The sequence below is a fragment of the Pseudomonas imrae genome, from assembly GCF_046352735.2.
Lineage (GTDB): Bacteria > Pseudomonadota > Gammaproteobacteria > Pseudomonadales > Pseudomonadaceae > Aquipseudomonas > Aquipseudomonas imrae.
In genome coordinates this window covers 1380913-1437118 of the sequence record NZ_CP110853.2, presented here as the reverse complement: position 1 = coordinate 1437118, position 56206 = coordinate 1380913, and the positions used below count along the sequence as shown (strand labels likewise).

Annotated in this window: 56 protein-coding genes and 3 pseudogenes (2 of these 59 running past the window's edge); 24 read left to right on the top strand and 35 right to left on the bottom strand. The window is 58.6% G+C overall.

The annotated features are described in order from the left end of the window. From astB to OQ460_RS06535, 5 genes are all read right to left on the bottom strand, one after another. A protein-coding gene (astB, locus tag OQ460_RS06555) for an N-succinylarginine dihydrolase (protein WP_410021047.1) crosses the window boundary here: on the bottom strand, positions 1-118 show its 5' portion. It extends 1229 nt beyond the left edge of the window; only the first 118 of its 1347 coding nucleotides appear in the window; the start codon lies at positions 116-118; the stop codon falls past the left edge of the window. A 96-nt stretch (positions 119-214) separates the two neighbouring features. Continuing rightward, entirely contained in the window at positions 215-1684 is a 1470-nt protein-coding gene (astD, locus tag OQ460_RS06550; RefSeq protein WP_410021941.1) for a succinylglutamate-semialdehyde dehydrogenase, read from the bottom strand. Continuing rightward, positions 1681-2706 carry an arginine N-succinyltransferase gene (astA, locus tag OQ460_RS06545; RefSeq protein ID WP_410021046.1) on the bottom strand — a complete coding sequence of 342 codons (1026 nt, stop codon included), beginning with the start codon at positions 2704-2706 and terminating at the stop codon, positions 1681-1683. The genes astD and astA overlap by 4 nt, the downstream gene beginning before the upstream one ends. A gap of 50 nt (positions 2707-2756) precedes the next feature. Continuing rightward, entirely contained in the window at positions 2757-3776 is a 1020-nt protein-coding gene (gene aruF / locus OQ460_RS06540; protein ID WP_410021045.1) for an arginine/ornithine succinyltransferase subunit alpha, read from the bottom strand. Between the two features lie 227 nt (positions 3777-4003). Beyond that, complete coding sequence (locus OQ460_RS06535; RefSeq protein WP_410021044.1) at positions 4004-5224, bottom strand: aspartate aminotransferase family protein; 1221 nt, start codon at positions 5222-5224, stop codon at positions 4004-4006. Positions 5225-5524: 300 nt separating this feature from the next. Here OQ460_RS06535 and OQ460_RS06530 point away from each other — a divergent pair, with 300 nt between their 5' ends. Continuing rightward, on the top strand, positions 5525-10582 hold the full coding sequence (locus OQ460_RS06530; RefSeq protein ID WP_410021043.1) for a dermonecrotic toxin domain-containing protein: 5058 nt from the start codon (positions 5525-5527) through the stop codon (positions 10580-10582). A 9-nt stretch (positions 10583-10591) separates the two neighbouring features. Here OQ460_RS06530 and argR read toward each other — a convergent pair whose 3' ends face one another. From argR to acs, 7 genes are all read right to left on the bottom strand, one after another. Continuing rightward, complete coding sequence (argR, locus tag OQ460_RS06525) at positions 10592-11572, bottom strand: transcriptional regulator ArgR (RefSeq protein ID WP_410021042.1); 981 nt, start codon at positions 11570-11572, stop codon at positions 10592-10594. Between the two features lie 205 nt (positions 11573-11777). Then, entirely contained in the window at positions 11778-12542 is a 765-nt protein-coding gene (locus OQ460_RS06520) for an ABC transporter ATP-binding protein (RefSeq protein ID WP_410021041.1), read from the bottom strand. Between the two features lie 27 nt (positions 12543-12569). Continuing rightward, the gene (locus OQ460_RS06515; protein ID WP_410021040.1) at positions 12570-13682 is read right to left on the bottom strand and encodes a M14 family metallopeptidase; all 1113 of its coding nucleotides are present in this window, start codon (positions 13680-13682) and stop codon (positions 12570-12572) included. A 1-nt stretch (position 13683) separates the two neighbouring features. Further along, positions 13684-14382 carry an ABC transporter permease gene (locus OQ460_RS06510; RefSeq protein WP_410021039.1) on the bottom strand — a complete coding sequence of 233 codons (699 nt, stop codon included), beginning with the start codon at positions 14380-14382 and terminating at the stop codon, positions 13684-13686. Next, positions 14379-15068: an ABC transporter permease gene (locus OQ460_RS06505; protein ID WP_088426868.1), complete on the bottom strand. Its 690-nt coding sequence runs from the start codon at positions 15066-15068 to the stop codon at positions 14379-14381. Before OQ460_RS06505 ends, OQ460_RS06510 begins: the two co-directional genes overlap by 4 nt. 91 nt (positions 15069-15159) lie before the next feature. Further along, positions 15160-15945 (bottom strand): ABC transporter substrate-binding protein, encoded by a 786-nt coding sequence (locus OQ460_RS06500; protein WP_410021038.1) that lies wholly within the window; start codon positions 15943-15945, stop codon positions 15160-15162. Positions 15946-16603: 658 nt separating this feature from the next. After that, on the bottom strand, positions 16604-18559 hold the full coding sequence (gene acs, locus OQ460_RS06495) for an acetate--CoA ligase (RefSeq protein WP_410021037.1): 1956 nt from the start codon (positions 18557-18559) through the stop codon (positions 16604-16606). A gap of 395 nt (positions 18560-18954) precedes the next feature. Between acs and OQ460_RS06490 the strand changes: the two genes are divergently transcribed. The 5 genes and pseudogenes from OQ460_RS06490 to OQ460_RS06470 all read left to right on the top strand — a co-directional run bounded on the left by OQ460_RS06490 (position 18955) and on the right by OQ460_RS06470 (position 23047). After that, complete coding sequence (locus OQ460_RS06490) at positions 18955-19224, top strand: DUF2790 domain-containing protein (RefSeq protein WP_410021036.1); 270 nt, start codon at positions 18955-18957, stop codon at positions 19222-19224. A gap of 492 nt (positions 19225-19716) precedes the next feature. Continuing rightward, complete coding sequence (locus tag OQ460_RS06485) at positions 19717-20967, top strand: ribonucleotide-diphosphate reductase subunit beta (protein WP_310863313.1); 1251 nt, start codon at positions 19717-19719, stop codon at positions 20965-20967. 124 nt (positions 20968-21091) lie between these two features. Next, positions 21092-21250, top strand: a pseudogene (locus tag OQ460_RS06480) (HNH endonuclease); the annotation flags it as partial. Between the two features lie 70 nt (positions 21251-21320). Next, the gene (locus OQ460_RS06475; RefSeq protein ID WP_410021940.1) at positions 21321-21977 is read left to right on the top strand and encodes an HAD family hydrolase; all 657 of its coding nucleotides are present in this window, start codon (positions 21321-21323) and stop codon (positions 21975-21977) included. Between the two features lie 122 nt (positions 21978-22099). Beyond that, complete coding sequence (locus OQ460_RS06470) at positions 22100-23047, top strand: hypothetical protein (protein ID WP_410021035.1); 948 nt, start codon at positions 22100-22102, stop codon at positions 23045-23047. A 7-nt stretch (positions 23048-23054) separates the two neighbouring features. On the opposite strand, the gene OQ460_RS06465 is transcribed toward OQ460_RS06470, so the two are convergent. Then, positions 23055-23861, bottom strand: coding sequence for a sulfite exporter TauE/SafE family protein (locus tag OQ460_RS06465; protein ID WP_410021034.1), 807 nt, complete (start codon positions 23859-23861; stop codon positions 23055-23057). 117 nt (positions 23862-23978) lie between these two features. Between OQ460_RS06465 and OQ460_RS06460 the strand changes: the two genes are divergently transcribed. Further along, complete coding sequence (locus OQ460_RS06460; protein ID WP_410021033.1) at positions 23979-24749, top strand: AraC family transcriptional regulator; 771 nt, start codon at positions 23979-23981, stop codon at positions 24747-24749. 103 nt (positions 24750-24852) lie between these two features. Next, positions 24853-25227 (top strand): helix-turn-helix domain-containing protein, encoded by a 375-nt coding sequence (locus tag OQ460_RS06455; RefSeq protein ID WP_410021032.1) that lies wholly within the window; start codon positions 24853-24855, stop codon positions 25225-25227. A 35-nt stretch (positions 25228-25262) separates the two neighbouring features. On the opposite strand, the gene OQ460_RS06450 is transcribed toward OQ460_RS06455, so the two are convergent. Beyond that, positions 25263-25910: an amidase family protein gene (locus OQ460_RS06450; protein ID WP_410021031.1), complete on the bottom strand. Its 648-nt coding sequence runs from the start codon at positions 25908-25910 to the stop codon at positions 25263-25265. Between the two features lie 232 nt (positions 25911-26142). Beyond that, positions 26143-27201, bottom strand: a complete 1059-nt coding sequence (locus OQ460_RS06445) for an MBL fold metallo-hydrolase (protein ID WP_410021030.1) — start codon at positions 27199-27201, stop codon at positions 26143-26145. A 134-nt stretch (positions 27202-27335) separates the two neighbouring features. Here OQ460_RS06445 and OQ460_RS06440 point away from each other — a divergent pair, with 134 nt between their 5' ends. Continuing rightward, positions 27336-27956 carry a TetR/AcrR family transcriptional regulator gene (locus tag OQ460_RS06440; protein ID WP_410021029.1) on the top strand — a complete coding sequence of 207 codons (621 nt, stop codon included), beginning with the start codon at positions 27336-27338 and terminating at the stop codon, positions 27954-27956. 44 nt (positions 27957-28000) lie between these two features. On the opposite strand, the gene OQ460_RS06435 is transcribed toward OQ460_RS06440, so the two are convergent. Next, positions 28001-28954 carry a LysR family transcriptional regulator gene (locus tag OQ460_RS06435; RefSeq protein ID WP_410021028.1) on the bottom strand — a complete coding sequence of 318 codons (954 nt, stop codon included), beginning with the start codon at positions 28952-28954 and terminating at the stop codon, positions 28001-28003. 17 nt (positions 28955-28971) lie between these two features. Here OQ460_RS06435 and OQ460_RS06430 point away from each other — a divergent pair, with 17 nt between their 5' ends. Beyond that, positions 28972-29679 (top strand): CTP synthase C-terminal region-related (seleno)protein, encoded by a 708-nt coding sequence (locus OQ460_RS06430; RefSeq protein ID WP_410021027.1) that lies wholly within the window; start codon positions 28972-28974, stop codon positions 29677-29679. After that, the gene (locus OQ460_RS06425; RefSeq protein ID WP_410021026.1) at positions 29676-30014 is read left to right on the top strand and encodes an antibiotic biosynthesis monooxygenase family protein; all 339 of its coding nucleotides are present in this window, start codon (positions 29676-29678) and stop codon (positions 30012-30014) included. Before OQ460_RS06430 ends, OQ460_RS06425 begins: the two co-directional genes overlap by 4 nt. Here OQ460_RS06425 and OQ460_RS06420 read toward each other — a convergent pair. Then, a complete protein-coding gene (locus tag OQ460_RS06420) occupies positions 30007-30330 on the bottom strand; it encodes a DUF2025 family protein (RefSeq protein ID WP_410021025.1) in 324 nt (107 codons plus the stop codon). The two genes, OQ460_RS06425 and OQ460_RS06420, sit on opposite strands and share 8 nt — an antisense overlap. A 245-nt stretch (positions 30331-30575) precedes the next feature. On the opposite strand from OQ460_RS06420, the gene OQ460_RS06415 reads away from it, so the two are divergent. Beyond that, positions 30576-31703 (top strand): glycerophosphodiester phosphodiesterase, encoded by a 1128-nt coding sequence (locus OQ460_RS06415; protein ID WP_410021024.1) that lies wholly within the window; start codon positions 30576-30578, stop codon positions 31701-31703. Further along, entirely contained in the window at positions 31704-32381 is a 678-nt protein-coding gene (locus tag OQ460_RS06410) for a helix-turn-helix domain-containing protein (RefSeq protein WP_410021023.1), read from the top strand. On the opposite strand, the gene OQ460_RS06405 is transcribed toward OQ460_RS06410, so the two are convergent. After that, a complete protein-coding gene (locus OQ460_RS06405; RefSeq protein WP_410021022.1) occupies positions 32378-33259 on the bottom strand; it encodes a sterol desaturase family protein in 882 nt (293 codons plus the stop codon). The genes OQ460_RS06410 and OQ460_RS06405 overlap by 4 nt on opposite strands. 272 nt (positions 33260-33531) lie before the next feature. Between OQ460_RS06405 and OQ460_RS06400 the strand changes: the two genes are divergently transcribed. Continuing rightward, a complete protein-coding gene (locus OQ460_RS06400) occupies positions 33532-33837 on the top strand; it encodes a PepSY domain-containing protein (RefSeq protein WP_410021021.1) in 306 nt (101 codons plus the stop codon). A 130-nt stretch (positions 33838-33967) separates the two neighbouring features. On the opposite strand, the gene OQ460_RS06395 is transcribed toward OQ460_RS06400, so the two are convergent. The 3 genes from OQ460_RS06395 to OQ460_RS06385 form a co-directional block, all read right to left on the bottom strand. After that, positions 33968-34939, bottom strand: a complete 972-nt coding sequence (locus OQ460_RS06395; RefSeq protein WP_410021020.1) for a biotin-dependent carboxyltransferase family protein — start codon at positions 34937-34939, stop codon at positions 33968-33970. Beyond that, on the bottom strand, positions 34936-35814 hold the full coding sequence (locus tag OQ460_RS06390; protein ID WP_410021019.1) for a 5-oxoprolinase subunit B family protein: 879 nt from the start codon (positions 35812-35814) through the stop codon (positions 34936-34938). Before OQ460_RS06390 ends, OQ460_RS06395 begins: the two co-directional genes overlap by 4 nt. A 75-nt stretch (positions 35815-35889) precedes the next feature. Beyond that, a complete protein-coding gene (locus OQ460_RS06385) occupies positions 35890-36648 on the bottom strand; it encodes a 5-oxoprolinase subunit PxpA (protein WP_410021018.1) in 759 nt (252 codons plus the stop codon). A 121-nt stretch (positions 36649-36769) separates the two neighbouring features. Between OQ460_RS06385 and OQ460_RS06380 the strand changes: the two genes are divergently transcribed. After that, positions 36770-37687 carry a LysR family transcriptional regulator gene (locus tag OQ460_RS06380; RefSeq protein WP_410021017.1) on the top strand — a complete coding sequence of 306 codons (918 nt, stop codon included), beginning with the start codon at positions 36770-36772 and terminating at the stop codon, positions 37685-37687. On the opposite strand, the gene OQ460_RS06375 is transcribed toward OQ460_RS06380, so the two are convergent. Continuing rightward, a complete protein-coding gene (locus tag OQ460_RS06375) occupies positions 37684-38580 on the bottom strand; it encodes a LysR family transcriptional regulator (protein ID WP_410021016.1) in 897 nt (298 codons plus the stop codon). The genes OQ460_RS06380 and OQ460_RS06375 overlap by 4 nt on opposite strands. A gap of 124 nt (positions 38581-38704) precedes the next feature. Here OQ460_RS06375 and OQ460_RS06370 point away from each other — a divergent pair, with 124 nt between their 5' ends. Continuing rightward, positions 38705-39463, top strand: coding sequence for an SDR family NAD(P)-dependent oxidoreductase (locus tag OQ460_RS06370; protein ID WP_410021015.1), 759 nt, complete (start codon positions 38705-38707; stop codon positions 39461-39463). 5 nt (positions 39464-39468) lie between these two features. Here the strand turns inward: OQ460_RS06370 and OQ460_RS06365 are convergent, their stop codons facing one another. Beyond that, a complete protein-coding gene (locus OQ460_RS06365; protein ID WP_410021014.1) occupies positions 39469-39909 on the bottom strand; it encodes a multidrug/biocide efflux PACE transporter in 441 nt (146 codons plus the stop codon). 90 nt (positions 39910-39999) lie between these two features. Between OQ460_RS06365 and OQ460_RS06360 the strand changes: the two genes are divergently transcribed. After that, entirely contained in the window at positions 40000-40854 is an 855-nt protein-coding gene (locus OQ460_RS06360; RefSeq protein WP_410021939.1) for a LysR family transcriptional regulator, read from the top strand. Positions 40855-40862: 8 nt separating this feature from the next. Here the strand turns inward: OQ460_RS06360 and OQ460_RS06355 are convergent, their stop codons facing one another. From OQ460_RS06355 to OQ460_RS06345, 3 genes are all read right to left on the bottom strand, one after another. Further along, positions 40863-42095, bottom strand: coding sequence for an RNA polymerase sigma factor (locus OQ460_RS06355; RefSeq protein WP_410021013.1), 1233 nt, complete (start codon positions 42093-42095; stop codon positions 40863-40865). 80 nt (positions 42096-42175) lie between these two features. Next, positions 42176-42529: a YciI family protein gene (locus OQ460_RS06350; RefSeq protein WP_410021012.1), complete on the bottom strand. Its 354-nt coding sequence runs from the start codon at positions 42527-42529 to the stop codon at positions 42176-42178. 42 nt (positions 42530-42571) lie between these two features. Next, the gene (locus tag OQ460_RS06345; protein ID WP_410021011.1) at positions 42572-43003 is read right to left on the bottom strand and encodes a YybH family protein; all 432 of its coding nucleotides are present in this window, start codon (positions 43001-43003) and stop codon (positions 42572-42574) included. A gap of 148 nt (positions 43004-43151) precedes the next feature. Here OQ460_RS06345 and OQ460_RS06340 point away from each other — a divergent pair, with 148 nt between their 5' ends. Beyond that, positions 43152-43640, top strand: a complete 489-nt coding sequence (locus OQ460_RS06340; RefSeq protein ID WP_410021010.1) for a GNAT family N-acetyltransferase — start codon at positions 43152-43154, stop codon at positions 43638-43640. A gap of 118 nt (positions 43641-43758) precedes the next feature. On the opposite strand, the gene OQ460_RS06335 is transcribed toward OQ460_RS06340, so the two are convergent. Continuing rightward, entirely contained in the window at positions 43759-44244 is a 486-nt protein-coding gene (locus OQ460_RS06335; protein ID WP_410021009.1) for a GyrI-like domain-containing protein, read from the bottom strand. Positions 44245-44444: 200 nt separating this feature from the next. Between OQ460_RS06335 and alaC the strand changes: the two genes are divergently transcribed. Then, positions 44445-45656: an alanine transaminase gene (alaC, locus tag OQ460_RS06330; protein ID WP_410021008.1), complete on the top strand. Its 1212-nt coding sequence runs from the start codon at positions 44445-44447 to the stop codon at positions 45654-45656. Positions 45657-45774: 118 nt separating this feature from the next. On the opposite strand, the gene OQ460_RS06325 is transcribed toward alaC, so the two are convergent. Together OQ460_RS06325 and OQ460_RS06320 are read right to left on the bottom strand one after the other, a co-directional pair. After that, the gene (locus OQ460_RS06325) at positions 45775-47127 is read right to left on the bottom strand and encodes a GntP family permease (RefSeq protein WP_410021007.1); all 1353 of its coding nucleotides are present in this window, start codon (positions 47125-47127) and stop codon (positions 45775-45777) included. Positions 47128-47211: 84 nt separating this feature from the next. Beyond that, positions 47212-47745, bottom strand: a complete 534-nt coding sequence (locus OQ460_RS06320) for a gluconokinase (RefSeq protein ID WP_410021006.1) — start codon at positions 47743-47745, stop codon at positions 47212-47214. A gap of 211 nt (positions 47746-47956) precedes the next feature. Between OQ460_RS06320 and OQ460_RS06315 the strand changes: the two genes are divergently transcribed. The 3 genes from OQ460_RS06315 to OQ460_RS06305 are packed head-to-tail and all read left to right on the top strand — an operon-like array spanning position 47957 to position 50426. Continuing rightward, on the top strand, positions 47957-48988 hold the full coding sequence (locus OQ460_RS06315) for a LacI family DNA-binding transcriptional regulator (RefSeq protein WP_410021938.1): 1032 nt from the start codon (positions 47957-47959) through the stop codon (positions 48986-48988). Positions 48989-49045: 57 nt separating this feature from the next. Then, positions 49046-49678, top strand: coding sequence for a glutathione S-transferase family protein (locus OQ460_RS06310; RefSeq protein WP_410021005.1), 633 nt, complete (start codon positions 49046-49048; stop codon positions 49676-49678). Between the two features lie 10 nt (positions 49679-49688). Continuing rightward, positions 49689-50426: an NAD-dependent epimerase/dehydratase family protein gene (locus OQ460_RS06305; RefSeq protein ID WP_410021004.1), complete on the top strand. Its 738-nt coding sequence runs from the start codon at positions 49689-49691 to the stop codon at positions 50424-50426. 51 nt (positions 50427-50477) lie between these two features. Here the strand turns inward: OQ460_RS06305 and OQ460_RS06300 are convergent. The 3 genes and pseudogenes from OQ460_RS06300 to OQ460_RS06290 all read right to left on the bottom strand — a co-directional run. After that, positions 50478-50906: pseudogene (locus tag OQ460_RS06300) on the bottom strand (methyl-accepting chemotaxis protein); the annotation flags it as partial. 117 nt (positions 50907-51023) lie between these two features. Continuing rightward, positions 51024-51797: pseudogene (locus OQ460_RS06295) on the bottom strand (PAS domain-containing protein); the annotation flags it as partial. 385 nt (positions 51798-52182) lie between these two features. Further along, positions 52183-53052, bottom strand: a complete 870-nt coding sequence (locus OQ460_RS06290; RefSeq protein ID WP_410021003.1) for a LysR family transcriptional regulator — start codon at positions 53050-53052, stop codon at positions 52183-52185. Positions 53053-53148: 96 nt separating this feature from the next. Between OQ460_RS06290 and gstA the strand changes: the two genes are divergently transcribed. Both gstA and OQ460_RS06280 read left to right on the top strand, forming a co-directional pair. Then, entirely contained in the window at positions 53149-53763 is a 615-nt protein-coding gene (gene gstA / locus OQ460_RS06285) for a glutathione transferase GstA (protein ID WP_410021002.1), read from the top strand. A 284-nt stretch (positions 53764-54047) separates the two neighbouring features. Then, positions 54048-54464 carry a GNAT family N-acetyltransferase gene (locus tag OQ460_RS06280; protein ID WP_410021001.1) on the top strand — a complete coding sequence of 139 codons (417 nt, stop codon included), beginning with the start codon at positions 54048-54050 and terminating at the stop codon, positions 54462-54464. Here OQ460_RS06280 and def read toward each other — a convergent pair. The 3 genes from def to OQ460_RS06265 form a co-directional block, all read right to left on the bottom strand. Next, on the bottom strand, positions 54461-55000 hold the full coding sequence (gene def, locus OQ460_RS06275) for a peptide deformylase (protein WP_410021000.1): 540 nt from the start codon (positions 54998-55000) through the stop codon (positions 54461-54463). The two genes, OQ460_RS06280 and def, sit on opposite strands and share 4 nt — an antisense overlap. 3 nt (positions 55001-55003) lie before the next feature. Then, positions 55004-55951, bottom strand: a complete 948-nt coding sequence (locus tag OQ460_RS06270; protein ID WP_410020999.1) for a YihY/virulence factor BrkB family protein — start codon at positions 55949-55951, stop codon at positions 55004-55006. A 179-nt stretch (positions 55952-56130) separates the two neighbouring features. Continuing rightward, on the bottom strand, positions 56131-56206 hold the 3' end of the coding sequence (locus tag OQ460_RS06265; protein ID WP_410020998.1) for a CsbD family protein. Its footprint extends 110 nt past the window's final position; only the last 76 of its 186 coding nucleotides appear in the window; the start codon falls outside the window, past its right edge; it ends in the stop codon at positions 56131-56133.

The following is a 56206-nucleotide window of genomic DNA, read 5'->3' as shown; positions in this document are numbered from 1 at the left end:
CCCTTGGGTTGGAATGCTGCTGGCTGTTGCTCTGGGACGCGACGTTGCCGAAGGACAAGCCGCCGTAGTTATGGGTCGGCCCCACGAGACCGTCAAAATTGACTTCACAGGATTTCATCGGCGAGGCTCCACGAATATCTTTTTTTATAGGCAATCTTCAACACACCACAGATCGAATATGGGAGCCCGCTCCCACATAGGGCCTCTACCACATTCAGATCAGTGTGATACCCGGAGTAAGTGTGGCAGGCACGGCCAGGCTCGGGGTTTCCAGCGAGGCCACCGGGTACGCGCAATAATCCGCCGCGTAGTAGGCGCTGGCGCGATGATTGCCCGACGCTCCAACTCCACCGAACGGCGCAGTGCTTGCCGCGCCGGTCAGTTGTTTGTTCCAGTTGACGATCCCGGCGCGGCTTTGCAGCCAGAACTGCTGGTAACGCGCTTCAGAGTCCGACAACAAACCCGCGGCCAGGCCGTACTGGGTGTTGTTGGCTTCGGCAATTGCCGCTTCAAAACCTGCGTAGCGGATCACCTGCAACAGCGGGCCGAACAGTTCTTCATCTTCGCGCTCGGTCACGCCGGTCACGTCAATGATGCCAGGGGTCAGCAAGGCTGCCTGGCCCTGCGGCTGGGTCATTTCCAGCAGCGCCACGGCGCCATTGGCCAACATCAGCTCCTGAGCCTGCATCAAGGCGTTGGCTGCTGCCAGGGAAATCACCGAGCCCATGAACGGCGCCGGTTGCTGGTCGAACGCACCCACTTCAATCGTCGAGCTCACCGCCACCAGGCGCGCCAGCAACGCATCACCCCACGCGCCTTGCGGCACCAGCAGGCGACGGGCACAGGTGCAACGCTGGCCGGCAGAAATAAAGGCCGACTGGATGATGGTGTACACCGCCGCATCCACATCCGCGACTTCGTCCACTACCAAGGGGTTGTTGCCGCCCATCTCCAGCGCGAGGATCTTGTCCGGACGCCCGGCGAACTGCTGGTGCAGGTGGTTACCGGTACGGCTGGAACCAGTGAAGAACAAACCGTCGATACCCGGGTTGGCCGCCAATGCAATCCCGGTCTCCCGAGCACCTTGCAGCAAATTCAGCACACCTGCGGGCAGACCGGCTTCGATCCAGCATTGCACGGTCAGCTCGGCGACTTTCGGCGTCAGCTCGCTCGGTTTGAATAGCACCGTGTTGCCCGCCAACAAGGCCGGGACGATATGCCCGTTCGGCAGGTGGCCGGGGAAGTTGTAGGGGCCGAACACCGCCACCACACCATGAGGTTTGTGGCGCAGCACGGCGGTGGCATCGCCCAACGGGCCGCTCTTCTCACCGGTACGCTCACGATAGCTTTGCACCGAGATCGCGATCTTGTTGGCCATGCTGGTGACTTCGGTGGCCGACTCCCACAATGGCTTGCCGGTTTCTTCACCGATACAACGGGCGATTTCATCGCCACGGCGTTTCAGTGTATCGGCGAAGGTTTCGAGCACGCTGATGCGCTCTTCCAACGGACGACTGGCCCAGGCCGGAAAAGCCTGGCGTGCGGCCTGCACGGCGGACTCGACCTGCTCGACCGTGGCGCCATTGCCTGCCCACAACACCTGCTGGGTTACCGGGTTCAACGACTCGACCCGCTCACCCTGTCCGGCCAGCCAGCTACCTGCGATATACAACGAATTCATTATTTCGACTCCCGGGTTGCGGACAACGATACGGCGCGCACTTGATCGCCAGCCACCAGTTGCAGGCGCTTGGCGGTCAGCGGGTCGACCACTAGGGTGCCGGCAGCCAATCGCGCCGGTGCGGCGGTAATACGGCAATCCTCACGCTTGCGGTTATGCATCAGGAATGGCGTAGCGTCGTCCCCCGGCGTGCCGATGGCCAGCACCAGCGCCTGGCTGTCGCGCACTGCACGGATCTTGCTGGTTTCACATTCCACCGCCGGGCCGGCGTCAAAGATATCGACATAGCCCTGGTAGCTGAAACCTTCGCTCTTGAGCATGCTCAGGGCGGGCTCGGTGTCCGGGTGGACCTTGCCGATCACGTTGCGCGCGTCCTCGGACAGGAAGCAGCTGTACAGCGGAAACTTGGGCATCAGTTCAGCGATAAATGCCTTGTTGCCCACGCCGGTCAGATAATCGGCCTGGCTGAACTCCATCTTGAAGAAGTGCCGGCCCAGGCTTTCCCAGAACGGCGAGCGCCCGGCATCGTTGGACACGCCGCGCATCTCGGCGATGATCTTGTTGCCGAACAGCTGCGGGAACTCGGCGATAAACAGCATCCGGGCCTTGGCCAGCATGCGGCCGTTGAGACCACTGCGATAATCGGCATGCAGGAACAGCGAGCACAATTCAGAGTTGCCCGTCAGGTCATTGGCCAGGAACAGCGTCGGGATCTCACGATAAATGTTCAACTCCTGGGAGGCGCTGACAGTCAGGCCGACCCGGAAGTTGTACCAGGGCTCGCGCAGCCCGACAGCGCCGGCGATGGCGGAAATCCCCACCACCCGGCCTTCATCGTTTTCCAGCACGAACAGGTAGTCTGCATCACCGCGCCCGGCTTCGCCGCGAAAGGTTTTCTCGGCCCAGCCGACCCGGTGCGCCAGACGCTCTTCGTTGGCCGGCAAGGTGGTGAGACCGGTGCCGGTGCTGCGTGCCAGGTCAATCAAGGCCGGTAAATCGCTGCTGCGTACAGGACGAACGATCATGCTATCTCCTCAAGCGGGCCGCTGATTCCAAGCCACCCGTGAAACTCTCTTTAAACCGCTACCAGGCGCACGCTGGCACCTTCACCGACGCCCAAGGCTTCGGCAGCTTCCAGGTCCAGTGTCACTGGTTTACCCGGCGCATAGTCCAGTTCCAGCATCACTGCACGGTAGTCCTGCAACTGGCCATTGCTGACCAGATACTGGCGACCGACACCCTTGACCATTTCTCCGATCTTCACCGGCACCACACGGCTCTGGGCGATCGAGCGGATGCCCGAGACCCGTGCGTGCAACGTTGGTCCACCGTCGAAAATATCGATGTAGTGGTCGGTTTCAAAGCCTTCGCGCATCAGGATGTCGAACGTGATCTGCGCTCGCGGATGAACCTGGCCCATGGCTTCCTGGGCTTCATCCGGCAACAGCGGCACATAGATCGGGTAGTGCGGCATCAGTTCGGCAAGGAAGGTGCGGCTTTTCAGCCCGCACAGACGCTCGGCGGCGGCGTAATTGAGGTCGAAGAAGTTGCGGCCGATGGCATCCCAGAATGGCGAATCACCATTCTCGTCGCTGTAGCCGACAATCTCGGTCACCACCGAATCGGCAAAACGCTCGGGATGGTTGGCGACGAATAGTAGCCGGCCACGCGAGTTGAGTTCCGACCACGGTGAGCCGACCAGCTCCGGCACTACATAGAAACTGGTGAGCAGGCTGTTGCCGGTAAGGTCATGGCACTGGGACAGCACGTGGATCTTGTTATGGATCTTCAGCTCGCGGGAGGCATGCACGAAGGTTTCATTGCGAAAGCTGTAGAACGGTTCAGAGTAACCGGCCGAGGCGACGATGGCCGAGCATCCCACCAGCTTGCCGGTGGCGCTGTCTTCCAGTACGAAGAAATAACTTTCTTCACCGTTGAAGCTGACCTCGGCGGCGAAGGACGCTTCACTTGCCGCGATCTTGTCGCTCAGGCGTTCCACATCATCCGGCAAGGAGGTGACACCAATCGGGCTGTCCGCAGCCAGACGCTGTACCTCGCCCAGATCAGCCATTTGCGCGGGGCGCATCACCAGCATGGTGTCACTCCTTAACTCGAAAACTCATAGAGGAAAAATGCCGGACACGTCCTGACTCAACACAGGTCCAAATGTAAGAGCGGGCTTGCCCGCGAAAGCGGTGGTTCAGTCGCCAGATGTATTGACTGACACACTGCACTCGCGGGCAAGCCCGCTCCCACATTTGATCCGCTCCGGCATACAAAATTTGTGTTCGGTACCCGATTAGCCAGGTGCCGAACGGTCCATCAGGCTTGCGTCAATTTCTGCACAGCACGCTCAAAACGGTCCAGGCCTTCAGTGATATCTGCATCTTCCACCACCAGGCTCGGAGCAAAACGCACCACGTCCGGGCCGGCTTGCAGGATCATCAGGTTTTCTTTCTCGGCCGCGTTAAACACGTCCTTGGCCTTGCCTTTGAACGCATCGCTGAGCACGCAACCGATCAGCAGGCCCATGCCGCGCACCTCGGTAAAGATGCCGTACTGCTGGCCGATCTGCTCCAGGCGCGCCTTGAACAAGTCGTGCTTGGCATTCACGCCGGCCAGCACTTGAGGGGTGTTGATCACATCGATCACCGCCTCGGCTACCGCACACGCCAGTGGGTTGCCGCCATACGTAGTGCCGTGGGTGCCGACAACCAGGTGTTTGGCCAGGTCTTCGCGAGTCAGCATCGCGGCGATCGGGAAGCCGCCCCCCAGGCTCTTGGCGCTGGTCAGGATGTCTGGAACCACACCGTAATGCTGGTAAGCGAACAGCTTGCCGCTGCGGCCCATGCCGGTCTGTACTTCGTCAAACACCAGCAACGCGTTGTTTGCATCGCACAGGTCCCGGGCGCCTTGCAGGTACGCAAGCTCCGCTGGCAGCACGCCACCTTCGCCCTGGATCGGCTCCAGCACCACGGCGCAGGTCTTGTCCGAAACGGCGGCTTTCAGCGCTGCCAGATCGTTATAAGGAACGTGGGTGATGCCCGTGATTTTAGGCCCGAAGCCGTCAGAGTACTTGGACTGGCCACCGACGTTGACGGTGAACAGGGTACGGCCATGGAAGCTGTTCAGTGCGGCGATGATCTCGTACTTCTCGCTGCCGAAACGGTCGAACGCTACACGACGGGCCAGCTTGAACGCAGCCTCGTTGGCTTCGGCGCCGGAGTTGCAGAAGAACACGCGCTCGGCAAACGTGGCGTCGATCAGCTTATGCGCCAGACGCAGGGCCGGCTCATTGGTGAAGACGTTGGACACATGCCACAGCTTGTTGGCCTGTTCGGTCAGTGCACCGACCAGCGCCGGGTGCGCATGACCCAATACGTTGACCGCGATGCCGCCGGCAAAGTCGATCAGCTCGCGACCGGCCTGGTCCCACACGCGCGAACCTGAGCCACGCACGGGAATGAACGCGGCAGGGGCGTAGTTGGGCACCATGACCTGGTCGAAATCGGCACGTTGCACCGGGGCTTGCTCAACGGACATCGGAGTCTCCTGAAAAGGAACGCCTGCCTGGAACTGGCGGGCGATGCAGGGATTGTAAGGACAGTTTTCAACGCGGCCTTGCCGCCAAGCGACAACTTCTTATAGCGCCAACCCATGATTTTCGTGGGTTTACGCCAATGCGACAAATAGCATCGCAATGGCGCAGTTTAAACGTTGCAGGCCTTCAGAGGCAGAGCCATGCACGGCAGTTTTCGCCAACGGGCATTAATTATCTGAGCCTCACCAGGCATTGGAGCTTGCTTTGATATCGGGGTCTCAACTCACTGAAGGATCAGACCCGTGACCACACCTGTGCCACAATTTTCCATTCAAGCCGCTGTACAAGCCGTACACAACACCCCTGCCGGGGTTCACAACCGCCTTGCGCAATGGCTGGGCGAAGCCTCGAGTGACAAGCGCAAGGCCTTGAAAAACACTCGCCCCGTGTTCAGCGATTGGCATGTCCGCGCCAGCCGCCAACAGCATGCGCCGCTCAAACAGGCAATGGGCAACAACTGGGCTGCGCAAAACCAGGTAGACACTGCCCTCGCCGCCCTCCAGACGCCGCAGCAATTCGCGACATCCTTGTTGCAACCGGCACTCGACCAGCGTTTTAGCGTTACAGCTGATGTCAGCACGACCTACCTGCGCCTATACGCACCTTTGAGCACGCCCCTGCTGCCCATTCCGACAGGAGGCACCAAGGTCTGGACCGTGTCGCTGGTGGAAGCGGCTCTGCATAACTTCGACTTGGCCGAAAGCGAACCAAAGGCCTATACGCCAGACTCGACTTTCATTACCCAACCTTCCGCCACCGGCCAGTTCGACACACTGCCGTCGGTGAAGAGCAAAATCAGTATCGTGCAATTTATCCGGCTGTGCCGCGAGTTGGACGTCGGGAAAAAATATCAGGCCTATCTCAAGGACTTCTTCGGTTTCAGCAATCCTGTGCTCAAGGCCGCGTTACGCAACAAGGTAATCCTGAGCCTGAAAGCCGAAGCGCAGGCCAGCTTGCATATGGCTCGCCTGAAAAACGATGTGAGCGACTTGGCGTTTTATTTACTTCAAGGCCAGTTGCAGGGGCTGGAAGGCATGATGCTGGAAGGCAAGAAGCTGCTCAGCCATGACCTGAGCTTAATGGACGCGCCGCTCACCGGTATCGTGCTGTTCGCTGCAGATCTGGAGGTGCACCGCGGCGAAGCCCCCGTGATTGCGTACATTCCCGGCGATCCGCAAGCTCCTCTCAAATACTACTCCAACGGCACCGCGTTCATGCAGGACCTTACCGACAAGCTGCGCAGCGCCGAGTACCAACAGTTTTTCAGTCGCTTCATCAACCATGAACACCTGGGCTATTTCTTTGCCAACCTCAACAGTCGCTTGTCACAGGTCGTCTGGCACAAGCCCGTGCCCGGTGATCCGCAGCCGGCCTGGCGCGACGACCCAGTGAGCAATCCCAAGCTGCAATTTTCGGCAACGAAGATCACCGGCGACCTGTACGAGCATCTGTATGAGGGCAAACTCGACAAACTGCTCAACGATGCCCAGGTAATTGCCGTCTCCACCGCAGATGCCGATAGCAACGCACGCTGGCAACGCTGGGACATCCTGAAAAAAATCGCCAAGACCCTTCTGGAAATAGCCGCGTTTATCGCCACACCGTTCATCCCGCCGCTCGGCGTCCTGATGCTCGGCTACACAGCCTTTCAACTGCTCGATGAAACCTTCGAAGGCATCATCGACTGGGCCGAAGGTCTCAAGGACCAGGCATTCGGGCATCTAATGTCGATTTTTGAACAGATGGTCCAACTGGGCATGTTCGCTGCCGGTGCACCGATTGCCGAAGGCTTGCTGCGCCAGGCGTTGCCTGAGAAGCTATGGGAATTTTTCGACAAGCTTCACCCTGTCACCAGTGGCGACGGCAAAACTCGCCTCTGGAACCCCGACCTGAAACCCTACGCTCACGACATCAAGCTCCCCGCCGAATCACGCCCCAACAGCGAAGGGTTGCATGCCCACGAACGTAAAAAGATCTTGCCCCTCAATGGGCAACACTTCGCCGTTGGGCAACGTTCCGGCAACACCTTCCTTGAACACCCGACCCGCGCGCACGCCTACCGCCCAAGGGTGATGGGCAATGGCAAAGGCGCCTGGGTGACCGAAGTGGACCAGCCGTTGACCTGGAATCATTACACCCTGTTGCGCCGCCTGGGGCCGTCGGCCGATGCCCTGAGTGAGGCGCGTCTTGAGCAGGTTCGTCAAATCAGCGGGATCGACGACAACGCCTTGCGCAAGATGTACATGGACCGCCAACCACCGGCCCCACTGGTGAGCGACACACTCAAGCGCGTCGACATCGACCAGCAATTGGAGGATTTCATCGATCAGATGAACAGTGACGATCCCCTGCGCTATCAACAGGCCAACCCGCAGACCCAACTATGGGTATTGAGCAATACCGGCCTCTGGCCAGAATCCAGGACGCTTCGGTTTATCGATGCCAAAGGTGAAACCGTTTGGGAATTAAAGGGCCAGGACGATGCTGCCGTCGCGCAAATTCATGAGGCGCAGCTGAAAAATGGTGACTTTCTGAAAACCGTTCTGGAAACACTGGATGAATCAGAACGCAAAGCCCTGCTGGAAGAAGAGTTTGGATACCCCAGCACCTCAGTGCTGGTACGCGCAGCCAAGCTGCGAAAAAGACTGGCACGTGCTGCTGCGGAAAAACGCGCCTCTTTGTTTGATTCGCTTTATCGAGGACAGGAAAAAACCGACGACGCACGCCTGCAAAAAATCATCGACACCACATCAGGCCTACCCCTCAGCGCGGCAGAAGAAGTACTGCGCGCAGCCACCGGAGAGGAGTTGCTGGAGATCGACCAAGGACGCGTGCCGTCGCACCTGCTCGAACAGGCACGCTGGGCCGCCCATGAAATCAGAACCAGTCGTGCGTATGAAGGACTGTATATGAAGGCACTGGATGGCAGCGACACGCACCGGCTAGCCCTGCATTCGTTAGAAAAATTACCGGGCTGGTCGCCACAGGTTCGCTTGGAAGTAACAGACTTCAACCGCACCGGCACGGTTCGCGATGCCATCGGCGACCCTCAAGCACCCATTCAGCGAGTGCTGGTGCGTACAGCCGAAGGCAACTACGTGCCCGAGAACGCCACGGGCACCCTATTCGGCGAAACCGATTTTTACACCGCCGTGCTCCAGGCGCTTCCCGACGCTCAGCGCGACGCGCTCGGTATTCATATTGGTCAAGGTCCGGTGTTGCGACAAACCTTGCGCCGCTATGCGCTGCCTCGTGCCGAAGTGGGAAAATTGCTGGCCGATGCACCTGTGCGCAAACCCACGTACGACCCGAACCTGATGCGCTTGCCAGGCGGCATGGACGGTTACCACGCGCCACCAGCTACACCTGGCACCAGCCGGCAACCCTCTTTGGAAGCTCGTTTACTCGACTTGTACCCCAGTCTGCGCCCGGAAGAAATACCTGAAACATTGAGCGCTATAAGAAGTCACCCCGGCTCGCCCGAGCAAACGCTTCAGAGCCTGAAGCACCAGTTTTTGCAACTGGAAGCAGACTTATCGACCTGGCACTCCAACACCCCTAAAACCTTACTCGACACCGATCTACCGCTGAGTCGCTCGGTGTTCGAGGCAGAACAGCACAATCGTCTGTTCTGGAAACAACAACTGATCCGTGCCTGGCGTGTCGAGACCCCGGAGGATAATTACTTCGAAAACACCAATGACAACGGCCATCAGTTGCTCCTTACCCGACCTGTATACGGTGAATTGCCTGTCCTGAAAACCGACCTCAGAGCAATCTCCTACCTAGAACTGAAAAGCTACCCCACCACTCGAGGTACTGTAGGCTTTCTTGAGCACTTCCCAAATCTGCGCGGTGTGAATATCAGCGATATAGCGCTCAAGACGCTCCCTGCGAAACTCAACACACTTGCACGGCTCAACGAGCTGAGATTACACAACTGCGGTATCAGCCTGACAAATCAAAGCCGTACAAATCTCGCTACGTTGAACGGGCTTAGAACTCTTGATCTGGCCAATAATCCGCTGACGCTTGCGCCCAATCTTGAACATATGTCTGAATTGCAGACCCTGAACCTGAATCAAACCCAGATAACCCAACTCCCCCATGGCCTGACTAATCGCCTCCAATTGACGCGCGCAGACCTCAGCGACAACCAAATCCATGAGTTACCCGACGCGCTCTTCACCCTACCCCGCGAACGCGCGGCAGCCTTGGATCTTTCAGGCAATCCGCTTTCACCCGCAACGCTTGCACGGATAAAAACCTACTGCCAGGACACCGGCGAGCACTTCGGTGCTGACGCCAACCTTGACGAACGTCGCCTGGTCCATGAACTCTATCCAACCTTCACCGCCCGCGAGGCCAACCGGTTTATTTTCAAGCTGCCCGGAGGTCTAGACGATGTCATGGCGACGCTCGTACGCCTCAAGGCCGATTACCAGCGCCTGCAAACGGACCTTGAAGAATGGGCAGTGGACGTGCCCGAAAACCATCCGACCACGAGCGCCCCGCTGCATGAACAGGTACGCGCACAACAACAGGTCACTCGAAGAGCCTTCAAGACCTTGCTGGAGGAATGCTGGCAGCGGGAAGCGCCCCTGGACGAGAACCATGAGCCGCTCAGCGACACCTACGAACTGGCCTCGACACTACCTGTGATGGGCGACTTACCGAAGTTGAACGTCACATTCAAGCATGTCTCCCGGATCGAGCTGAGCGGGGTGCAAACCACATCGATCCCTGAGGGTTTTCTCAAGCAATTCCCCCAATTGGAAACCCTGCTGATCCACCGCTATGCATTGCAAGACATCCCACTCGATATCTTTAAGCTGGCAAAACTCAAGACGCTCAGCCTGACGCACAGCAGTGTCCACTTGACGCCAACCACGGCCGACGCGTTGAGTGGCCTTGAAAACCTGGGATATCTGGACCTGGGTGACAATGCACTGGGAATCACACCGAATGTCAGCAAGATGTCCGGATTAAGTACATTGATGATCGAAAACGCAGGCCTTACCGAAGTCCCGCAAGGGACATTCAACCTTCCCTCCCTCAATCACTTGAACTTGAGCAACAACCAGATTACCGAGCTTCCCACTGACATCCTCGAAGTGGCTCCCGACTGGGCGGATGACTTCGAACTTAACGGCAACCCATTTTCAGCGGCAACGATTGCCATGTTGCGCACCTACTACCAGCGCACCGCTGTGGATTTTGGGGTGATCGAGGTTGGACTGGACGAGCAGATGAATCCTGTGCCCTCACCCGACGAGTCCGAAGAAGAGATGGAACAGTAAAGAAGCGATCTAGCCGCGTTCGGACGGCACCGACGATAACTCGAACGGGCTGCTGCTACGCCGCTGGTTGCGATCTTCGCGCGGCGTGGCGCCGAAGAAATTGCGGTAGGCGCTGGAGAAGTGTGGCCCCGAGGAAAAGCCGCACGACAGGCCGATCTGGATGATCGACTTGCTGGTCTGCATCAGCATCTGGCGGGCCTTGTTCAGGCGCAACTCCAGGTAGTACTGGCTGGGAACTCGATTGAGGTATTGCTTGAAGATGCGTTCCAACTGTCGTCGGGAGACGCACACATGCTGGGCGATTTCATCAGTGGTCAGCGGCTCCTCGATATTGGCTTCCATCAGCAACACCGCCTGGGTCAGCTTGGGATGGCTGGAACCCAGGCGATTCTGCAGCGGGATTCGCTGGCGCTCGCCGCCTTCACGGATACGCTCCACTACCAGTTCTTCGGACACCGCACCGGCCAGTTCGGCGCCGTGATCGCGGGCCAATACGGCCAGCAGCAGGTCGAGTACCGACATGCCACCACAGGCGGTCAGGCGGTCGCGATCCCAGTCGAACAGATGGCTGGTGGCGATGACTTTGGGGAAACGCTCGGCGAAGTCGTCCTGCCAGCGCCAATGCACGGCGGCACGGTAGCCGTCGAGCAGGCCGAGTTGGGCCAGCGGATACACACCGGCCGACAACCCGCCGATCACGCAACCGGCACGCACCAGTTGCTTGAGGGCGGTACTCAGTTGCGAGGCGATTGCAGTGGGCGGTTCATCGGCCAGCAGGAATAGTTTCTGAAAACCTTCGAGCTTGCCGGCCCAAGGCTCGCCCGGCAATTGCCAGGCCCCTTGCTCCGCAGGTTCGGCCAGCAAAAATGACAGCTCATACACCACATCCGGATGCACCCGCTGAGCAACGCGCAAGGCCTCCTCAGCCAGCGCCAGCGTCAGTGCTTTTGTGCTGGGCCAAATCAGGAAACCAATTTTGTGGGCGGTCATGGAGTGCTATCCGAAGCGAGTAACGGTAATGAAGACAAAGGCCAATGCTAGCCCGTAAACCAACACAAATCTCAAAAACAATGAAGTTCAAATGTGGGAGGGGGCTTGCTCCCGATAGCGATACATCAGATACACATTTGCTGACTAATACACCGCCATCGGGAGCAAGCCCCCTCCCACATGAAGCAGCTTCGACAGGGAGTGATTATTTCAGGCTGCCCGAGAGGAACTGCTGCAAACGCTCCGACTGTGGGTTCACCAGCACTTCGCGAGGGTTGCCACATTCTTCGACGATGCCTTTGTGCAGGAATACCAACTGGTTCGACACTTCACGGGCAAAGCCCATTTCGTGGGTCACCACCACCATGGTGCGGCCTTCCTGGGCCAGATCCTGCATCACCTTGAGCACTTCGCCTACCAGCTCTGGGTCCAGCGCCGAGGTGGGCTCGTCGAACAGCATTACCTCAGGCTCCATCGCCAAGGCACGGGCAATCGCCACGCGCTGCTGCTCACCGCCGGACATGTGGCCAGGAAATGCATCCTTACGATGGCCTACACCGACCTTGGCCAGGTAGTGCTCGGCCTTTTCACGCGCCTCTTTCTTCGGCATGCCCAGCACGTGTACCGGCGCTTCCATCACGTTTTCCAACGCCGTCATGTGCGACCACAGGTTGAAGTGCTGGAACACCATCGACAGGCGCGAACGCATGCGCTGCAGTTGCTTGGGGTCGGCGGCCTTCATGGCGCCGTCTTTGCTGGCCACCAGTTTCAGCTCTTCGTTGTTGAGCAGGATCTTGCCGGCGTGGGGTTGCTCCAACAGGTTGATGCAGCGCAAAAAGGTACTTTTACCCGAACCACTGGAGCCGATGATGCTGATCACATCACCGGCTGCGGCAGCCAGGGACACGCCTTTGAGCACTTCATGACTGCCATAGCGTTTATGCAGGTCTTGGACTTCAAGCTTGTACATGCGGTCGGTTCTCACAAAAACAGTGGGTCAGTCATTCAGCAAGTGGCCATGGCGCAAGGCTTCACGCCCCGCCACCTTGGCCAGCCACATATCTGCCTGGGCATAACGCAGCCGTTCAACGGCAAACAACACCCCGGCCGTACCGGCACAGACGATGCTGACCAGATCGGACAACGGATCGATCACTTCAAAAATCGGTTCACCGGCTTCCACCCAACTGCCCGGCGCACGCAGGAAACTGACCACGCCGGGACGCGGTGCAAACAGCATTTCAGTGCCTTCGAACGGCATGCCTTCGCAAGGTTCATGCTGCGCAGCAGGCCATTGCCCCTTGATCAAGCCTTGCTCGGCAAGAAACGCCAGGATGCCTTCGGCGTGGAAGATCGCTGCCTCGCGGCCGGTGTCGGACTGGCCGCCCAACTCCAGGGTGGTAGCCATGCACGCCAGCGGGATCTGCGCCTCGGGAAACCGCGTGGACAACCGCAACCAGGGCGTCGAACACGCCTCATCAAACGAGTTGCCGCCGGAATCCTCCGCCAGCAGGCCCACCTTTACATTCAAGTGCGCCGCCAGCGAACGCCACTGCGGCCAGTGCTGGGGCAAGGCATACATATGCAGCGCCGCCTCGCAATCGCAATGCAGGTCCAGCACCACATCGGCAGTGCAGGCGTAACGCTGCAACAGGCGCTGCATCCCCTGCAACTGGGTAGCGGCGGGCGGCAGCGCGTCGAGCACATCATTCATGGCCTGGCGAATCAGATGTACGTTAGCGTGGGGATCATCCCCCAACCTGCCTTCGAGCAACTGCGCTACCGGCTCACTCAACTCGACGAAATCGCGGTTGAAATTCTTGCCACTGCCCACTTCGAAGCGCCCTTGATGGACACCCTGCAACAACTGGCCCAGGCCCATCGGGTTAGCCACCGGCACTAGCTCGACCACACCGTTGAGGGCGCCTTGCTGCTCCAGTTCGATGAGACGCTTCTTCAGCTCCCACGCCGCGCGCATGCCAGGCAATTCGTCGGCGTGCAGACTGGCCTGGATATAGGCCTTGCGCTCGCCGCTGCCGAAGCGAAACACGCTCAGTTGGCGCTCGCAGCCCAGGTGTCCCCAGGGCAGAAGGTGATCGATACGTTGCATATCAGTGCTTCCTTGGAGCCAGGTAGCTCAGCCAGCGGCGCTCGGCCAACTTGAACAGGCGCACCAGAATGAAGGTCAGGCACAGGTAGAATACGCCGGCGGTGATATAGGCTTCGAACGGCAAGTAGTACTGCGCGTTGACCGTGCGCGCAGCACCGGTGATATCGATCAGGGTAACGATCGACGCCAAACTGGTGGTCTGCAGCATCATGATCACTTCGTTGCTGTATTGCGGCAACGCACGGCGCAGGGCCGACGGCAGCAGGATGCGGCGGTACAGCTTGTAGCGCGACATACCCATGGCCTTGGCCGCTTCGATCTCGCCGTTGGGCGTGGCCTTGAGGCTGCCGGCGATGATTTCAGCGGTGTAGGCACTGGTATTGATCGCAAAGGCCAGGCACGCGCAGAAGGTTGCACTGGACAGCAGCGGCCACAGGAAGCTCTCGCGCACCGCTTCGAACTGGGCCAGGCCGTAGTAGATCAGGAACAGTTGCACCAACATCGGCGTGCCGCGAATCACGTAGGTATAGGCCCATGCGGCGCCATTGACCAGCGGCTGTTTTGACACCCGCATCAAGCCTAGGGGCAAGGCGGCAAGCAAGCCGAAAAACAGCGAAATCAGCAGCAGTTTCAGGGTGGTCAGCAACCCGCCGAGGTACAGCGGCATGGCCTCCCAGATGACGTTGTAGTCGAAGATCATAGATCAGCCGCCTTTACGCCTACCGAGTAGCGCTTCTCAAGATGACGCAGGGCCAGCAACGAGACACTGGTGATCACCAGGTACATCGCCGCCACTGCGAGGAAGAAGGTAAAAGGCTCGCGAGTGGCATCTGCCGCCTGCTTGGCCTTGAACATCATGTCTTGCAGACCTACCACCGAAATCAACGCAGTGGCCTTGGTCAATACCAGCCAGTTGTTGGTGAAACCGGGGATTGCCAGCCGGATCATCTGCGGCACCATCACCCGGAAGAACACCTGGAACGGACTCATGCCATATGCCATGCCCGCCTCTGCCTGGCCTTTGGGGATCGCCATGAAGGCACCACGGAAGGTTTCCGAAAGATAGGCACCAAAGATGAATCCCAGAGTGCCGATACCGGCGGCCAAGGGATTCAAGTCAATATAGTCGTCGTATCCCAGTAGCGGCGCGACGCGGTTGAGCAGGTCCTGACCGCCGTAGAAAATCAGCAGGATCAGTACCAGGTCGGGGATCCCGCGGATCACCGTGGAGTACAAGTCTCCCAGCCAAGCCAGCCAGCGCACCGGCGACAGGCGCAACGCGACCCCGATCAGACCCAGAACAATGGCCAAGGCCATGGACGACAAGGCGAGCTGAAGCGTCAACCATGCGCCATCGAGGATAACGGCCCCGTAGCCTTTCAACATGATTCAGGTCCTCGAAAAGGGGGATGAAAAAATGGCGCAAACGTCAGAGATCCTGGTGCTTGCGCCATTTTGGACAGACAACTGCGATGACTTACTTGGCGTCAGCGCCGTAAATATCGAAGTTGAAGTACTTGTCCTGGATAGTCTTGTACTTGCCGTTGGCACGGATCGCGGCGATAGCTGCGTTGATACGGTCCAGGTTTTGCTTGTCGCCCTTGCGCACTGCGATGCCTATGCCGTCGCCGAAGTATTTGGCGTCGGTGAAGGATGGGCCGGTGAACGCGTAGCCTTTACCGGCTGGCGTATCAAGGAAACCTTCCTGCAGCAGGGTGGCGTCGGCTACGGTACCGTCGAGACGACCGGCTTGCACGTCCAGGTAGATTTCGTTCTGCGAGCTGTAAGGCACAACGGTGGCGCCTTTGGGAGCCAGGACTTCCTTGGCGAAACGATCGTGGATCGAGCCGCGCTGTACGCCGATCTTCTTGCCTTTCAATTCATCCAGGCTCTCGCTGACCGTAGTACCTTCCTTCATCGCCAGGCGTGCCGGCGTCAGGTAGTAGCGATTGGTGAAGTCCACGGACTTCTTGCGGTCTTCGGTGATGGACATGGAGGACAGGATCGCATCGATCTTGCGTACTTTAAGCGCCGGGATCAGACCATCGAATTCTTGCTCGACCCAAGTGCACTTGACCTTCATCTCTTCGCACAAGGCGTTGCCGATGTCGTAGTCAAAACCGACGATACTGCCGTCCGGGGCCTTCGAGGCAAACGGAGGATAAGCCGCTTCGATACCAATTTTCAGAGGCTTGCCTTCAGCGAAGGCCTGCATGGACAGTACGGACAGCGCCAGGGCGCCCAACAGCACGAGTTTCTTCATCTTGGGACTCCATCGGTATAGGGCAAAAACAGCAGTATGAGCCAGGGCCCACGATGCGACTGAGTGAAACCGAATACAGTGCTGCGTCCTGCACCAGTCCAACACCGGCGACGACGAGCGAGTGATCGGCATTCTAACGACAGGTCAGAAGCCGATATTTCCTCAATGCGACAACAATTTACAGAAGCACCAAGAAAGCGGTTCCAACACATTGACAATCTCTGGATTTTATGCAGAGACAAAAGACACTAAACCTTTTAACGCTGCAAATTGCGGGCCTATTATTCGCAAACCCTTCTAGCACGGCAAGTGTAGCGTTTAATCTTATTTGCGAGGGTGTCTAAAACGGGCGTTTGAAGGGAACCGGCGTAGCGCTTTGCCCCATGTTTGGGCGAACGGTTACACATTTGCACCACTCGGTAACATTCAGAAGTTTCCTACCAAAGAAATCGATATTTATTGGGCTGTCGGGTATTCAATCCGGCGTAGGAAGCGGCTTGCTCCCGATAGCGGTACATCAGATACACATGTGCTGACTGATACACCACGATCGGGAACACGCCCCCTCCCACATCGGGTATTCAGTGTTTTTTGAGAACTCATCAAAAAAGCCCCACCCGGCTCACACCGAATGGGGCTTTGTCCCACGTACTGCGCCTTAGGCGACGTTCATGGTCTTGTGCGTTTCAATCAAATGCGCCACCACACCCGGATCCGCCAGGGTGGAGATATCGCCCAACCCGTCATACTCGGCGGTGGCAATCTTGCGCAAGATACGCCGCATGATTTTCCCCGAACGCGTCTTTGGCAAGCCCGGCGCCCACTGGATCACGTCCGGCGAGGCAATCGGCCCGATCTCCTTGCGTACCCAGTTTTTCAGTTCCAGGCGCAGTGCTTCGTTAGGCTCCTCGCCGTTCTTCAAGGTGACGTAGACATAAATGCCCTGCCCCTTGATATCGTGCGGCACACCCACCACCGCCGCTTCCGCGACTTTAGGGTGGGCGACCATGGCGCTTTCGATCTCGGCAGTGCCCATGCGATGGCCAGACACGTTCAACACATCGTCCACACGGCCGGTGATCCAGTAGTAACCGTCCTCGTCACGACGGGCGCCGTCACCGGTGAAATACATGCCACGGAACGTCTTGAAATAGGTGTCGACGAAACGATCGTGATCACCGAACAGCGTACGCGCCTGGCCTGGCCACGAATCGAGAATCACCAGGTTGCCTTCGGCAGCGCCCTCGATAAGGTTGCCCAGGTTGTCCACGAGCGCCGGCACCACGCCAAAGAACGGTCGCGCGGCAGAACCTGGCTTGAGCGCATGGGCGCCGGGCAACGGGCTCATCATGTTGCCGCCGGTCTCGGTCTGCCACCAGGTATCGACAATCGGGCAACGGGATTGGCCGACGTTCTTGTAATACCAATCCCACGCTTCCGGGTTGATCGGCTCACCGACCGACCCCAGCAGACGCAAGCTGCTGCCATCGGCGCCTTCGCAGGCGGCAGTGCCGGAGGCCATCATGGCGCGGATCGCAGTAGGCGCGGTGTAGAGAATGTTGACCTTGTGCTTGTCGACAATTTTTGCCACCCGCGTAATGTCCGGGTAGTTCGGCACGCCCTCGAACAGTAGCGTGGTCGCACCGTTGGCCAGCGGGCCATAGACAATATAAGTGTGGCCGGTGACCCAGCCGACGTCGGCGGTGCACCAGTAGATTTCCCCCGGACGGTAGTCAAACACGCGCTCGTGAGTCAGGGCCGCGTACAACAGATAACCGCCGGTAGTGTGCTGCACACCCTTTGGCTTGCCGGTGGAGCCAGAGGTATAAAGGATGAACAGCGCCTCTTCGGCGCCCATTTCTTTAGGTGCACAGACGGTGCCCGCGACTTTCATCAGGTCTTCGTACCAGATGTCGCGGTGCTGGTTCCATTTGATCTGGCCATTGGTGCGTTTGCACACGATGACCTTCTGGATGCTGCTGGTTTCCGGATTGGTCAGGGCGTCATCGACGTTGGCCTTGAGCGGGATTTTCTTGCCAGCGCGAATACCTTCGTCGGCGGTGATCACAACCTTGGATTTGCAGTCGATGATGCGACCGGCGAGCGCCTCTGGCGAGAAACCGCCAAACACCACCGAGTGAATCGCCCCGATCCGGGTACAGGCCAGCATGGCAACCACGGCTTCGGGAATCATCGGCATATAGATAGTCACTACATCACCGCGATGCACATCCTGGCCGCGCAAGGCATTGGCGAACTTGCAGACTTCTTCGTGCAGCTCGCGGTAGGTGATGGTGCGGCTTTCGGCAGGATCATCGCCCTCCCAGATGATTGCCGCCTGGTCACCACGCTCGGCGAGGTGACGGTCCAGGCAGTTGTAGGAAACGTTCAAGGTGCCATCAGCGAACCACTTTATATCCACATGGTGGTCGTCGAAGGAGGTCTGCTTCACCGTGGTGAAAGGTTTGATCCAGTCAAGACGCTTGGCTTGCTCGCGCCAGAAACCGTCGGGGTTGACCACCGACTGCTGGTACATGGCCTTGTAGGTCGCCTCGTCGGTCAGCGTGTTGGCTGCTACTTCGGGGCGAACGGGGTACAGGGAAGCCGCACTCATCTTTCTTACCTCGGTGACAATAGTTGTTGTTGTATGGCCCTGTTGTAGCCGGGGCGGGCCTATAGAACCATTCGACGATGGTAGTAACAAGCCCCTACAAATTACCCTGCTATCCCCTCCCAGCGCTCTGGCCCGTGGCCTGTGGCGCTTTCGGAGGGCGTGAAAAAACTCTCCGCTCGCGGATTGTTACGTAAACCGCCAATAGTGTTTATCAAAAGCACGGGTATATGAATATAACGCGAGCGCCTAAAATCAGCCTCGCCATCAAGGCACCGTGATTAACCAAGTTGCAGCCCCCACGAAGGCATGTTGATCCGAACTTTCCAATCAAGTTACACACGTGGCCTCACAAGGGCCTCGTGACCCCATTCGACCGCAAAAAGGTAATGATAGAAATGAAAGCTTTATGGGTGATGGCTCTTGCCAGCGTATGCGCTACTGCTGCTCTAGCCGATGAGATCCCGACTGACGTAGCCAGCCAGAACACTACCGTTGTCGAGGAATACAGCTATTCCAGTCATCTGGACATTGCCAAAGTCCTGTCCATGAGTACGATTCCAAATGTCTGCGAAGTTGTTCCAGCACGCATGGAATATGAAGACCACCAAGGTCAGCGACATATACTTAATTATAAAATCATGGGCGATGGTTGCTCTAACGGCTGATCACTTCGTTAGTTGAAATTCTCCTTGGTAATGTTTGCCGCAAGAAATCGTTCTTGCGGCCAGGGACTCCCCTCCCCCCCTTGTCTTCGTTTGCAAAAAACGTCCTCCACCGCTCGTCAAAAAAATCCTGCCCCGGCAAACCCCTGTAAACCCAAGCTCTGGCCTGAAAAGCGGTGTTTCTGCCCCTCGACTGAGTCCATCGGCCGCAACACAAAGTCGATTTTTTCCCTATAATGCGCGGGTAAATCGGGCCTGCAATATCCCTTTACATGGGACGAAGAGCCAAACCTGAGGCCCCGCTGGAGCCAGCAAGCGTCGCTCCGCCCCTCAAGCCTCAAGCAGATCCCCGTAACCCTATTCCGTTTAATGCCTGCGCTAGCTGTTGCAACAAACGATTCCTTAAAGATCCACCGCGGCCTCTGGGCCGTGTGAACACCCAACCATGCGGTTTCACACGGGCACCTTTGGCCCTCATGCAGGAGACAACACGTCATGCTGAGCTGGGACGAATTCGACAAAGAAGAAGAAGGCGAAGTAGCCACCAAGGGCGCCAACGCCGGCCACGCCACCGAAGCCAACATGGACCGCCTCGACGGTGCCGGCGCTGCCGCCGCCATCGAAGCCCGCGCCGTCACCGCCAGTGACTCCGCCGCCATCGTTCGCGCCAAGGCCGCCCTCGACAAACTCGACGTCGCCGAAGGCCTGGCCGAGCTCGAAGGCGCGTCCGCCCGCGTCGCCGTCGACGAAAAACGCATGATCAACTGCCGCGCCGACCTCAACCAACTCGTGCCTTTCAAGTACGACTGGGCCTGGCAGAAGTACCTCGACGGCTGCGCCAACCACTGGATGCCGCAAGAGGTCAACATGACCGCCGACATCGCCCTGTGGAAAAACCCCGAAGGCCTGACCGATGACGAACGTCGCATCGTCATGCGCAACCTGGGCTTCTTCTCCACCGCCGACTCGCTGGTTGCCAACAACCTGGTCCTGGCCGTGTACCGCCTGATCACCAACCCGGAGTGCCGCCAGTACATCCTGCGCCAGGCCTTCGAAGAAGCGATCCACACCCACGCCTACCAGTACTGCATCGAATCGCTGGCCATGGATGAAGGCGAGATCTTCAACATGTACCACGAGATCCCGTCGGTCGCGAAAAAAGCCGCCTGGGGCCTGAAATACACCCGCTCGATCTCCGATCCGAAGTTCGAGACCGGCACCGTCGACACCGACAAAGAGCTGCTGCGCAACCTGGTCGCCTACTACTGCGTGCTCGAAGGCATCTTCTTCTACTGCGGCTTCACCCAGATCCTGTCCATGGGTCGACGCAACAAAATGACCGGCGTCGCCGAGCAGTTCCAATACATCCTGCGCGACGAGTCGATGCACCTGAACTTCGGTATCGATGTGATCAACCAGATCAAGATCGAAAACCCACACCTGTGGGATGCCGAGATGAAAGAAGAAGCGACCCAGATGATCCTGCAGGGCACCCAACTGGAAATCGAATACGCCCGCGACACCATGCCGCGCGGCGTGTTGGGCATGAACGCGGCGATGATGGAGGACTACCTCAAGTTCATCGCCAACCGTCGCCTGTCGCAGATCGGCTTGAAGGAAGAGTACCCAGGAACCACCAACCCGTTCCCATGGATGAGCGAGATCATGGACTTGAAGAAAGAGAAGAACTTCTTCGAGACGCGGGTGATCGAGTATCAGACCGGTGGTGCGCTCAGCTGGGATTGATTTGCTCAAAATCAACACTATAAAAAAGCCCTGCGATCACACGCAGGGCTTTTTTTCATGGGGGAATACCCCCCCATAGCTGCTCAAGCTCGCTCTTTGAAATAGCCGCCAGCCATTTCTTGAAGCACATCACATAGAGCAACTCGCCCATAAGGGTTCGGATCGCATTACCAATGCTGTAGCCTTGTGCCCCAATTATCATCAGCGTTGTCGCCGATCGAGTGACCGAGATGTTGTTATCGCCGGGCTTTACTCAAAAATCACACGTTTGATAGAAGAGTAAACTTGCGCAGTCACAACACATATATTCCAAAAACTGCAGATAGGACCGAGGCACCTCCGTGACCCCAGACATGCTAGAAGCCGGCCCCGTGGACGCCAAGGTACTTTCAGTCTTCGACTTTGACGGTACCCTGACTCACCACGACAGTTTTGTGCCGTTCCTCAAGTTCGCTTTCGGCAAGCAGGAATTCAACCGCCGAATGCTGAAGCTCGCATTGCCCGGCCTGCGTTTTCTTGTGCGCCAGATCAGTCGTGACGAGTTGAAAGCGCAGCTGATTCGTACCTTTATGACAGGTGTCGAAAAGACCTGGGTCCAACAGAAGGCCGAGGAATACTGCCGTGCTTATTGGAACAAATTAATGCGACCAGCCGGGTTGCAGTCGGTGGCCGATGAGATTGGTTCCGGCGCGCAGGTGACTTTGTGTTCGGCATCTCCGGCGATTGTGTTGCAGCCTTTTGCCGATCGACTTGGGATCAAGTTGATCGGAACCGAGCTGGAGGTAGTCGACGGTGTGTTGAGCGGACGTCTCACCGGAAACAACTGCCGCTGCGAGAACAAGGTACTGCGGCTTGAGGCGGTCTATGGCGATCTGGCCGACTATCGGCTCCGCGCCTGGGGCGATACACGCGGCGATCGGGAGTTGCTGGCGGCGGCGCAAGATGCGCATTGGCGGCATTTTCATTCAGCCAAGAAGCGCCGCGCTCAGTCGAAGTCGAAAGCGCCGTAGTTCAGCGCTGTACGCAGCCTCGCCGAGGTTCGAAGGCAGCTGTGGGATAATCGGTGGTTGGCGTTTGTACTACGCCAACGTTCCCGCTATTAATAGCGAACTTTCCCACGGACTAGCCCCCGATGAAATTCGACACGGCCTACAGCCTGACACTGGACGAAAAGCTGTCGATCTATGACGTGCGCGACCTGAATTTCGACGAAACCGCCGCTTTCGATTCCGACCAAGACAGCTTTCTATGCCCAAACGATGAATGCCGAGCGGCCTTTGCCGCCAGCAATGTGCTGGGTACTTTCAACGCGAAAAACGTCAATTACCTGCGCACGCCTCACTTCAAGAATATTCCCAGCACGCAGCATATCGAAGGTTGTCGCTACGCCAGTCGCAAGACCGCCGTCGGCGAAAGCGAAGATGAGCGCGAGGACAGTTTCCCGTCGGAGTTTGTACTGACAAGGCGCCTGTACGAACGCAAGACGCTCGCTTTCGGTACCGAAGGTTCCGTCCCACAGGAACCGGCGAAAACACCTTCGAGCAACAGCAGCAACCTTCACAGTACAGGCGATGTCACGCCGGACAAGACCAGCGTTTTCGCCCATCCGGTGGAATGCTACGTGTCGAATATCGTCGATAAGGACAAGCTCAAGGGCATGCCGTTGAAGATCGGCGAGCACAGCGCGACGTATTGGACATTTTTCAAGAGGATCGAATACCTGCAAGACAACAAGGGCCTGATTTACTGGGGCCGGATCAAGGAGATCAAGGACTACACCAGCAGCTTGCGTATCGACTTCGAGAAGAAGGTCTGGCTCGACAAGAAGCCCTACTCCGTCAACGTTTACCTGAACAAGAAGCTGATCGAGAACTACCGCAAGCGCAGGGCTTTCCTGGAGCAGATCAAGGCGGCAATGAAAAGCGAGCGGCCGCTGTATTGCTTCTTCTACGGAGTAACGCCGGAACTCAAGCAGGTACCAAGCAAAAAAAATCCCGAGCAGACGTTTGGCGTGTTCAGTGCCGATATCCAGAACTTGGACCATTTGCTCATCCGGGAGGCACCGGGGTTGGAAGCCTAGCGCCTGGTCAGATCGACATGCTCAGCATCACCAGTACCAACAAGCCGATATACACCCGCGCGTGCGCCGCATCCGGAATGCACCCAATCCACGGTGTAGCCAGGCGAATACCCAACAGCGATCCAAGGACAAGGATGGCGAAGGCCAGCAAATCGACATAACCGACAAACCAAATGCCCAAGTCGACGTTGGCGAAACTCGCCATTGCCACGTAGGTAAATGTACCGGCCAGCGCTACGGGTACGCTCAGTGGATTAGCCATTGAAGTGGATTGGGACATGCTCAAGCCACAACGACGCAGCAGCGGCACCGTCATGACGCTGCCACCCACCCCAAGAAAGGTGGCAATCAAGCCAATCCCCAACCCCCCGCCCACGACTTCCACGTTATTTAATGCTCGTTTGCCGCCGATGTCGCTTTGGTCGAGAAATCCTCGACGTAGCAGACAATCAACAATGGTCAGCCCCAGATAGGCAATAAAGCCAAAGCGCATGGCGTCACCACTGGCAAACATCGCAGCGCCCGCCCCGGCTATCGCCCCCAGGCCAATGAAGCCGGCCAGAGGCCACAGGTAATAGCGAATCAACTGACCCTTGCCGCGGTGTCTTGCGGTGGCTATCAGCGCATTGACGATCATTACGCAGGTCGATGTCGCCACCGCGATATGCATCGCAGACGCGCTCACGCCCGGGTCATGACTGAGTTTGAGCATGCCGTATAGCAACGGCACAATGACGAACCCTCCCCCAAAGCCGAACAGAAGTGCCGTTACTCCGGTCACGCAGCCAAACAACGCCAGCAACAGATAGAACATGTAATACCACCCTCGCCGATAGAAACTGAGGGCATAACGATAGGCACTCAAGCGCTGGCCTGCTTGCGCAACAAGGCCAATAATAAGTGAGATTCGGCCAAGAGCGATGTCCATATCGTGCGCAATATTTCCATCAATGAACTGGACCACACGCCTCGTAGCGTGGTGGCCATTGGTACCGACTATGCCGATGGTTATCTGCTGCAACGCCACAGCCATCGCCGCGGACAACTGCTATACGGCGTCACCGGCGTCATGCAGGTCAGCACACTGGAAGGCAACTGGGTAGTGCCGCCTCAGAGGGCGGTATGGCTGCCGGCACTCATTGAGCATCAAGTGCTGATGCTCGGGGTCTCGACGCGCAGCCTGTATATCGAACCTGATGCAGTTGGCGCACTGGGCCGCGATTGTCGGGTGATCAGCGTTTCGCCGCTGATGCGCCAGCTATTGATTGAGGCCGTGCAGATGCCCCTCGAATACGATGAAAGCGGGCGCGACGGTACGCTGATCAATCTACTGCTGCATGAGTTGGCCCGCGCGACGCAATTGCCCCTACATATTCCCCTGCCCGAGGATCAACGGCTGCAGCCACTGTGCGTGGCCTTTGTGCAGCAGCCCGATGTGCATCAATCAGCCGGGGACTGGGCAGCCCAGGCACACCTGAGCCTGCGCACCTTCAGCCGCTTGTTTCGCCAGCAAACCGGGCTGAGCTTCGTGCAATGGCGCCAGCGTGCCTGTGTGGTGCAGGCCTTGGCGCGTTTGGCCGGCGGTGAGACTATCACCCGCATTGCCCTGGATTTTGGCTATGAAAGCCCGGCGGCGTTTTCCAGTATGTTTCGCCGGGTCCTTGGCCAGCCACCAAGTACCTATCTGCAAGCGGCAATATAGAGCGCACCAGCACGCTCGAAAGAATCCAGTTGATGAGCGGTCAAAACAACTGTACAAAAACACAGTATAGTTTGTCCTCCCCGTCGAACACCTGGAGAAAACCATGTCCTCCCTGGCAATGAGCAGCACCATAGATCAACAAATCGTCCTTCATCAATTCACCCCGCAGCACAGCGTCCAGGCTCGCACGATGCTGGGCTGGAGCCAGGAAGAGCTCGCCAGGCAATCCGGGGTCGGGCCAGAAGCCATTCAACGCTTCGAATCCCATGCCGACGTGGACGACGAGACCCGCCTTGCCCTGGCGTTTCGCCTGGAAGCCGAGGGCCTGGTGTTTTTCCCCGGTTTCGCCCCGGGGTGGGGGATGAACAGACCAGGCTCCCCGGCCTCGCAGGCAGTCGCCAAACCTGGCGCGGGTTTCCTCTCTCGGCTGCTGGGCTCAACACGTGGGTCAACGACGCCTCAACCAAATGGTGCGTAACTTGGTCAGTCCGTCGCTCACAGTCTATGAGCGACTTATTCCCTGCCCTGAACAGGATCATTTTGCAGCAGCACCTTTTGATAAGCTCGCACCAATACCGACAGCGAGTCTCGTGCCCAACGGGCGCCATAGAACCAGATGGCGACACCGGTGTTGCTCAAAGGCAGGCTGATGCCGGGGTATCCGGTCTTGCAGGAGGCATGAAATGCTGGGCTCTGCTCATCGGACACCAACGCGTCCAGACGATGCTCCGCCACTCGCTCATCGATCTCATTGCTCAGGTCAGTAGTGAAATGCAGTGCAGTATCGGGAATCAGAGCAGACACAGGCACCAATTGCGCGCCGGCCGTACGCAGCACCTCCAGCGCTCGCAGGAAAGCGCTGCTGTGCTCCGCAGTTTCGCGTTCGCCACCGCGCAGGTATTCGTCCGCAAAACCAATACGCCAGCCAGCCAATGCCGGAGGCGTTGTCAGCGCACTGTTGTCCTGGACTGGAGGGACTTCCACCATGACGGGCCCTACAGGATCGAGACCGCTCAAAGCCATCAGCGACAATGCAGGGTCACGTACAGTTCTCATCATTGGCCCTGGCACATCGAACCTGGGTCCCTGGGCAAGCACTATCCCGTGGGCGGCATGGGCTGTCGCAGGCTCGAATTCGATACCGCCCTGGCTGGAGTCCATGACATTGACCAAAGCATTCGACGAATCCAACAGACAAGACAACATCTGAACGCTATGGAGATCCGACGGTGTTCCCACGGGGCATGAAACACCCGGTGGCAGTCTTTTCCCACACGTATCTTCCATCAAGACTTACTCCCGGAAAAATAAATTCCCGGGATGATCGCACTTTTTTCGCTTCTCTCTTGTAGGCGGAAATACCTTGAAAAGCCCTTTTTACCCAACGGACGATTCAGCTCACGACCTGCCCTTCAATACCTTGGGATTCGACTTCCAGCCACCAGGCTCGGCCGCGCTCGGGCGCCGTCAGCTTGAAGGCCTGCCCCATGGGCGGCGTAGTGATCAAGACATTGCGCTCCCAGGCCAGCGCCATGATGCGATCGAAGGGTTCATGCCAGGCATGGAACGCCAGGTCGAAAGTGCCATTGTGGATCGGCAGCAGCCAGCGCCCTTTCAGATCTATATGGGCCTGTAAGGTTTGTTCTGGCTGCATATGCACATCGGGCCAGTCAACGTTGTAGGCACCGGTCTCCATCAAGGTCAGGTCAAATGGCCCGTATTGCTCGCCAATGCGCTTGAAACCTTCGAAATAACCGGTGTCGCCACTGAAAAAAATCCTCCGGTTGCCGTCGATCATTACCCAGGAGGCCCAGAGCGTCTGGTTGCCATCAAACAAGCCTCGACCTGAAAAATGCTGGGCCGGGGTGGCAATAAAGTGGATACCATCGACCTCGGTACCCTGCCACCAATCCAGTTGACGCACCTTGCCGACGTCTACACCCCAGGTGGCCAAGGTGTCACCAACACCCAACGGCGCAAGAAAATAGCGGGTCTTTTCGGCTAACTGCATCACCGCCCGGCGGTCCAGATGGTCGTAGTGATTGTGCGAAAGAATCACCGCTTCAATCGGTGGCAATTGATCAAGCGTAATAGGTGGTTGGTGGAAACGCTTGGGGCCGGCCCAATCGAAAGGCGAAGCGCGCTCGGCAAACACCGGATCGGTCAGCCAGAACTTGCCGCGCATCTTCAGCAAGACCGTAGAGTGGCCTAGGCGATAGACACTGTGATCCGGCGCCGCCAACAGTTGTTCACGAGTCAGGGCCTGCACCGGAATTTCGCCGACCGGCCGTGTGCTTCGGGGCTTGCGGAAAAGCATTTTCCAGAAGATCCGCAAGGTTTTGCCTACTCCCACTCTCTGCACAGGGGCATGATTATTGAAATACCCCTGCTGCCGTTCTGCCGGCTTGAGTACGGTAGAAGGGGTATCGGGACGGGTGGAGATCGTGACCATTTAGATGTAACTCCGGGACGTTCTTCCTGATGCAGATCAACAACTACACTGCACAGTGTAGTTTCAAGATTGCAACAAAATCCGCAACAAGTAAACTACCGAGTGTAATTTCATCCCAGAGCCGAAGACCTCCAATGACTGCAACTCAGCGCCTCACCGATCGTAAACGCGAAGCCATCGTGGCGGCCGCTATCAGTGAGTTTCGCGACAACGGTTACGAGATCACCAGCATGGATAAGATTGCCGCCACAGCTGGCGTGTCCAAGCGCACGGTATACAACCACTTCCCCAGCAAGGAGGAGTTGTTCGCCGAAATCTTGCATCAGCTTTGGGCCAGCAGCGTTGCGCAACTGGACGTGACCTACAGCAGCACCCGCCCATTGCGCGAACAATTGCGCACCTTGCTCGAAGCAAAGATGAAGATGATGTCGGATGCCAACTTCCTCGACCTGGCCCGCGTAGCCATCGCCGCCACCATTCACTCCCCGGAGCGCGCCCAGGACATCGTCAACCGCCTGAGCGAACGCGAGGAAGGCTTCACGGTGTGGGTGCGCGCGGCACAAGAAGACGGCAGGCTCAAGCCCGTCGACCCGGGCTTTGCCGCCCATCAGGTGCAAAGCCTGCTCAAGGGTTTTGCCTTCTGGCCACAAATCACTCTCGGCCAACCCACCCTGGATGCGGCCAGCCAGGCCAATGTGATCGAATCGGCAATAGACCTGTTCCTGGCGGGTTATGAGATCACGACCCGCTGTTGAATCCACCCTCACCAAGCACCTCAACGGACCCTACTGGGGGCCCGTCAAAAGCGAGGCAGTCGTACATGCTGCCCCAACTCATCGAACAGCGTCACCACTGAGCGCAAAGCCCGACAGTCAGGCCGCGTCAACAGCCACAGCGCCGTGTCATATCCGGCAAGGGACGGTCCCAACGGTTGCATACCGTGCGCCTCATCCAGCATAAAATCCGGCAATGCCGCCACTCCCAGCCCTGCACGTACCAATTGGGTAGCGGACAACATACTGTTGCAGCGATAACACGGCGTCACACCGGGCAAATGCTGGCGACGCCACGCGACTGTCGGATGGTCGGGCAAGAAGTCATCGGGGGCGATCCAGGCCAGGGCCGTCAGATCCCGAACGTCATGACGCTGCATGTAACCGGCACTGGCGCAAACACGATAGGACACCGTTCCCAAGCGCCGTCCCACCAAGTGCTCCGGTGGCGTCTTGGTCAGGCGCAACGCTATATCGGCGTCGCGGCGGCTAAGGTTGGCAAAGTCATTGGAGGTACTTAATTCCAGGGTCAGCGCCGGGTAGTTCGGCATGAATTGCGCCAGGGCCGGCAACAACACGCCCTGCAGCACCGAATCGGTACAGGTCAGGCGTACCGTGCCGCTGATCACTTCACCACCCAGCTCTACTCCGATCCGCGCCGCTTCCAATGCCTGTTCGGCGCGTTCGGCCTGCTCGGCCAATGTGGTTGCCAAACGTGTAGGCAGGTAACCGGCGCGACTCTTTTCAAACAACGACTGCCCCAGGGACGACTCCAGGCGTCGAACTGCCCGAAATACCGTGGATACATCCACCCGCAACAGAGCCGCCGCCCGCGCCAGAGTGCCACCACGTACCAATGCCAGCACCAGGGAAAGGTCGGAATAGCCAATTTGATAGTGCGTCGCTGCATTGAGCATGTGGTTCGGCGCCAATATTGATTGCAAGAACGCCAATCTATAGTGCGCCTCAGGACTCAACAAGCCATGGGATGCACATCATGCAACACGTCACTTTGCACCTCGCCTTGATCGGCGATTACGACCCTCAAGTGACTGCGCACCAGGCGATACCGCTCGCGCTGCAACTGGCTGGCGCAACCTTGAACCTGACCGTGCGCGCCGACTGGCTGGCCACCGATACAATCCACAGTACCAGCGCCTTGCAGTACTTCGACGGTTTCTGGTGTGTACCCGCCAGCCCTTATCGCGACATGGATGGCGCACTATTGGCCATCCGCTATGCCCGAGAGCATCAGCGCCCGTTCCTCGGTACCTGCACAGGTTTTCAACATGCGCTGCTCGAATATGCGCGCAATGTGTTGGGTTGGGCCGATGCCGAACACGCAGAACTCGTGCCTGACGCACCACGCACGGTGATTGCACCATTGAGCTGCGCCCTGGTGGAAACCACCGCGGCTGTACGCTTGACGGCGTTTACACGTATCGCCGAGGCTTACGATTGCCTCGATATCCAGGAAGGCTACCGGTGCCGCTATGGTGTGAATCGCGACTTCGAACCTGAACTGCTGGAGCACAACCTGATTGGCAGCGCCCATGACTCGGCTGGAGATCTGCGCGCGATTGAGCTGCTGGACCATCCGTTTTTTGTTGCTACCCTGTTTCAACCCGAACGCGCGGCGCTCGTTGGTGCTGCGGTGCCACTGGTGACAGCCCTGCTCAACGCCTGCCGGGAGCGCTTGAGATGATCGCCCACACACCCGCCCCACCCTACTACGCGGTGATCTTCAGTTCCCTGCGCACCGAGGCTGATCCAGGTTACACAGCGGCTGCCGAACGCATGCTGGAACTGGCTCGCGAACAGCCGGGTTTTCTCGGCGTCGAATCAGCCCGAGGTGCGGATGGCTTGGGGATCACCGTGTCCTACTGGGCCAGCGAAGCGGCGATCCTGGCTTGGAAGGAGCATGCCGAGCATCGTGAAATCCGCGCGCAGGGTCGATCCACCTGGTACGCGGCGTTTCATACGCGGGTATGCAAGGTGGAACGGGCCTACTCGTTTGGACGCACCAGCACGCTCAACTGACCAGACTGCGCACCGCACTGATTTGCGGGATTTCCACCCGGCGCATGTACACCCGCAGCGGTTCAGTGATGTTGATGCGCTCGTCGATATTCTGGTCCAGCAGCAGCTGGATATGCTCACGAGACAACGTCATGGTCTGCTGATCAACGGGCTGCCAGACAAATTCGCTGGTGGGGATGATGCCATCGTCGGCAACGTCCATGCCGAAGGCATCTTCGCTGAAACGCACAATGTAATGCCCGGTCTTGCGGTTCAGGCCGACAAAGCCATTGAGTTGATCGGCCGCCTGGCAGATGAGTTCGGACGTGATGCGCATGGTAAACCTCACTGAAAAATCCCACAGGGGGAAGTGAACGATGGTTTACACGCGAGGCAATAAAGAAGGTATGCAGGTTTCCCTCTGATGGGGAAGCTCGGCGCAAGAGTACTGCATAGCACGACACAAAAGCGCAGAAAAATGGCCTGTGCGCACGTTAATGTCGGTTTGGTGATAGCGCGCATTGCCTTCAATTGTTAAAAAGGGAACCTTCTTGAAGCTACCCCCACGAAAGGATCTCGCAAATGCCTGTAACGTTTACCAAGAGTGCCCTGCTGCTCGCCCTGACGATGGGCCTTGGCCACGCACAGGCTGCCACCCAGCTCAGCCCAGCCGAGCTGGCGACCAATGAAGGTATTCCCCGCCCTGCGGTTATCGCCCACCGGGGTGCGTCCTTTGACGCACCAGAGTCGACGGCTGCGGCCTATATAGTGGCCCGCGACCTGGGTGCCGATTACCTGGAACTGGATTTGCAACGCAGTAAGGACGGCGTGCTGTTCGCCTTGCACGATGACAATCTGCAGCGCACCACTGATGTCGCCACCAAGTTCCCTGAGCGCAAGGACAGCCCTGCCAACGAGTTCACCATGGCCGAGCTGAAAACCCTCGACGCCGGCAGTTGGTTCAACACTGCTTACCCGGAGCGCGCCCGCCCCACATTCGCCGGTTTGAAAATCCAGACCCTGGACGAAATCATCAAGATCGCCGAAGGCAACCCGCAACACAAACCGGGCCTGTACATCGAAACCAAGGAACCGAAGTTGTTTCCCGGGATTGAGGCCGACCTGAAGGACAAACTGCATGACAAGGGTTGGTTGAGCTCGGCGGGCTCCAAACTGGGCAAGAGCAACACCGGCGTGGGCCAGGGCCGAGGGCGTGTGATTCTGCAAACATTCGAGAAGGACAGTCTCAAGGAACTGCAAAAGGAAATGCCCAATACGCCGAAGATCCTCTTGTTATGGGTGGGTGAAGGCGGCATGGAACCCAAATCCAAGGTGACCTTTGCCGAGTCCGGCGAGCCGAGCAAAGCGGCCTACTATGCCAAGCAGGAACCCAAGGACGCCGCCGAATTCGAAAAATGGATTGACGACGCCAAGAGCCTCGGTGCCATCGGCACCGGCCCATCGGCCCAGCGTACAGACCTAGGGGACCAGAGCTACACGGACCTGGTGAAGCCGGAAATGAACAAGCTGACCCACGACAAAGGCCTGCTGGTGCATGTCTATACCGTCGATGAGCCGGTGGACTTCAAGAAAGTGATGGATGCAGGCGTCGATGGCATCTTCACCAACCGTGCCGCCGAACTGCTCAAGTACTACCAGCGCGCGCCTGCATCAAATGTGTCACAACTGCTTGAGGACCATGGTTACTGAATGAAACCCGAGTGGTCAGGCCAACTCTGGCTGGGGCGTGATTACGCCCTGATCCTCGGTGAGATGGGGTGCACTGCGCCCCATGCTCATTATGCGCATCAGTTTATGTTTGCCTGCGGCGAACCGATTACCGCCAGCCTCGATGGTCACCTGCAGACTGCCCGCCGTCTGTTTATTCCCTCCCGGCAGACTCACGCCATTGTCCAGACACAAGGCAACGTCTTGATGGCCTATGCCGAGCCCGGCGTATTTGACGCTCGTCTATTGCAGCAGGTCCTGGACACAGCCGACCTGACGCTGGAAAGCCTGGAACATGTCCTGCGCCAACTCCCACGCCGTACTGTTGACGACGAACGAGTGGCGCGCGCATTGCGCGCACTGGACACGCAACTGGGCGGCAAGGTATCGGCGCAATTTCTGGCACAGGCCGCGCATATTTCCTTGAGCCAACTGGAACGCCTGTTCGTCAGCCAGCTCGGCGTTCCAGTGCGCCGCCTGGTGATGTGGCGCCGCTTGCGCCAGGCGGTTGGCCTGGCCCTGGGAGGCTGTTCACTGACCGAAGCGGCTCACGCCGCAGGCTTCTGCGACTCGGCGCATTTTTCCCGCACCATGAAGCTACTGTTTGGCGTAACCGCCGCCGCATCCTTGCGCCACCTGCACGTTCGTCTACTGCCCTAGCGCAACAACTGCGCCGGCACTGCGGGCTCTTTACTCAACCGCGCCGTCAGAAAGGGATCGCGCAGTTGCTCGACATACTCCACCGGAAAATCCGGACGGCTGCCGATCCCCAAGTCACCGTCGGCCATTCGGTAGTACGTGCTGTAGAACGCGGTGCCCAACAGCCAGTCCCAAAGATTGAAAAACAAACCGAAATTAACGTCCCCCGCTCGACCGTATTTCATGTGGTGGAAGCGATGCACCGGTGCCCAGGCAAATACCCAGCGCAACGGCCCCAGGCGCATGTCGACATTGGAGTGTTGCAACAACAGTTGAACGGCAATCGCCAACGCCAGCAACATCGCCACATCCAGAGGAATCCCCAGCAGGATTAACGGCAGCAGGCCTGCCGTGGCCTCAAGCATCTGGTGCAGGGGGTGTTTCATCAACCCATTGAAACCATAGAGTCGCTGCACACTGTGATGCACCGCGTGCAAACGCCACAGCGCAGCGATGCGATGGCTGGCGTAGTGCATAAGCGTGATGCCCGCGTCGGCAATGATGATCGCCAGCAGCAACTGTGCGCAAAGCGACCATGAACGCGGCCAGATACCCTCCACCGCCAACAGCGCGGTCAACCCCGGCAAAGCCAGCAGGCCAAGGGCATTGAGGCTTTCATTGACCAGTGCGTGGAGGATATCCCTGCGCCGATCCCCCCGGTTGCGGTTCCACTGCCGCTCATAGGGCAACCACAGCTCGGCGATAAACGACACTCCGATGGCTGCAGCAAACACCACCACCAACCCTTGTGCCACGCCGATCGAGACCAGCCACACACCACCGCCGATAAACCCCGCCCAGAACAACGGCGCATAGACCCAAGCCATTACCTGTTTCATCTGTGTCTCCCATAGTTGAGACACCAGCATGAAATCTTGCGCCGCGGGCCGATTGAATAAACGACGCAACCGTTCTACGCAATTTAAGGATCATCGAAACCATTGCAGGGGCTGTCGCGACTGCCTGAAAGTTGTTGAATATCAGCCTGATGCACCGATAAAAATGTGGTGCGCCCACCTTCGCGATGCGCAAGCGCTGAATTTAAGGGTGAATTAAGTTGCGCTGGTTAACCTGATCCCACTTAAACAGCTCACCCAGAAGGATCCACACCATGAAAAACCTGACCGCTCTGTTCGCTGCTACTGCCCTGACCCTGACCGCCGGCCTGGCTCAGGCAGATGTCCGCCCAGACCAGATTCCAAGCCTGCTGCAGTCCGGCGCCGTGAAGCCTTTCGAGCAACTCAACAAAGACGCCCTGGCCAAACACGCTGGCGCCACCATCAACGACACCGAGCTGGACCACGAAGCCGGTCGCCTGGTGTACGAAGTTGACCTGACCGACACCACCGGCAAGAAATGGGACGTGAAACTCGACGCCAAGACCGGCGAAGTGCTGGAAAACAAGCAAGACACCTGAGTTTTCTCCTGAAAAAAAGCCGCGCAGCCCATGGGCTGCGCGGCTTTTTCATGGGCGTCGCAAACAAGCTCGCTCCTACAGCTCGAAAAAGCAGGTCGGCTTTCCCAGTACCGCAATCCCAATCCTGCCCTCAGGCAAACAACCCAGCCATCATCTTCAAGCGCTTCTTGTAAATCCGTCGCGCCTCCAGCGCCTCTTCCAACGTCACCGCGACAAACCCGGCACGCTGGTTCGGCTGCATCTGCCCGATCAGATCCAGATCGGCGCTGATCACCGTGCCAATCATTGCGTACCCGCCACCCGAGACCGCATCCCGGTGCAACACAATCGGCTCCAGCCCTGCCGGCACCTGAATCGAGCCAATGGGATAGCAACTATCGACAATATTGGAGGGATCGGAACCGGCGCCGAACGGCTGTTCCCGCGGCTGGAAGCTCAAGGCACTGCCGCCCTTGAAGCGGTAGCCAATGCGATCTGCCTCGGAGCCAACTGTCCAGGGCTCGGCAAAAAAACTGCTTTTGGCCCCCGCCGTCAGCCGTTCGTAATACAGTCCCGGCACCACCCGCAACGTGACATCACCGCCCACGGATTGGCGTAGTGCCATCGGCAGACTGTTGCCCGCACGGCCTCTGCCGCTGGCCTGACCGACAGGCAACTGATCGCCTTCCTGCAACCGTCGCCCGTGAAACCCACCCAGCGCCCCGAGGGTGTAAGTCGATCGACTGCCCAGCACCAAGGGCACATCAATACCACCGGCGACTGCCAGGTAAGCCCGCGCCCCCGCTTTGGGAAATTCGAAGCACAACACTTGCCCGGCCCGTACCTGGAACGCGGTGTCCTGATGTACTACTTCACCGTCCAGGCGCGCAGCCATCAGCGCACCGCTGATGGCTATCAAGGTGTCCTGCTGAAACTCCAGTTGCGGCCCGATCAATGTGCATTCCAGCCCGGCCGCGCCGGCCGGGTTGCCCACCAGATGGTTGGCCGCGCTCAAGGCGTATTGATCCAGCGCACCGGACGGTGGAATGCCCAGATGGTAATAGCCTTCGCGGCCCAGGTCCTGCACGGAGGTGGCCAGGCCTGGCTTGATGACCTTGATCATGCGAGCGCCTCCTGCAGGGTTTTCGGGTAGCCGACCGGATCGGCGAGAAACCCGTCGAGGGAAAACTCCACGGGGCGAATGCGCAAATCGAAGCGTCCTGCGTCGACCTCGGCAACGGCCAGGTCGTAGGCCCCGCGGTCCATGGGTTTGAACTGCACGATATCGCCGGGGCGAAAGAACACCATATGCTCCTTGAGGTAGGCCAACTGTTGCGCCGGATCGTAGATCGGTGCCGGTGTAACGCCAAACATCTGGTAGCCACCGGCACCACGTACCGAATAGATACAACCAAAACAACCACCGTGGCCCAGGGTCAATTTTGGCGTGTCGGTGCGCGGGCGCAGGTATTTGGGCACCTGCAACTGGCGCTCGCGCTCGACCATCTGGAACATAAAGGGCAAGCCCGCGACAAAACCGACCATCGAGACAAACCATGGCGCACCGCTGTGGGCCGCTATAAACGCGTCGACATCCGCCAGACCATTTGCCCGCGCGGCGTACTCCAGGTCGGTGCCGCTGGGGTCTTGATGCCGATCGCGAAAACGCATCAAGGTTTCATGGGTCCAGGGATCGTTGTACAGCACTGGAATCTCGATGATTCGGGTGTGCAAGGTACGCTCGGCCACCGCCTGGGCTTCGGCGCTCTGCACCGCATCAAGCAACACGTGTGGCGCGATGTGGTCAGGGTCGAAGCGAATCTGGAAGGACGCGTTGGCCAGGCACACATCCAGTACACCCGGCAGGTTGAGGCGTTCCACTGCACGGGTCACGGCCATGCCCTTGAAGAAGGCTTCCAGGGACATGCTTTCACTGACCTCGGCGAACAAGTGTTCATCACCGCCAAAGCTGTAGCGGATCGGGGATGTTTCAGCCATGTCTGTTCCTCTTGGAATCATTGTAGAAAGGCAGGCAAATTTGATTCTGGTCCGGTGTCTGGGCACCGGTAACGTTCAGCGCGGGGCGCGCACGACAATCCCCGCCTGATCCAGCGCGTTACGGGTGGCCTCCACCAGGTCGAGTGCGCCAGGGGTATCGCTGTGCAGGCAGATGGAATCGAATTCGATCGCCAGGTCTTCGCCTTCGACAGTGCGCACCACCCCGGCCTGGCAGGCACGCAAGACCCGCGCCGCCACCTTTGCTGGATCCAGGGGGCGGACATTGCGGGTAAACACGATGGAGCCTGAAAGGTCGTACTCACGGTCGGCATAAAACTCGCGCATCACCGGTTGTCCCAACTCCCTGGCAATCCGCCAGATCACAGAATTGGGCATGCAGTACAACAACAGGCCAGGCTCCAGGCGTTGCAGGTTTTCCACCAGCAGGCGTGCCGCTTCTTCGTCGCGGGCCAGGTGCATGTACAAGGCGCCATGGGGCTTGATGTGTTGCAGGCTTACACCTTGCGCCCGGGCAAGTTCGCGCAGTGCCCCCAGTTGATAGAGCATGTCGTCGACCAGCTCCTGGGCTGGCGCGTTGATGTGCCGGCGACCAAACCCCACCAGGTCGCGAAAGCCCGGGTGGGCGCCAATGGCCACGCCCAACTGCCTGGCGCGCTCGATGGTGCGGCGCATGGTGCCCGGGTCGCCTGCATGGAAGCCGGTGGCAACGTTGGCCGAGCTGATATGGGCCATCAGTTCGTTGTCCACGCCATCGCCGATGGTCCAGGGGCCGAAGCTTTCGCCCATATCCGAGTTGAAATCGACTGTGTGCATCAAGGCTGCTCCGCAAAAGATCGTGCCATGGAAAGTAGGCTGCAGCTTGACCCCTTGGGAAGATTTATTATCAGATGGTTCATCTTCTGAAAATCAGATAACTGTCCAGTGGAACGCCTCCATGTCCCTTACCTTGCGCCAGGTCCGCTACTTTATCGCCACCGCCGAAATCGGCCAGATTTCCCAGGCGGCGATCCACCTGAACATTTCCCAGTCGGCAGTGACCACCGCAATCAAGGAGCTGGAAGCCATGCTCGGGGTCCGGCTATTTGTGCGCTCGGCCCAGGGCATGAGCCTGACCGATGCCGGCCGGCACTTTCTCAACCGTGCCTATGTGATCGCGCGCAGCGTCGAGGACGCGCTGAACAGCCCCCTGCCGGACTACCGCGCCAGCGGTGTGTTGCGCGTCGCGGCCAGTTACACCGTGCTGGGTTACTTTCTGCCGCACCACCTGCAGCGCATGGAACACTGGCACCCAGACGTGACCATCGAAGTCTTCGAGCAGGAGCGCCAGGCCATCGAGCACGGACTGCTGGACGGTCAGTTCGATATGGCCGTGGTGCTGACCGCCAACCTCACCCATCCGGATATTTTCTCGCAGACCCTCTTCAATTCCGAACGCCGCCTGTGGCTGCCCAGCCACCATCCGTTGTGCGAGCACAGCTCGGTCAGCCTGGCCGATGTGGCCAGTGAGCCCTATATCATGCTGACCGTAGATGAAGCCGAACACAGTGCCCGACGCTATTGGCAACAGGCCGGGCAGACGCCCAATGTGCGTTTGCGCACCAGTTCGGTGGAAGCGGTACGCAGTATGGTGGCCAATGGTAGCGGTGTGGCGATTCTCTCGGATCTGGTCCACCGCCCGTGGTCGCTGGAAGGCAAGCGCATTGAAACCGTAAGCGTGACCGACCACGTGACGCCCATGAGCGTCGGCCTGGCCTGGCACCGCGAACGGGCGTTCACCCCGGCCATGCAGGCCTTTCGCGACTATTTCCACGATGCCTTCCTCGCCCCGCAGCAACTGAGCGCGCGACGCTAAAGCAGAGCCTTGAAGGTAGCCGCCAGCCAATCCATAAACACCCGCACCCGCAACGGCAGGTGCCGCTGGCTGGCATACAGCATCGACACATCCAACGAAGGTGCGGGATAGTCCTGGAGAATCGCCACCAACTCGCCACGCGCAAGCAACTCGCGGATCCCCAACCCAGGCACCTGGACAATCCCCAACCCTGCCAGGCAGGCCGACTGATAGGCATCGGTGCTGTTGACCGTTATTCGCCCGGCCATCGCGACACGCTGCACCTTGTTGCCCTGCATGTATTCGAAACCCGGCGAGCGCGCGCCCAGCGGCCGTACGTAATGCACCAATTGATGCTCGGCCAGATCGGCCAGGGTCTTGGGTTCGCCGTAACGTTGCAGGTAGCCAGGGCTGACGCAGTTGATCATCGGCATGCTGCACAACAGCCGCGCCACCACGGACTGATCCGGCTGCGCGCCCACCCGCAACACGCAATCAAAACCCTCAGCCAACAGGTCGACCTGGCGGTCGGAACCGCTGAGTTCCAGTTCGATCAACGGATGTCTATCCATGAATTCCGGCAGGCGCGGCACGATTTGCTCCCGGGCCACGGCATTGGGCATATCGATTCGGATCCGGCCGGTCAGTTGTGCCTCATCCTGGCGAAACAGCCCCTCCAGCTCCTCCATGTGCGACAGCAAATCCTTGCTGCGCTCGTACAGCACCCGCCCGTCCTGGGTCGCCTGGACTTTACGCGTGGTGCGCTGCAGCAGCCGCGTGCCCAACAATTCTTCCAAGGCCTGCACATGCTCGGACACCGTAGAGCGTGGCAACCCCAGGCGCTCGCCCGCCTGGGTAAAACTCGATAGCTCGGTGACGCGTACGAAGGTCAGCAGCAGATCCAGTTTGTTCATGGGGGTATCCGTTGATTGTTCGGCTTATCCGGCCAGTGAATCTGTAAAACCACTGTTTATCACGTGTACGGCGGACAAATACACTCAATCCCACTGACTACCTGTTCGCCAAGAGGACTAGACCATGACCCGTAAAATCGCATTGATCACCGGCGCCAGCCGCGGCCTGGGCAAAAGCGCTGCCTTGCACCTGGCAGCACAAGGCATCGACATCATCGGCACCTACCACAGCAAGGCCGCCGAGGCCCAGGCTGTGGTTGCGCTGATCGAGCAACTCGGTGGCCGTGCCGCCATGCTGCAGCTGGATGTCAGCCAGAGCACAACGTTCGACGGATTTGTCAGCGAAATAGGCCATACGCTCAAGTCGGTTTTCGCACGGGAGCATTTTAACTTTCTGATCAATAACGCAGGGGTCGGCACCCATGCCAGCTTCATTGAAACAACTGAAGAGCAGTTCGACCAAATGGTCGCGATCCACCTCAAGGGTCCGTTCTTCCTGACACAGAAGCTGTTGCCTCTGATTGCCGACGGCGGCCGGATCATTAATATTTCCAGCGGCCTGGCGCGCTTCAGCCTGCCAGGCTATGCCGCCTATGCATCAATGAAAGGCGCGGTGGAAGTGCTGACCCGCTATCAGGCCAAGGAACTCGGTGCACGGGGTATCAGTGTCAACACACTGGCCCCCGGCGCCATTGAAACCGACTTCGGTGGCGGCAGCGTGCGTGACAATGCCGACATCAACGTGTATGTCGCCAGCAACACCGCCCTGGGCCGGGTCGGTTTGCCGGACGACATTGGTGGCGCGATTTCCACGCTGTTGGCTGACGGCAGCCGGTGGATCAACGGTCAGCGTATAGAGGCCTCAGGTGGAATGTTCATCTGACGCCGTCACACTTGTTCAGGTACACGCTGCTGCAGGAACTTCTCCCGCAGCACGTCGTACCCCCAGTGATACACATAGGTGTACGGCAGAAAAAACAGCAGCACGCCAATATCCAGAATGAACGCCTGCATCAGGCTGATTTTCAGCCACGCGGCGATCAGCGGCACACACACGATGATCAACCCGCCTTCGAACAACAGCGCATGCAGCACCCGTGTCCAGACACCATTGGCCAGTTGCAGGCGCGCCTTGAGACGGTCGAACAAGCCGTTGAAAATGATATTCCAGGTCAACGCCATAAGGCTGATGGCCAGGGTGACCATGCCCATCTCCAGGGCCGGCTTTTCCATGATCCAGGCCAGCAGCGGAGTGCAGATCATCAAGGCCAGGGCCTCGAAGCCAACGGCTTGGAAAACGCGTTCGGTGATGGACTTGGTAGTGTTCATGAGCGGTGCTCTGTGAATGTCGAGGGTTGCCATCTTCACCTGCCACATCGATACTTCATAACCATTAACCATCGATCAAGGCGATAGATGATGGCATCCCATGAAGTATTACAGGCGTTTGTCCAAGCAGCGACCCAAGGCTCGTTTTCCGCCGCGGCACGCAAGTTGGGCAAGAGCCAGTCCACCGTCAGTGCTGCGGTAGCGGCCCTGGAGATCGATCTGGATGTGCTGCTGTTTGACCGCAGCAGCCGCAAACCTACCCTGACCCCGGCCGGCCACGTTCTGCTGCAGCGGGCCGAGCAGGTACTGGAGGCCGACAGCCGACTGGCGTTGGCCGCGAGCCAGTTGGCCCAAGGGCTGGAGCCCAAGCTCAGTATCGCCATGTCGGATACATACCAATCGGCCCGCTTTGATACGGTACTCAGCACTTTCGAGCAGCGCTACCCGGACATGGAACTGGAATGGTTGATCGCCGAGTGCGAAGACTTGATCGCCCTGGTCCAAAGCGGTCGGGCACAGATTGCCTTTATCGAGGCACAGGAGGTCTACCCGCCCGACCTGACCCGCGCCACCGTCGAAGAGCGTGCAGAACTCGCCTTGTTCGTTTCCCCCCGACATGCCCTGTCCAGCCTTGCTGGCATTGATCAACAAACCCTGCAACAACACCGTGAACTGCGCCTGGCGAGCGTCATCAACCCCAATGAAAACCGGCCGAACGGACGGGTCTGGTCGGCTCCCAGCTTCGTGATGCTGATGGAAATGGCCATCCTCGGTTTCGGTTGGGCCGCCCTGCCCCGCTGGCTGGTGGAACGCTTTGCGAATGGCCAACTGGTGGAACTGAAGGCACGCGGCTGGCCACGCTCGGTGGCCGTGGATGCGCTGTGGTCACGGCAACATCCGCCAGGGCCGGCGGGGAGTTGGTTTCTGGAAAAAATGCTGGAGTGAGTGCCTGGCTAGCGCAGGGACGCCAGACGCCTTTCGATAAAGCGTCGCTCCGGAGCTTGTCGGGTCAGCGCCAAGGCCTTTTCATACGCCTGCCGCGCCTCTTTCACTCGCCCTAATTGGCGGCAAAACTCTCCCTGCGCCGAATGCGCCAAGTGGTAGTCCAATAGCTCTCCGCGCGCCAGAATCCTTTCCACCTGCTGCAGTCCGGCCAACGGCCCGTCGCGCATGGCCAGTGCTGCCGCCCGATTGAGCTCGATCACCGGCGACGGCACGACCCTGAGCAGCACGTCGTAAAGCCCGACAATCTGTGGCCAATCCGTTTCAGCCGCGCTGGGCGCTTCGGCGTGTACCGCGGCAATTGCCGCCTGCAAACAATAAGGTCCGAAACGTCGGGTCTTCAGGGCGCGCTCGACCAACGTGCAGCCTTCAGCCATCAACGACGCATCCCACAAGGAGCGGTCTTGCTCGTCCAACACCACCAGTTCGCCGCCTTGCGACATGCGCGCCGGGCGGCGGGACTCATGGAGCAGCATCAATGCCAACAGGCCCATGACTTCCGGCTCTGGCAGCAACTCCAGGAGCAGGCGCCCCAACCGAATGGCTTCGCGAGTCAAGTCATCGCGGGTCAGATCGTCACCGGTGGAAGCCGAGTAACCTTCGTTGAATACCAGGTAAATCACGCGTAATACACTGTCCAGGCGCTCGGGCAACTCTCCCAGGGACGGCACCTGATAGGGAATCTTCGCCTCACGGATCTTGCCCTTGGCCCGCACAATGCGCTGGGCAATAGTCGCGGGCGTGGCAAGAAACGCCCGGGCGATTTCCTCTGTGGTGAGGTCACAGATCTCACGCAGGGTCAGTGGCACCTGTGCGTCCTGCGCCAGCGCCGGATGGCAGCAGGTAAAGATCAGGCGCAGACGGTCGTCTTGCACGTCTTCAGTACTCCAGTCAGCCTCTTCCAGTGCTTCGGCCTGGGCCAGCAACAGCGTCTGCGACGCGGCAAAACGCGCCTGGCGGCGCAGGCGATCGATGGCCTTGAAGCGCCCGGTAGAGACCAGCCATGCCCGGGGATTGTCCGGCACCCCGTCCTGCTGCCAACGCTCGACTGCGACGAAGAACGCCTCATGCAAGGCTTCTTCGGCGAGGTCGAAATCGCCGAGCAGGCGAATCAGGGTGGCGAGGATGCGCCGTGATTCGTGGCGATAGATCGCCTCGACCTTGGCCTGGACGCCCTCGGTCACCTACCGCTCCAGCACATGGCGCTGAAGCGGCAGCCGGTTGGTAATTGGCTACACATCGGTAAACCTCCTGGCGTGCATGCTTAGGTCGAGGAAAGGTCCAACTCACGCACCGGACGTACCTCCACGCTGCCGACCCGGGCGGCCGGAATACCACTGGCTATCTGCAGCGCTTCGTTGAGGTCCTTGGCATCAATCAGATAGAACCCGGCAAGTTGCTCCTTGGTTTCGGCAAACGGTCCGTCGGTGATCGATAACTTGCCGTTGCGCACGCGCACCGTGGTGGCGGTCGACACCGACTCCAGCGCCTCGGCCGCAAGCATCCGGCCGCTGCCCTGGATGGCTTCGGCGTAGGCGTGGCACTCCGTGTCCTCAGGGCTATCGGGCTGGCTGTGCAACTGGCTTTCGTCGCTGTAGACCAGGCATAAGTACTTCATGATGTTCTCCGTTTTCGGACTACTGACTATAGTTCGCGACGCTCAAGGTTTCAGGTCGAACAGCCCGGCGCCGGTTTCCATATCAAAAGGCGTGGACCAGTGCTCATGCACTACCTTCCATTGGCCGTCGATACGCTGGTAACCAGCGGTAACGCGCATCCAGCACGACTTCACCACACCATCCGGCCCGGCACCGCCACAGTGGGCCAGCCAGTGAGCGAAGGCACTGTCGGCACCCGGTACGATGTTCATTTGGTGGAACTCGAAAATGCCAGGTCCAGGGCAGAACTCCATACACGCTTTCCAGTGCGCCTGGTAAGCATCCCGGCCCTTGAACTGCAAGGCATTAACTGCATCGAACGCGACAATTTCATCGGCGTAGAAGCTGACGATTCTGTCGACATCCTTAGCCATAACGGCCTGCTTCCAGTTTTCAATCAACGTGCTGATTTCGCTGTTCACTTGGGTATTCATGGCAATGCTCCTTTCAGGGATAAATCACACAAGACACCCTTAGTCGACTGACCGCCCCGCCAATCGACAGGCGTGTGAAAAAAAGTTGCGATGAAAGCAAAACCGCTAGAATTTGCATCCTTGCTGTAGGAATCAGGACATCTATTCGATGCAAACGCGCCTCACGCCCTATGAAACCCTGACTGCCACGCAGCAGCAGCAACTCAGCACCCTCCAAGTCCATCCCGAACAACTGCCCTATTGCGGGGATATCTATTGCGCGCTGAACACCTTGCTGGTCAACCCCAGCCCCGGCATCAAGGGTTTTGCGCTGCTCGCCGATGAGGTCCCCGTCGCCTTCCTGCTGCTCAAACGCCCACCGTGCCTGCCCCACTGGGCCGACGAACACAGCGCCACCCTGCACGCCCTGCAAGTCGATCGCAGCCGGCAAGGCCAAGGGTTCGGCAAAGCCTGTCTGCAGGCACTGCCCGCTGCTGTGCGCGCGGTATGGCCGCAGGTCACGGCGCTGCAATTGTCGGTGGACAGCGACAACGAGGCGGCGATGAGCCTGTATCTGCGCCTGGGATGGGTGGACAGCGGGGAAGCGTATAAGGGGCGAATTGGCTATGAGCGGCGGCTGGCGCTAACGCTCGGATGACACTCGCTTGAGGTCGTCCTCAAAGGTGAAGACGACGATTGTCGACAAGCGCCAAACGTTGCCCAGGCTATCCAAAAACCAGCACAGGATTACCAACGCAGCTTTGGCGGATGACCGTTTATCCAGCCTTGGCCTCGACAGGCAGCCAGATTTCCACCGACCCGGTGCCTTTTCTGCCATCGAAATCCGCGCTGTAGCGCTCGAAGTCAGCGCCCGCGACCTTGTAGCCCGAGGTCGGCAACCACTCGAACATGATTCGCTCATAGGTCTGCGCCAGCGCCTGCACGGGGCCGTAATGAGGAAATACTGCGTACTGGCGAACCGGTATTTCAATCGACGTGAAGTTGCTCGGCACATCGTTCTTGGCAGGCACTTCGACCCCGGCCATGTAATCGAACTCATCGTGGCTGGCGTTGTAGCAAACGCCATAGGTCACGCCGCCAACGCGCTTTTTGAGGTCTTCGATATGGGAGTCGAAAAGCTCCCACAACTTGGGGATGTCGCCGACCGTGGCCTTTGCATAACGACCGGAAACACCGGCGATCACCATCGCCTTGCCCGCTTCCAGGCGCGGCTCCAGCGCTAGCTTTGTTTGTTGATCCATCTGCACATTCTCCATCGGTGAAGGGAACAAAACCGTACCGAGTATAGGGTCATATCCCACCTTTGCTTCAAGCGCTAAAAAATATCCGCCGCGTCATCTGGACAACTGGCCATCACCCGCCGTATCGTCCGTCCCGCAGGCCACCGCAGTGGCCGACGTCGCTCGGACGGTTCCGGGCGCTTACGTACTCCGAGGCAACAATGGCAGACCAAGGTTCGCCGCGCCGCTTTGCGCGCATAGATCGACTCCCCCCCTACGTTTTCAACATCACAGCCGAGCTGAAGATGGCTGCCCGTCGTCGTGGCGAAGACATCATCGACCTGAGCATGGGCAACCCTGACGGCCCGACGCCACCGCATATCGTGGAAAAACTGGTGACCGTCGCACAGCGCGAAGATACCCACGGTTACTCCACCTCCAGAGGCATTCCGCGTCTGCGTCGGGCGATCTCGCGCTGGTACAAGGATCGCTATGAGGTAGACATCGACCCTGAGGCCGAGGCTATTGTCACCATCGGTTCCAAGGAAGGCCTGGCGCATTTGATGCTGGCCACCCTCGACCAGGGCGACACGGTGCTGGTGCCCAACCCCAGTTACCCGATTCACATTTACGGTGCCGTGATTGCCGGCGCCCAGGTGCGGTCGGTGCCGCTGGTGCCTGGCGTGGATTTCTTCGCCGAACTGGAACAGGCCATTCGCGGCTCGATCCCCAAGCCGAAGATGATGATCCTCGGTTTTCCCTCCAACCCTACTGCGCAGTGCGTGGAACTGGATTTCTTCGAACGGGTGATCGCCCTGGCCAAACAGTACGACGTGTTGGTGGTCCACGACCTGGCTTACGCCGACATTGTCTATGACGGCTGGAAAGCCCCTTCGATCATGCAGGTGCCCGGCGCGAAAGATATCGCCGTGGAGTTTTTTACCCTGTCCAAAAGCTACAACATGGCGGGTTGGCGCATTGGCTTTATGGTCGGCAATCCGGAACTGGTCAACGCCCTGGCCCGGATCAAGAGCTACCATGACTACGGCACCTTCACACCGCTGCAAGTGGCAGCGATTGCGGCACTGGAAGGTGACCAGCAATGCGTGAAGGATATTGCCGAGCAGTATCGCCAACGGCGCAATGTGCTGGTCAAGGGCCTGCATGAACTGGGCTGGATGGTGGAAAATCCCAAGGCGTCGATGTACGTCTGGGCGAAGATTCCCCAGGCTTACGCGGCGATGGGTTCGCTGGAGTTTGCCAAGAAGCTGTTGCTGGAGGCCAAGGTGTGTGTGTCGCCAGGCATCGGCTTTGGCGAGTATGGCGATGATCATGTGCGCTTTGCGCTGATCGAAAACCAGGACCGGATTCGCCAGGCAGTACGGGGGATTCGCGGGATGTTCCGGGCGGATGGCCTGGTCACTAAAGCCTGACCCGACCCACCTGCCGAAACACAGTCAATGCAGGAGCTGGCTTGCCTGCGATGGATTCAACTCGGTGTATCAGTCATACCGAGGCGATGCTATCGCAGGCAAGCCGGCTCCCACAGGTTTAGACCACCAACGACAGCAACATGATGAAGCCCAGCGCCACGATGGACAGAATGGTCTCCATCGCGGTCCAGGTCTTGAACGTCTCGGCCACGGTCATGTTGAAGTACTGCTTCACCAGCCAGAACCCCGCATCGTTGACGTGAGACAGGATCAACGAACCCGCGCCTGTGGCCAGCACCAGCAACTCCAGGTTTACCCCCGGCACCATCCCGACCACAGGCACCACGATGCCCGCTCCCGTGATGGTCGCCACCGTCGCCGAACCCGTGGCGATACGAATCACCGCCGCCACCAGCCAGGCCAGCAGGATCGGATTGATCTGCGCGGTCACGGCCATATGGCCGATCACATCACCCACGCCGCTGGTCACCAGCATCTGCTTGAAGCCGCCACCGGCACCAATGATCAGGATGATTGCCGCAGTCGGCGCCAGGCTGGCGTCGAGCAGCTTGAGGATCTGCTTGGAGTGGATGCCCTGGCGATGACCAAAGGTGTACAGCGACAACAGCAACGCCAGCAGCAAGGCGCTGATGGGGTGGCCGATCATGTCCATCCAATTGCGCACTACGTTGCCTTCGGCAAACGCGATGTCGGCAAAGGTTTTGAGCAGCATCAGGAACACCGGCAGCAGCACGGTGACCAGGGTAATGCTGAAGCTGGGCAACGACTTGCTATCGGTCTCGCGGGCCAGTTGATCGACCAGCTCCTGGGACGGATTGCCCGGGATGTATTTGGCGATAAACGTACCGAAGATCGGGCCAGCAATGATGGCCGTCGGCAGTGCGACGATCAGGCCGTACAGGATGGTTTTACCGATGTCCGCGCCAAACACGCCAATCGCCAACAGCGGGCCCGGATGCGGTGGCACCAGGCCATGAACCGCCGACAGGCCGGCGAGCAGCGGGATACCGATCTTGATCAGCGACACGCCAGTGCGCCGGGCCACGATGAACACCAGCGGGATCAGCAGTACAAAGCCGATCTCGAAGAACAGCGGAATACCGACCAGGAACGCGGCGAACATCATCGCCCACTGCACTTTGTCCTTGCCGAAGGCGCGGATCAGCGTCTGGGCGATCTGATCGGCCCCACCGGATTCGGCCATCATCTTGCCTAGCATCGTCCCCAGCGCCAGGATAATCCCGACAAAACCGAGTACCCCGCCAAAACCGTCTTGGAAGGCCTTGATGATCTTGTCCACGGGCATGCCCGAGGTCAGGCCGAGAAAGCCTGCGGCAATGATCAGCGCAATGAACGGGTGAACCTTGAACCGGGTGATCAACACGATCAGCCCGATGATGGTGACCACTGCATCAAGCAGCAGGTAAGACTCGTGTGACATGCCAAACATGGGGATTTCTCCTGTTTGTTGTTGTTATTAAAGCCAGTGTTGAAATTTATGCCTGCAGACAGCGCTATCCTGCCCGGCAAAAAATTATATGGTTGGTTCAAAGCCGTGCTGACACCACCATGCTGCGGTTTGCTGCGCCAACGCTTCGACGCTGTCTTCACTGGCATTGAGCGCCAGGGTCAACGGCTCGCCCACCGGCGATTCAAGCGTGGCGAACTGACTGTCGATCAGGCTGGCCGGCATGAAATGGCCGGGACGATGGGAGACACGATCCGCCGCCACTTCACGACTCAGTTCCAGAAAGACAAAACCCAGGCCCGGAGCGGCTTCGCGCAGGTGGTCACGGTATTTTTTCTTCAACGCCGAGCAGGTGAGTACCGGGTGCTCGCCAGCCTTGAGCGAGCGGCGCAGCTCATCGCACAGGATGTCGAGCCAACCGGCGCGATCGTCGTCGTTGAGGGGATGGCCAGCGCTCATCTTTTCGATGTTGGCGGCAGGATGAAAGCTATCGCCTTCGATGGCAGTGGCGCCGTTCAACTGGCACAGGGCCTCGCTGACGCTGGTCTTGCCACAGCCGGCAACACCCATGATGACCAGGGCAGTAACAGGTTGACTCATGAAACACCTCAGGACGCAGACAGCGCTACCTTTGTCAGTCTGAAGACTATCCAAAGACAGGCTTTTCCCGCGCCTTGTTGTCATTTTTATGGAGTGACGCGTGCATCCTTTCCACCGATCAAGCAAGGATCAGGCAACCCATTGCTCAAGTATTTGCAGGCTTGTGGGGACAGCGCTACCTTAGTGCCTCGAATTTTGTTTGGCAAGCCGCCTGATGACCTCCAAGAACGATAAAAATACCCGCACGACGGGACGCCCTACCCTCAATGAAGTCGCCCGCCTGGCGGGTGTCAGCCCGATTACCGCATCGCGGGCCTTGCGCGGCGTCAGTACCGTGGCCACCGCGCTGGTGGAAAAAGTCCAGAAGGCCGCCGCCGAACTGAGCTATGTGGTCAACCCGGCCGCCCGCGCCCTGGCCTCGGCCCAGAGCCATTCGGTGGTGGTGCTGGTGCCGTCGCTGTCCAACCTGTTGTTCATTGAAACCCTGGAGGCCATTCATCAGGTTTTACGGCCCAAGGGCTTCGAAGTGCTGATTGGCAATACCCACTACTCCCGGGAAGAAGAAGAAAACCTGTTGCGCAACTACATGGCCTATCAACCACGAGGCTTGCTGCTGACCGGGTTTGACCGCACTGAAAGCGCCCGCCGCATGGTCGAGTCGAGCAATGTGCCAAGCGTGTACATGATGGATCTGGACCCAGGGGCCGGGCTCAACTGTGTCGGTTTCTCGCAAACCAGCGCCGGCGAAACGGCCGCGGCGCACTTGATCTCTCGAGGTCGCAAACGCCTGGCTTATATCGGCGCGCAACTGGACCAGCGCACCCTGCTGCGCGGCGAAGGCTTTCGCCGCGCCCTGCAACGGGCGCAGCTTTACGACCCGGCTCTGGAACTGCTGACGCCGCGTCCTTCGTCGGTGGGCCTGGGTGGCGAGCTGTTCTTGCAGCTGTTGGCCAGCCATCCGGATGTGGACGCCATTTTCTTTGGCAACGATGACTTGGCCCACGGCGCCCTGCTCGAAGCCCTGCGCCATGGGATCAAGGTGCCGGAGCAAGTGGCAGTGCTGGGCTTCAACGACCTGCCCGCCTCCTCCTTCATGGTGCCGCGCCTGAGCAGCATCAGTACTCCGCGCGAGGCCATTGGCCGGCGCGCAGCAGAACACTTGCTGACGTTGATGGCCGGCAACAAAATCGCCAAACCGGTGGTGGATATGGGGTTTGAACTGAAGGTTCGAGAAAGTAGCTAGCCCGCCAACGCCCTGTTAGATTGCTCCCTGCCAATTCACCATCGTCAGGGAAGCACCATGGGAAACACGCTGAAAATCCTGGGTCGCACGTCGTCGATCAACGTACGGAAAGTCCTATGGACCTGCCAGGAGTTGGCCATCCCCTACGAGCGTGAGGACTGGGGCATCGGCTTCACGCCTACCCAGTCACCGCGGTTCCTGGCCCTGAACCCCAACGCCCAGGTCCCCGTGATCATCGATGAGAACGGTGTGCTCTGGGAGTCCAACACCATTTGCCGCTATTTGGTGGGTTTGCATCCGTGTGATGACTTGCTGCCGGCCGAGCCTGCGGCGCGTGCCAGGGTCGAGCAATGGATGGATTGGCAAGCCACCGAGCTCAATCCTTCCTGGGGTTATGCGTTCCATGCCCTGGTTCGCAAGAATCCGGACTTTCAGGACCCGCAACGTCTTGAAGCCGGAGTACGCGGCTGGAACGCCAAGATGGGCCTGCTCGAGCAGCAGCTCACCCGCACTGATGCTTATGTGGCCGGTAACACGTTTACGCTGGCGGATATTCTGATCGGCCTGTCGGCGCATCGCTGGCAAATGACGCCCATGGAGCGTCCGTCGTATCCGGCTGTCAGCGCTTATTACGCGAGACTGAGCCAGCGTCCAGGCTTCCAGACCTTCGCCCTCGACGGTCATGACTAAGGACAACAAGATGAAAGGACTAAATGTACTGCTCACCGGCGCGTGCGGCAGGATCGGCAAGACATTTTTCGAGGCCTCGAAAGAACGCTACTGCTTTACCCTCACTGACCGCATCGAGCCAGGCTTCCCCTTGGGCGAGCATCGTTTCGTGCGTGCAGACCTGAGCGATAAACAAAGCCTGGCGGCACTGCTCGACGGTATCGACGTGATTGTGCACCTGTCAGGCATTCCTCACGCCAGCGCCAGCTTCGAAGAGTTGCTACCCAATAACATCCTGGCCACTACCTACCTGTTTGAAGCCGCGGTGGCCGCCAACGTCAAGCGCCTGGTATTTGCCAGCAGTGCCCAGACTATCGAAGGCTACCCGGTGGATCGGCAGATCATCGCGGGGATGCCGGTGTTGCCGGCCAATCTGTATGGCGTGAGCAAATGCTACGGTGAGGCGCTGTGCGGATATTACGCGGCGAAAACATCACTCTCTACCATCGCCCTGCGCATCGGGGCCTTTGAGTTTCCCGAAACCCACGACCTGAACAACGCCCGTGACCTCAGTGCCTGGCTCAGCCCGCGCGACGCGGTGCAACTGTTGCAGCGCTCGGTGGAAGTCGAAGGCGTAAAACACTTGGTCGCCCACGGTATCTCCAATAACCGTTTCAAGCGTCTGGATTTGAGCGAGACCACGCGGGTACTGGGTTATCAGCCGGTAGATGATGCGTTTTTGGAGTTCGAGATCCCCATCACCTATTGACGCCGCCAGCCACGGCCACAGCAAAACGTGCCCACCGCAGCAGCGACGGATTTACTGCAGTTGCAGCGTCGAGTTGAACTGGCCGATGGCATCGACCACATGTCGCGAGCCTTCCTGAATTTCCAGGATCACCTGCCCGGCCTCGTTGGCCAGTTCCACCCCCAGCCCGGTGCGACTCAGGCTCGATTGCATACTCGCCACGGCGCTTAGCGAAAGGTCATGGTTCTTGCGTACCACATCGACAATCTCCACTGTCGCCTGGCTGGTACGGGCCGCCAGGCTGCGTACTTCGTCGGCCACCACAGCGAAACCACGACCATGCTCGCCGGCGCGGGCGGCCTCAATGGCGGCGTTAAGGGCCAGCAAATTGGTTTGATCGGCAATGCCGCGAATCGTCTGGACAATGGTGCCGATGATGGTCGACTGCCGGCTCACCGCATCGATACTCAAGGCGGCTTCGTTCAAGTCGCGGGAAATTTCCTCGATGATTTGTACGGTCTGCTGCACCACCTCCGACCCCTTGCGAGCGCAGGCGTCGTTTTGTACCGAAGTGCTGTGGGCCGATTCGGCTGCGATCCGCAGGGTAGTTACTTGATCGGTGATATCGCTGGCAAACTTCACCACTTTGTACAAACGGCCGTTGGCATCAAAGATGGGGTTGTAGGACGCTTCCAGAAATAATGTCTGCCCATGCTTGTTGCGCCGCTCAAACCGATGGGAGTGATATTCGCCACGATTGAGGGAGGCCCAGAACGCCTTGTAGGCCGGCGCTTCGATTTCGCTGCGATGACAGAATATGCTGTGGTGTTGGCCAACAATCTCATTGAGGGAATACTGCACCGTCTTCAGGAAATTCTCGTTGGCATTGAGAATCTGCCCCTGCGGCGTGAACTCGATCACTGCCATGGAACGGCTGATGGCATCGATCAGACTCTGGTTTTCGTGTTCACGGTGAACCCGTTCGGTGACGTCCGAGGCCACCTTGAGCACGCTGCGCACCTGATGGTCACTGCCGTAAACCGGCATGTAGCTGGCCTCCAGCCAAACCTCGCGCCCATCCCGGGTCAGGCGCATGAACGTGTCGCTGAAAGGCTCCCCCCGCGCCAGGTCTCGCCATAACCGGGTGTAGGCTTCGCTGCGGTAGAAAGATTCCTCGCAGAAGATCCGATGGTGTTTGCCACGAATCTCTTCAGCGCTGTAGCCCATGATCTTGCAAAAGTTTTCATTGGCGTCCAGCACTACGCCGTCACGATCAAATTCGATCATCGCCATGGATCGGCTAATGGCTGCAAGCTTCGCATTGGCTTCATTCAGCGCGCAGGAAAAGCGCTCGATTTCCAGCAGGTCGGATTTGTGTTGGCGGTTAAACATGATCGGATCACCTGTCTTTGAATGACGGTTGGTTCTTGGATTTGACCCAGTACAACTTTCCACAGGCAAACGCAGTCTTCCAGAGACAGGACAAGTGTCAGGCGATCGATAAATGATGGTTAATCGGAGAGTCCATGAGGCAACGCTCTTTTCAAGACATCCTTTTCTTGACGGCCCTATCCAGGGCCCGTTCCAACCGACACACGCAAGTCCATTTAATTTCAATCTCCTTTTTCCCGGCGCCTTGACCTGCGCGCTTTATTATTCGCAACTTCAATAGTGAGCATCAGCCACTATCAAAAAACCATCCTGACGCTTTCTTGGGTGAGCGACATCATGGGGTTTGTGGATGAGCATAGACATGGCATGGCGCTATGCAAGGCCACTAATCGGCCATCATCTGTAACAAAGCGTTTGCCGCAGCCGACGGCGCCCGTGTACTTGAGCCCACCAGGGCAAACTCACGGTGGATCGGCACACTCAGCGCCATGATGCGCAAGCCCTGGCGCTGGGCCGGCAGAGTCATCTCGGGCATCAGGCTCACACCAACGCCCTCACGCACCAAGCTGAAGGCACTGCTCCATTCCCGTACTTCAACGCGGACATCACGCAACACAAGCCCCGCTTCGGCAGCCAGGCTACGGGCATTGACCGTACAGCCGCCAGTCGCCAGTACAAACGGTTGCGCTGCCAACTCTTCGAAGGACACCGTCTCGTGTGCCGAACGACGGGACAGCACATGCCCCATGGGCAGCACCGCCACCCAGTTGTCACGCCCCAACAGGGTGGCATTGCGCTCAGGCCCTGGATTGAGCACGACCCCCAAGTCAACCAGATCGGCTTCGAGTAACGTGTTGACCTCATCGTCGCTGACCTCCAGAGCCGTCACTTCGATGCCTGGATATAACTGGTTGAAGCGTCGCAGGATGGGAGGCAGGAATGCTGCCAACACCATCGGGAAACTCGCCAGACGAATGGTCCCGCGCAACTGTGGCCTAGCGTCATTCACCGTGCTGCGAATGATCTGCAAGGCACCCAGCATGACCCGTGCCTGCTCGATCACCTTCAAGCCCAGGGCCGTGGGCAAGGTCTGGCGACTCTCACGGGTGAACAGCTGCGCGCCGAGGGCCGCCTCCATCCCTGCCATGGCCTGGCTGGCCGCAGACTGGGTCATGCCCACCTGGGCTGCCGCCGCCGTAATGCTGCCGTGATCCGTCACGGCCACCAGCAGTCGCCAATGCATCAGGTTCATCATGACAGTAGCTGTCCTTATGGCATGGTTCTGAAAGATTAATTTTACCCCAGGTGCCACGCCGCGGACACTGGCGCAAATTCCTCAGGACCGTAATCCATGAAACTGTATTTTTCCCCCAACGCCTGTTCTCTTGCTGCCCATATCGTCCTGCGGGAACTGGACCTGCCGTTTGAATTGGTGCGTGTCGACAATCAGCAAAAAACCACGGCTGATGGCGCCGACTACCTGCAAATAAATCCCAAAGGCTACGTGGCGGCCCTGCAGTTGGATAACGGTGAGGTATTGACCGAGGGCGCCGCGATCCTGCAGTTTCTCGCCGACCAAGTGCCTGGGGCGAGCCTGGCGCCGGTCAACGGCAGTTGGGAGCGGGTGCGATTGCAGGAGTGGCTGAACTTTGTGTCCAGCGAAATTCACGGCGGGCTGGGCGTGTTGTTCAACGGGGCGATTCCCGAGGAGGTCAAGGCACTGTTCAAGGCAACCTTGGTCAAGCGCTTTGCGATTCTGGTGCAGACGCTGGAGCGTCAGGACTACTTGCTGGGCAAACAGTTCTCGGTGGCCGATGCCTATCTGTTCGTGGTGCTGCGCTGGACGGCGTTTTTTGCCATTGACCTGCAGCAATGGCCGGCTTTGGCGCAGTTTCAAGAGCGGGTGGGCGCGCGTGCGCCGGTGATTGCTGCGCTGGCTGCCGAGAGTTCTGATCAGGGCGTTTGATGGGCAAGGGCATGTCCCGACAGCGGACATGCCCAAAAAACCGTCTCATCAACTCAATGACCAAACAAACCCGTTTCGGTTTTCTTGGCTTTTTTGTCCGCGCGTTTTTCATCGGCAGTCTTTGCCGGTTTCTTCTTCGCGGCTTTCTTTGAATCCATGCCTTTGGCCATGATGCGTGCTCCACTTACAGGGGATGTAGCAAGGGGTATAACACCTATTACTCTGCAGAAGGCGCTTTGCCCGACTTATAATCCCCTCCCCTTGAATACATTCAACAAAATATGATGACCGAGTTGCACATCGAACTGCTGGCAGAGCCCCTGTGGCCGCTGTTGAACAAGTTTTATCGTCGCCATGACTCACCGATGAAGGCCCTCAAAGGCGGACAGTTGTGGGTCGCCAGGCACAACGAGATTGTCGCCGGCCTGTGCCTGAGCCCGGTGGTGGGTGGGCAATGGCTGACAGGCGTATTTGTCGATCCGGCCTATCGCGGCCAAGGGCTGGCGGCGCGGCTGATCCGGCAAGCAGTGGCACCCGCCCAAGGCACGGTGTGGCTGCTATGTCATCCGGATCTGGAGGGCTTTTATGCAGGTATCGGGTTCAGCCAGCAGACCGTGTTACCGCAGTCGCTGGCCGAACGCCTGGTGCGCTACAAGCGCAACAAGCCGATGATCGCGATGGGCCTGGGCCAACTAGGTTAATCGCCAGCCGCCGGGTCCATGTCCGGGAACATCACCTCGATAAACCCAAACTTACTGAAATCGGTGATCCGCGACGGGTACAGCCGACCAATCAGGTGATCGCACTCGTGCTGCACCACCCGCGCATGGAAACCCTCGGCAACGCGCACAATCGGCTCGCCCTTGGGATCGAAACCTTCGTAGCGAATCTGTTGATAGCGATCCACTGCCCCGCGCATGCCCGGCACGGACAGGCAGCCTTCATAGCCCTCTTCCAGCAGCGGGCTCAGCGGCGTGATCAAGGGGTTGATCAGGATGGTCTGAGGCACCGCCGGGGCATCCGGGTAGCGTTCGCTGCTTTCGAAACCAAAGATCACCAGTTGCAGGTCGACGCCGATCTGCGGCGCGGCGAGGCCGACACCACCCACATGCTCCATGGTCTGAAACATGTCATCAATCAACTGCCACAGCTCTGGGCTGTCGAACATCTCCGGCGGTACCGGTGGGGCGATACGCAGCAGGCGCTCATCGCCCATTTTCAGGATTTCACGGATCATCGGTCAGGTTTCGTCAGTAATGGGCTTGGGAATCGAATGGTCCCGGCCAAGGCCCGAGACGTGCTGTTTTTCGTCATGTTCACCAAAGTCCTTTTCACCCGGATCCTTGCCTTCGGCGGACATATGCTCGATGACTGCATTCATTTCTGCCCCAAGCAACAGCACGGCGGCCGAAATATAGAAGTACAGGAGCAGGACAATGATCGCGCCGATACTGCCATACATGGCGTTGTAATCCGCGAAAGTCTTTACGTAATAACCAAAACCCAGCGAGGCCAGGATCCAGACCACTACCGCCAGCACTGAACCCGGGGTGATGAAGCGAAACTTCTGCTTCACGTCAGGCATCACGTAATACATCAGGGCCACGGCGAACATCAGCAGGATAACGATCAACGGCCAACGCACGATGGTCCACAGTGTGACCACGAACTCCTGCATGCCAATCTGCCTGGCCAGCCACTCCATCACCTGCGGCCCCAGGACCATCAGCGCGGCGGCGGCCAGCAACATACCGGCGATGCCAACGGTGTAGAAAATCGACAGCGGGAAACGCTTCCAGATCGGTCGACCTTCGACCACGTCATAGGCAGCGTTCATTGCGCTCATCATCAGGCGTACGCCTGCCGAGGCAGTCCACAGCGCGATGACAATACCCACCGACAGCAAACCGCCCTTGGATTGCTGCAGTTGGTCGATGACCGGGTTCACCTGCTCCAGGGCCTGGGGCGGCAGTACCAGTTCTGATTGCAGGCGCAGCCAACTGAAAAAGTCCGGCAAGTGCAGGAAGCCGATCAGGGCAATCAAAAACAGCAGGAAGGGGAACAGCGAGAACAGCATCTGGTAAGCCAGTGCCGAGGCGTACGTTGGCATTTCGTCATCAAGGAATTCGGTGACGGTGCGCATCAGCACACGGTGCAGCGGCAGGTCTTTTAATACCGGAAAAATCATAGCGTCTCCTTTCGCCGCAAAAGGTTGAGTTCGTGGGCGACTCAGGGGCCGTTTTCTACATCAAGGTAGCCTATTTGGCGACCTTGAAACAATTTCGAAACTTTAATCACTGGGTGTGACATAAAAACGGCCATCCGTGGATAGCCGCTGTCCTACTCGCTGAAGCAGATCAGGTTGCCTTATTTGGTGGCTTTTTTCACTGCATCCTTGGTCTTGCCGACGGCTTGCTGCGCTTCGCCTTTCTTTTCCTGGAGC

Bases quoted from the DNA above. Each gene is read 5' to 3' on its own strand.
- astA (WP_410021046.1), bottom strand. From the start codon at position 2,706: ATGATCGTTCGTCCTGTACGCAGCAGCGATTTACCGGCCTTGATTGAC.
- aruF (WP_410021045.1), bottom strand. From the start codon at position 3,776: ATGCTGGTGATGCGCCCCGCGCAAATGGCTGATCTGGGCGAGGTACAG.
- OQ460_RS06535 (WP_410021044.1), bottom strand. From the start codon at position 5,224: ATGTCCGTTGAGCAAGCCCCGGTGCAACGTGCCGATTTCGACCAGGTC.
- argR (WP_410021042.1), bottom strand. From the start codon at position 11,572: ATGACCGCCCACAAAATTGGTTTCCTGATTTGGCCCAGCACAAAAGCA.
- OQ460_RS06520 (WP_410021041.1), bottom strand. From the start codon at position 12,542: ATGTACAAGCTTGAAGTCCAAGACCTGCATAAACGCTATGGCAGTCAT.
- OQ460_RS06515 (WP_410021040.1), bottom strand. From the start codon at position 13,682: ATGCAACGTATCGATCACCTTCTGCCCTGGGGACACCTGGGCTGCGAG.
- OQ460_RS06510 (WP_410021039.1), bottom strand. From the start codon at position 14,382: ATGATCTTCGACTACAACGTCATCTGGGAGGCCATGCCGCTGTACCTC.
- OQ460_RS06505 (WP_088426868.1), bottom strand. From the start codon at position 15,068: ATGTTGAAAGGCTACGGGGCCGTTATCCTCGATGGCGCATGGTTGACG.
- OQ460_RS06500 (WP_410021038.1), bottom strand. From the start codon at position 15,945: ATGAAGAAACTCGTGCTGTTGGGCGCCCTGGCGCTGTCCGTACTGTCC.
- acs (WP_410021037.1), bottom strand. From the start codon at position 18,559: ATGAGTGCGGCTTCCCTGTACCCCGTTCGCCCCGAAGTAGCAGCCAAC.
- OQ460_RS06490 (WP_410021036.1), top strand. From the start codon at position 18,955: ATGAAAGCTTTATGGGTGATGGCTCTTGCCAGCGTATGCGCTACTGCT.
- OQ460_RS06485 (WP_310863313.1), top strand. From the start codon at position 19,717: ATGCTGAGCTGGGACGAATTCGACAAAGAAGAAGAAGGCGAAGTAGCC.
- OQ460_RS06475 (WP_410021940.1), top strand. From the start codon at position 21,321: ATGCTAGAAGCCGGCCCCGTGGACGCCAAGGTACTTTCAGTCTTCGAC.
- OQ460_RS06470 (WP_410021035.1), top strand. From the start codon at position 22,100: ATGAAATTCGACACGGCCTACAGCCTGACACTGGACGAAAAGCTGTCG.
- OQ460_RS06465 (WP_410021034.1), bottom strand. From the start codon at position 23,861: ATGTTCTATCTGTTGCTGGCGTTGTTTGGCTGCGTGACCGGAGTAACG.
- OQ460_RS06455 (WP_410021032.1), top strand. From the start codon at position 24,853: ATGTCCTCCCTGGCAATGAGCAGCACCATAGATCAACAAATCGTCCTT.
- OQ460_RS06450 (WP_410021031.1), bottom strand. From the start codon at position 25,910: ATGGACTCCAGCCAGGGCGGTATCGAATTCGAGCCTGCGACAGCCCAT.
- OQ460_RS06445 (WP_410021030.1), bottom strand. From the start codon at position 27,201: ATGGTCACGATCTCCACCCGTCCCGATACCCCTTCTACCGTACTCAAG.
- OQ460_RS06440 (WP_410021029.1), top strand. From the start codon at position 27,336: ATGACTGCAACTCAGCGCCTCACCGATCGTAAACGCGAAGCCATCGTG.
- OQ460_RS06430 (WP_410021027.1), top strand. From the start codon at position 28,972: ATGCAACACGTCACTTTGCACCTCGCCTTGATCGGCGATTACGACCCT.
- OQ460_RS06425 (WP_410021026.1), top strand. From the start codon at position 29,676: ATGATCGCCCACACACCCGCCCCACCCTACTACGCGGTGATCTTCAGT.
- OQ460_RS06420 (WP_410021025.1), bottom strand. From the start codon at position 30,330: ATGCGCATCACGTCCGAACTCATCTGCCAGGCGGCCGATCAACTCAAT.
- OQ460_RS06415 (WP_410021024.1), top strand. From the start codon at position 30,576: ATGCCTGTAACGTTTACCAAGAGTGCCCTGCTGCTCGCCCTGACGATG.
- OQ460_RS06410 (WP_410021023.1), top strand. From the start codon at position 31,704: ATGAAACCCGAGTGGTCAGGCCAACTCTGGCTGGGGCGTGATTACGCC.
- OQ460_RS06405 (WP_410021022.1), bottom strand. From the start codon at position 33,259: ATGAAACAGGTAATGGCTTGGGTCTATGCGCCGTTGTTCTGGGCGGGG.
- OQ460_RS06400 (WP_410021021.1), top strand. From the start codon at position 33,532: ATGAAAAACCTGACCGCTCTGTTCGCTGCTACTGCCCTGACCCTGACC.
- OQ460_RS06395 (WP_410021020.1), bottom strand. From the start codon at position 34,939: ATGATCAAGGTCATCAAGCCAGGCCTGGCCACCTCCGTGCAGGACCTG.
- OQ460_RS06390 (WP_410021019.1), bottom strand. From the start codon at position 35,814: ATGGCTGAAACATCCCCGATCCGCTACAGCTTTGGCGGTGATGAACAC.
- OQ460_RS06385 (WP_410021018.1), bottom strand. From the start codon at position 36,648: ATGCACACAGTCGATTTCAACTCGGATATGGGCGAAAGCTTCGGCCCC.
- OQ460_RS06380 (WP_410021017.1), top strand. From the start codon at position 36,770: ATGTCCCTTACCTTGCGCCAGGTCCGCTACTTTATCGCCACCGCCGAA.
- OQ460_RS06375 (WP_410021016.1), bottom strand. From the start codon at position 38,580: ATGAACAAACTGGATCTGCTGCTGACCTTCGTACGCGTCACCGAGCTA.
- OQ460_RS06370 (WP_410021015.1), top strand. From the start codon at position 38,705: ATGACCCGTAAAATCGCATTGATCACCGGCGCCAGCCGCGGCCTGGGC.
- OQ460_RS06365 (WP_410021014.1), bottom strand. From the start codon at position 39,909: ATGAACACTACCAAGTCCATCACCGAACGCGTTTTCCAAGCCGTTGGC.
- OQ460_RS06360 (WP_410021939.1), top strand. From the start codon at position 40,000: ATGGCATCCCATGAAGTATTACAGGCGTTTGTCCAAGCAGCGACCCAA.
- OQ460_RS06350 (WP_410021012.1), bottom strand. From the start codon at position 42,529: ATGAAGTACTTATGCCTGGTCTACAGCGACGAAAGCCAGTTGCACAGC.
- OQ460_RS06345 (WP_410021011.1), bottom strand. From the start codon at position 43,003: ATGAATACCCAAGTGAACAGCGAAATCAGCACGTTGATTGAAAACTGG.
- OQ460_RS06340 (WP_410021010.1), top strand. From the start codon at position 43,152: ATGCAAACGCGCCTCACGCCCTATGAAACCCTGACTGCCACGCAGCAG.
- OQ460_RS06335 (WP_410021009.1), bottom strand. From the start codon at position 44,244: ATGGATCAACAAACAAAGCTAGCGCTGGAGCCGCGCCTGGAAGCGGGC.
- alaC (WP_410021008.1), top strand. From the start codon at position 44,445: ATGGCAGACCAAGGTTCGCCGCGCCGCTTTGCGCGCATAGATCGACTC.
- OQ460_RS06325 (WP_410021007.1), bottom strand. From the start codon at position 47,127: ATGTTTGGCATGTCACACGAGTCTTACCTGCTGCTTGATGCAGTGGTC.
- OQ460_RS06320 (WP_410021006.1), bottom strand. From the start codon at position 47,745: ATGAGTCAACCTGTTACTGCCCTGGTCATCATGGGTGTTGCCGGCTGT.
- OQ460_RS06310 (WP_410021005.1), top strand. From the start codon at position 49,046: ATGGGAAACACGCTGAAAATCCTGGGTCGCACGTCGTCGATCAACGTA.
- OQ460_RS06305 (WP_410021004.1), top strand. From the start codon at position 49,689: ATGAAAGGACTAAATGTACTGCTCACCGGCGCGTGCGGCAGGATCGGC.
- OQ460_RS06290 (WP_410021003.1), bottom strand. From the start codon at position 53,052: ATGATGAACCTGATGCATTGGCGACTGCTGGTGGCCGTGACGGATCAC.
- gstA (WP_410021002.1), top strand. From the start codon at position 53,149: ATGAAACTGTATTTTTCCCCCAACGCCTGTTCTCTTGCTGCCCATATC.
- OQ460_RS06280 (WP_410021001.1), top strand. From the start codon at position 54,048: ATGACCGAGTTGCACATCGAACTGCTGGCAGAGCCCCTGTGGCCGCTG.
- def (WP_410021000.1), bottom strand. From the start codon at position 55,000: ATGATCCGTGAAATCCTGAAAATGGGCGATGAGCGCCTGCTGCGTATC.
- OQ460_RS06270 (WP_410020999.1), bottom strand. From the start codon at position 55,951: ATGATTTTTCCGGTATTAAAAGACCTGCCGCTGCACCGTGTGCTGATG.